General features: G+C 46.3%; 44 protein-coding genes, 1 tRNA gene and 1 other RNA gene (1 of these 46 running past the window's edge). 23 read left to right on the top strand and 23 right to left on the bottom strand.

The genetic code is table 11. From position 1 onward, the window contains the following. Together QGP82_RS07400 and QGP82_RS07395 are read right to left on the bottom strand one after the other, a co-directional pair. On the bottom strand, positions 1 to 1,232 hold the 5' portion of the coding sequence (locus QGP82_RS07400; protein ID WP_499058119.1) for a tetratricopeptide repeat protein. Its footprint begins 769 nt before the window's first position; the window shows 1,232 of its 2,001 coding nt (coding positions 1-1,232); the start codon lies at positions 1,230 to 1,232; its stop codon lies beyond the left edge, outside the window. Between the two features lie 112 nt (positions 1,233 to 1,344). Further along, positions 1,345 to 2,943, bottom strand: coding sequence for a hypothetical protein (locus tag QGP82_RS07395; RefSeq protein WP_499058117.1), 1,599 nt, complete (start codon positions 2,941 to 2,943; stop codon positions 1,345 to 1,347). Between the two features lie 1,686 nt (positions 2,944 to 4,629). Between QGP82_RS07395 and QGP82_RS07390 the strand changes: the two genes are divergently transcribed. Further along, positions 4,630 to 5,292 (top strand): hypothetical protein, encoded by a 663-nt coding sequence (locus QGP82_RS07390; protein ID WP_163663972.1) that lies wholly within the window; start codon positions 4,630 to 4,632, stop codon positions 5,290 to 5,292. Between the two features lie 224 nt (positions 5,293 to 5,516). On the opposite strand, the gene recF is transcribed toward QGP82_RS07390, so the two are convergent. Further along, positions 5,517 to 6,644 (bottom strand): DNA replication/repair protein RecF, encoded by a 1,128-nt coding sequence (recF, locus tag QGP82_RS07385; protein ID WP_163663974.1) that lies wholly within the window; start codon positions 6,642 to 6,644, stop codon positions 5,517 to 5,519. 91 nt (positions 6,645 to 6,735) lie between these two features. Here recF and QGP82_RS07380 point away from each other — a divergent pair, with 91 nt between their 5' ends. The 3 genes from QGP82_RS07380 to QGP82_RS07370 all read left to right on the top strand — a co-directional run bounded on the left by QGP82_RS07380 (position 6,736) and on the right by QGP82_RS07370 (position 9,636). After that, positions 6,736 to 7,938: a glycosyltransferase family 2 protein gene (locus QGP82_RS07380; protein ID WP_499058114.1), complete on the top strand. Its 1,203-nt coding sequence runs from the start codon at positions 6,736 to 6,738 to the stop codon at positions 7,936 to 7,938. A 170-nt stretch (positions 7,939 to 8,108) separates the two neighbouring features. Next, a tRNA-Gln gene (locus QGP82_RS07375) sits at positions 8,109 to 8,180 on the top strand. A 412-nt stretch (positions 8,181 to 8,592) separates the two neighbouring features. Further along, a complete protein-coding gene (locus tag QGP82_RS07370; RefSeq protein WP_499058112.1) occupies positions 8,593 to 9,636 on the top strand; it encodes a PDDEXK nuclease domain-containing protein in 1,044 nt (347 codons plus the stop codon). Between the two features lie 138 nt (positions 9,637 to 9,774). Here QGP82_RS07370 and QGP82_RS07365 read toward each other — a convergent pair whose 3' ends face one another. Beyond that, complete coding sequence (locus QGP82_RS07365) at positions 9,775 to 11,049, bottom strand: WG repeat-containing protein (protein WP_499058110.1); 1,275 nt, start codon at positions 11,047 to 11,049, stop codon at positions 9,775 to 9,777. Between the two features lie 321 nt (positions 11,050 to 11,370). On the opposite strand from QGP82_RS07365, the gene QGP82_RS07360 reads away from it, so the two are divergent. Together QGP82_RS07360 and QGP82_RS07355 are read left to right on the top strand one after the other, a co-directional pair. Further along, entirely contained in the window at positions 11,371 to 11,871 is a 501-nt protein-coding gene (locus tag QGP82_RS07360) for a PDDEXK nuclease domain-containing protein (RefSeq protein WP_499058109.1), read from the top strand. A 1,647-nt stretch (positions 11,872 to 13,518) separates the two neighbouring features. Beyond that, positions 13,519 to 14,277, top strand: coding sequence for a WecB/TagA/CpsF family glycosyltransferase (locus QGP82_RS07355; protein WP_348918294.1), 759 nt, complete (start codon positions 13,519 to 13,521; stop codon positions 14,275 to 14,277). Positions 14,278 to 14,512: 235 nt separating this feature from the next. Here QGP82_RS07355 and QGP82_RS07350 read toward each other — a convergent pair whose 3' ends face one another. After that, the gene (locus QGP82_RS07350) at positions 14,513 to 15,037 is read right to left on the bottom strand and encodes an XdhC family protein (protein ID WP_163667079.1); all 525 of its coding nucleotides are present in this window, start codon (positions 15,035 to 15,037) and stop codon (positions 14,513 to 14,515) included. Positions 15,038 to 15,231: 194 nt separating this feature from the next. Between QGP82_RS07350 and QGP82_RS07345 the strand changes: the two genes are divergently transcribed. The 3 genes from QGP82_RS07345 to QGP82_RS07335 all read left to right on the top strand — a co-directional run bounded on the left by QGP82_RS07345 (position 15,232) and on the right by QGP82_RS07335 (position 17,302). Next, complete coding sequence (locus tag QGP82_RS07345; RefSeq protein ID WP_163667076.1) at positions 15,232 to 16,398, top strand: 5-(carboxyamino)imidazole ribonucleotide synthase; 1,167 nt, start codon at positions 15,232 to 15,234, stop codon at positions 16,396 to 16,398. A gap of 139 nt (positions 16,399 to 16,537) precedes the next feature. Further along, positions 16,538 to 16,721: non-coding RNA, 6S RNA (ssrS, locus tag QGP82_RS07340), on the top strand. A 107-nt stretch (positions 16,722 to 16,828) separates the two neighbouring features. Further along, complete coding sequence (locus tag QGP82_RS07335; protein WP_499058106.1) at positions 16,829 to 17,302, top strand: BAR domain-containing protein; 474 nt, start codon at positions 16,829 to 16,831, stop codon at positions 17,300 to 17,302. 71 nt (positions 17,303 to 17,373) lie between these two features. On the opposite strand, the gene QGP82_RS07330 is transcribed toward QGP82_RS07335, so the two are convergent. Further along, entirely contained in the window at positions 17,374 to 17,934 is a 561-nt protein-coding gene (locus tag QGP82_RS07330) for a DUF2808 domain-containing protein (protein ID WP_163667073.1), read from the bottom strand. Between the two features lie 138 nt (positions 17,935 to 18,072). Here QGP82_RS07330 and QGP82_RS07325 point away from each other — a divergent pair, with 138 nt between their 5' ends. Next, positions 18,073 to 20,667: a U32 family peptidase gene (locus QGP82_RS07325; protein WP_499058104.1), complete on the top strand. Its 2,595-nt coding sequence runs from the start codon at positions 18,073 to 18,075 to the stop codon at positions 20,665 to 20,667. A gap of 883 nt (positions 20,668 to 21,550) precedes the next feature. Here the strand turns inward: QGP82_RS07325 and QGP82_RS07320 are convergent. From QGP82_RS07320 to QGP82_RS07300, 5 genes are all read right to left on the bottom strand, one after another. Beyond that, on the bottom strand, positions 21,551 to 21,901 hold the full coding sequence (locus tag QGP82_RS07320) for a phenylpyruvate tautomerase MIF-related protein (protein WP_163667067.1): 351 nt from the start codon (positions 21,899 to 21,901) through the stop codon (positions 21,551 to 21,553). Positions 21,902 to 22,040: 139 nt separating this feature from the next. Then, positions 22,041 to 22,523: a flavin reductase family protein gene (locus tag QGP82_RS07315; RefSeq protein WP_163667065.1), complete on the bottom strand. Its 483-nt coding sequence runs from the start codon at positions 22,521 to 22,523 to the stop codon at positions 22,041 to 22,043. 87 nt (positions 22,524 to 22,610) lie between these two features. Beyond that, a complete protein-coding gene (locus QGP82_RS07310; protein WP_163667062.1) occupies positions 22,611 to 24,887 on the bottom strand; it encodes a transglycosylase domain-containing protein in 2,277 nt (758 codons plus the stop codon). 182 nt (positions 24,888 to 25,069) lie between these two features. Then, on the bottom strand, positions 25,070 to 25,567 hold the full coding sequence (gene lspA / locus QGP82_RS07305) for a signal peptidase II (protein ID WP_163698498.1): 498 nt from the start codon (positions 25,565 to 25,567) through the stop codon (positions 25,070 to 25,072). 21 nt (positions 25,568 to 25,588) lie between these two features. Next, the gene (locus QGP82_RS07300) at positions 25,589 to 26,185 is read right to left on the bottom strand and encodes a biotin transporter BioY (RefSeq protein ID WP_006517867.1); all 597 of its coding nucleotides are present in this window, start codon (positions 26,183 to 26,185) and stop codon (positions 25,589 to 25,591) included. 142 nt (positions 26,186 to 26,327) lie between these two features. Here QGP82_RS07300 and hemB point away from each other — a divergent pair, with 142 nt between their 5' ends. The 5 genes from hemB to QGP82_RS07275 all read left to right on the top strand — a co-directional run bounded on the left by hemB (position 26,328) and on the right by QGP82_RS07275 (position 31,805). Further along, positions 26,328 to 27,314, top strand: coding sequence for a porphobilinogen synthase (hemB, locus tag QGP82_RS07295; protein ID WP_499058100.1), 987 nt, complete (start codon positions 26,328 to 26,330; stop codon positions 27,312 to 27,314). A 182-nt stretch (positions 27,315 to 27,496) separates the two neighbouring features. Next, positions 27,497 to 27,838 carry a metal-sensing transcriptional repressor gene (locus QGP82_RS07290; protein WP_006517865.1) on the top strand — a complete coding sequence of 114 codons (342 nt, stop codon included), beginning with the start codon at positions 27,497 to 27,499 and terminating at the stop codon, positions 27,836 to 27,838. A gap of 392 nt (positions 27,839 to 28,230) precedes the next feature. Further along, the gene (locus tag QGP82_RS07285) at positions 28,231 to 28,947 is read left to right on the top strand and encodes a biliverdin-producing heme oxygenase (protein WP_163667056.1); all 717 of its coding nucleotides are present in this window, start codon (positions 28,231 to 28,233) and stop codon (positions 28,945 to 28,947) included. 482 nt (positions 28,948 to 29,429) lie between these two features. Then, on the top strand, positions 29,430 to 30,005 hold the full coding sequence (locus QGP82_RS07280; protein ID WP_163667054.1) for a hypothetical protein: 576 nt from the start codon (positions 29,430 to 29,432) through the stop codon (positions 30,003 to 30,005). Between the two features lie 60 nt (positions 30,006 to 30,065). Further along, entirely contained in the window at positions 30,066 to 31,805 is a 1,740-nt protein-coding gene (locus tag QGP82_RS07275) for a peptidoglycan D,D-transpeptidase FtsI family protein (RefSeq protein WP_163667052.1), read from the top strand. Here QGP82_RS07275 and gmk read toward each other — a convergent pair. Both gmk and QGP82_RS07265 read right to left on the bottom strand, forming a co-directional pair. Further along, complete coding sequence (gmk, locus tag QGP82_RS07270; RefSeq protein WP_163667050.1) at positions 31,741 to 32,397, bottom strand: guanylate kinase; 657 nt, start codon at positions 32,395 to 32,397, stop codon at positions 31,741 to 31,743. The genes QGP82_RS07275 and gmk overlap by 65 nt on opposite strands. A gap of 34 nt (positions 32,398 to 32,431) precedes the next feature. Next, positions 32,432 to 33,166 carry a phycocyanobilin:ferredoxin oxidoreductase gene (locus tag QGP82_RS07265; RefSeq protein WP_163667048.1) on the bottom strand — a complete coding sequence of 245 codons (735 nt, stop codon included), beginning with the start codon at positions 33,164 to 33,166 and terminating at the stop codon, positions 32,432 to 32,434. Between the two features lie 309 nt (positions 33,167 to 33,475). Here QGP82_RS07265 and QGP82_RS07260 point away from each other — a divergent pair, with 309 nt between their 5' ends. Further along, on the top strand, positions 33,476 to 35,395 hold the full coding sequence (locus QGP82_RS07260) for a tetratricopeptide repeat protein (protein WP_499058097.1): 1,920 nt from the start codon (positions 33,476 to 33,478) through the stop codon (positions 35,393 to 35,395). A gap of 85 nt (positions 35,396 to 35,480) precedes the next feature. On the opposite strand, the gene QGP82_RS07255 is transcribed toward QGP82_RS07260, so the two are convergent. After that, on the bottom strand, positions 35,481 to 35,861 hold the full coding sequence (locus QGP82_RS07255; protein ID WP_163667045.1) for a hypothetical protein: 381 nt from the start codon (positions 35,859 to 35,861) through the stop codon (positions 35,481 to 35,483). 180 nt (positions 35,862 to 36,041) lie between these two features. On the opposite strand from QGP82_RS07255, the gene QGP82_RS07250 reads away from it, so the two are divergent. From QGP82_RS07250 to QGP82_RS07230, 5 genes are all read left to right on the top strand, one after another. Further along, complete coding sequence (locus QGP82_RS07250) at positions 36,042 to 36,896, top strand: lipopolysaccharide assembly protein LapA domain-containing protein (RefSeq protein ID WP_163667042.1); 855 nt, start codon at positions 36,042 to 36,044, stop codon at positions 36,894 to 36,896. Between the two features lie 241 nt (positions 36,897 to 37,137). Beyond that, entirely contained in the window at positions 37,138 to 38,091 is a 954-nt protein-coding gene (locus QGP82_RS07245; protein ID WP_163667040.1) for a phosphoribulokinase, read from the top strand. A gap of 260 nt (positions 38,092 to 38,351) precedes the next feature. After that, positions 38,352 to 39,665 carry an adenylate/guanylate cyclase domain-containing protein gene (locus QGP82_RS07240; RefSeq protein WP_163667038.1) on the top strand — a complete coding sequence of 438 codons (1,314 nt, stop codon included), beginning with the start codon at positions 38,352 to 38,354 and terminating at the stop codon, positions 39,663 to 39,665. A gap of 97 nt (positions 39,666 to 39,762) precedes the next feature. Then, the gene (gene ilvD, locus QGP82_RS07235; protein ID WP_163667036.1) at positions 39,763 to 41,448 is read left to right on the top strand and encodes a dihydroxy-acid dehydratase; all 1,686 of its coding nucleotides are present in this window, start codon (positions 39,763 to 39,765) and stop codon (positions 41,446 to 41,448) included. Between the two features lie 478 nt (positions 41,449 to 41,926). After that, on the top strand, positions 41,927 to 42,202 hold the full coding sequence (locus tag QGP82_RS07230; RefSeq protein WP_163667034.1) for a DUF7219 family protein: 276 nt from the start codon (positions 41,927 to 41,929) through the stop codon (positions 42,200 to 42,202). A gap of 26 nt (positions 42,203 to 42,228) precedes the next feature. On the opposite strand, the gene QGP82_RS07225 is transcribed toward QGP82_RS07230, so the two are convergent. The 6 genes from QGP82_RS07225 to QGP82_RS07200 form a co-directional block, all read right to left on the bottom strand. Next, positions 42,229 to 42,696: a chemotaxis protein CheW gene (locus QGP82_RS07225; RefSeq protein ID WP_499058093.1), complete on the bottom strand. Its 468-nt coding sequence runs from the start codon at positions 42,694 to 42,696 to the stop codon at positions 42,229 to 42,231. Then, entirely contained in the window at positions 42,689 to 45,802 is a 3,114-nt protein-coding gene (locus QGP82_RS07220; RefSeq protein ID WP_499058091.1) for a hybrid sensor histidine kinase/response regulator, read from the bottom strand. The genes QGP82_RS07225 and QGP82_RS07220 overlap by 8 nt, the downstream gene beginning before the upstream one ends. 63 nt (positions 45,803 to 45,865) lie before the next feature. After that, positions 45,866 to 49,261 carry a GAF domain-containing protein gene (locus QGP82_RS07215; protein WP_499058089.1) on the bottom strand — a complete coding sequence of 1,132 codons (3,396 nt, stop codon included), beginning with the start codon at positions 49,259 to 49,261 and terminating at the stop codon, positions 45,866 to 45,868. Between the two features lie 80 nt (positions 49,262 to 49,341). Next, positions 49,342 to 49,872: a chemotaxis protein CheW gene (locus tag QGP82_RS07210; protein ID WP_499058087.1), complete on the bottom strand. Its 531-nt coding sequence runs from the start codon at positions 49,870 to 49,872 to the stop codon at positions 49,342 to 49,344. Positions 49,873 to 49,898: 26 nt separating this feature from the next. Then, positions 49,899 to 50,261, bottom strand: a complete 363-nt coding sequence (locus QGP82_RS07205; RefSeq protein ID WP_499058084.1) for a response regulator transcription factor — start codon at positions 50,259 to 50,261, stop codon at positions 49,899 to 49,901. A gap of 86 nt (positions 50,262 to 50,347) precedes the next feature. Beyond that, complete coding sequence (locus tag QGP82_RS07200) at positions 50,348 to 51,514, bottom strand: response regulator (protein ID WP_499058082.1); 1,167 nt, start codon at positions 51,512 to 51,514, stop codon at positions 50,348 to 50,350. A gap of 462 nt (positions 51,515 to 51,976) precedes the next feature. Here QGP82_RS07200 and QGP82_RS07195 point away from each other — a divergent pair, with 462 nt between their 5' ends. After that, on the top strand, positions 51,977 to 52,351 hold the full coding sequence (locus QGP82_RS07195) for a hypothetical protein (protein ID WP_499058080.1): 375 nt from the start codon (positions 51,977 to 51,979) through the stop codon (positions 52,349 to 52,351). 210 nt (positions 52,352 to 52,561) lie between these two features. Here the strand turns inward: QGP82_RS07195 and QGP82_RS07190 are convergent, their stop codons facing one another. Genes QGP82_RS07190 through QGP82_RS07180 form a run of 3 tightly spaced genes read right to left on the bottom strand, consistent with a single transcriptional unit; the run spans position 52,562 to position 57,230 of the window. After that, positions 52,562 to 53,746 (bottom strand): VWA domain-containing protein, encoded by a 1,185-nt coding sequence (locus QGP82_RS07190; protein ID WP_499058078.1) that lies wholly within the window; start codon positions 53,744 to 53,746, stop codon positions 52,562 to 52,564. A 10-nt stretch (positions 53,747 to 53,756) separates the two neighbouring features. Further along, complete coding sequence (locus QGP82_RS07185) at positions 53,757 to 56,084, bottom strand: DUF5682 family protein (RefSeq protein WP_499058076.1); 2,328 nt, start codon at positions 56,082 to 56,084, stop codon at positions 53,757 to 53,759. A 6-nt stretch (positions 56,085 to 56,090) separates the two neighbouring features. Beyond that, complete coding sequence (locus QGP82_RS07180) at positions 56,091 to 57,230, bottom strand: ATP-binding protein (RefSeq protein ID WP_499058073.1); 1,140 nt, start codon at positions 57,228 to 57,230, stop codon at positions 56,091 to 56,093. A 112-nt stretch (positions 57,231 to 57,342) separates the two neighbouring features. Here QGP82_RS07180 and QGP82_RS07175 point away from each other — a divergent pair, with 112 nt between their 5' ends. Further along, positions 57,343 to 57,543 (top strand): hypothetical protein, encoded by a 201-nt coding sequence (locus QGP82_RS07175; RefSeq protein ID WP_499058072.1) that lies wholly within the window; start codon positions 57,343 to 57,345, stop codon positions 57,541 to 57,543. Positions 57,544 to 57,671 lie beyond the last annotated feature (128 nt).

Genomic DNA, 57,671 nt, shown 5'->3' with positions numbered 1-57,671 from the left:
AATAATGAAGCTTCAGGGGGATCTAACCGGATTAAACCTCGGGCGATATTTCTCTGTGTGCCCATATCAACGGATGATGACTGAAGTCCTCGCAAAATATTTTGTAGGTCTGCAATCGATGCAAAACCCAGTTGTTTCTCTAGAACTCCCCTTTGAAATTTCAACCCAATATCATCTGGTTGCTGGGAAGTAAGTTGACGATAGACTTGTAAGGCCAAAGACTGCTGACCAGGTAAACCACTGAGGGCATAAGCAACCTCTCTAGCCACTCCGATAGTTACGTACTGTGAGGGTTGAGCTAATATTTCTTGATAGTGGGCAGCGGCTTCATTAGCATAAGCCGGGTTCTGACTGTAACGCCAAAGTTCATTGTATGCTCGGGCTAATGTTAGTCGAGAATCTTGACGACCTATCACAGGAGCGATAGCAGTTTCGGCCTGTTCAAATTGGCCATTAGCTGCATAACTTGCTGCTAGTGCACCTCGCTGTTGCAATGTTATGTTATTTTCACCACGGCTTTGTCGTAGTGCACTTTCTAAAATTTCGATTGACCGGCCTGGATTACCAATTTCTCTTTCTGCAAGAGAATAGGCAATGGTCGCACTCCCTTGAATGGATCGTCCACTATTTTGATAGTGTCTGAACAGCTCTAATCCTTGGTTGTAGTTGCCGCTGTAGGTATAGGCTTCAGCGGCACTTAAAACTGTTTCAGGAGAAGGACTGCCGCGTAGTACGCGGGCATAATCTTCTGTAGCTTCACTAAACCGACCTTGATAGGTATAAAGCAAAGCCCGTTGAGTTAACGCACTTTGATCTTGAGGACTATTCTGTAGTAGCGTTGAGAGAGCCTCTATTCCCTGAGATTGCCACTCTGGGCGATATCCTCCTAGTTTCCCAATCGCTCTGAGTGCATCTACATTATTTGGGCTAATATCCACGATTTTTTGGTAGGTGCGAAAGGCATCAGCATCTCTTCCAGCCCGTTCATAGGACATTGCTAAACCTAAGTTAGCCTCAAGAGACTGTGGCGTGCGTTTTAATGTTCTTCGAAACTCTCTAATTGCCTGATCTACTAAACCCTGCTCTAGTAGAGAGAATCCCTGTTGGGATGATTTCGCTTCAAGAGTAGGCGTCGTTGGTTGAGCCCATACTGGAGTCGAATTTCCAAGATGTGTGCTAGATAATAATATTGCACAAATAAAAACAGTTTTAAGATGGTGTCGATATCTCATTCTTCTGGCAGAACTTTGATAAAAGCTCTCTATCTTATGATTTTCAGTACTCTAATGTGATCAAAGAAACTTTTTACTGTCCGCTATTACTCTTTGCTCAAGGTCAACAGATCTACCAGCCAAAATCGTACCCTAGCCGAAACTGAAAGACTGTGTCCGAAAAACCGTTGGTTTGCTGGATACTAGCACCCACTCTAAACTCGTCAACGGGTTCAAAGTCATAGAAAACTTCAAAAACCTCTGGTGATACTGAGCCTTCTATCTCTTGAAGGGAATCGTTGGAGACTGTTTGACCGTAGGCTACGCCTAATCGATCATTGTCTGAAAGCAAGTCAAATAAAGTTACACCAAGACTAAAGGTCTCGCCGCTAAGATCGAGAGTCTGGTTTTCATAAATACCGTATCGTCCAAATAATCCTAAATTTGCCTCTGGAAAATAGACTTCGCCATTGATTCCATAGGAAACTTCACGATCACCTGGCAAAATACCAGTCTGTCCATTACCTCTATCAATTAGAAAACTGTTTTGGAATCCTGTATCTGCTCCTCCATCACGACCAGAAACATAGGTACCTCGGACAATTACATTGCCAGAGCGATAGGCGACTTCACCAGCGTAGCTATCAAAATTAAAGTCACTCAAATCTCGGTCTGAGGAAAACGCTGCGGCGCGGAGATCTAAGTTATCGTTAACACTCCAATTGATGAGTGCCCCTAGATTAGAGTTACCCAGCGATGATCCGATAGCAGGGCTGGTCTGAAAAGCCCCGTTAAAGAACTGAGTCGCCCCATCTTTAGCGAAACTATTACGATCAAAATAGGAAGAGAAATCGAGCTGTCCTGCTATCAACCTTAAATTTGGAGAAGATGGTAAAGAAGCCGCTAGATAAAGTTCATTAAGCCTGGCCCCCTCATCTGAAGAATCTACAAAGGCAGTGCCATTAACTGCTTCGACAGACCCTCCTATCAGTAGATTTTGACTGATTGGATACGTTGCATTAATGCGAGCGCGCCCAGAAAACTCCTCATTGCCGACAATAGATGTACCTTGGAAACTGAAGTCAGGAGCAAATGGATTATCGATTAACCCAGAGTTGCTTCTTGATGGGGAAGCTGGTGTTTCAAAGGCTAACCTTTCCTCAGAAAACGGTTGACCAGACGGAAGTTGAGAGAAGTCATTGGCTCTTGAAGACGCGGTTTGAGAAGTACCTTCGGTACCTGAGATAAGACTTTGCAAATAGGTTTGATCAGAATGAAAAAATGCCTCGTTTGTTTGTTGCTGTGATGAAGTGAAAGGCGTTATCGTGGGCAATATTTGTCGAGGCGGAACAGTATTGGGCTGTTGTAAGACAAATAAATCAGCATTACTGCAATTTTGAGTGCAAGATACTAATTGTTGCCGAACAGGTGGCTCTGGCAAGACTGAGTTAGAAAAGCTTGGTTGTAGCCTGGTTTCAGGAACTGGTAATGCAGAATATTTAGCAAGAATTTGTAGATCGTTAAGATCAGAAAAATCATTGGTTTCTACGGGTGTGAAATTGACCCATTCATTATCCTTATTCTCTTTTGATGCTGGACTAGCTGTTGCAGGGGCTGTAAAGAGAACGTTTGGGGCAACTTGCCCCAACGCTAAACCTACAGATGTTATATGAAATCCGATTTTAAGCCAGGTAGGACCGTTGCTATTTTGTGTAGGCGTTGATTGAACCATATTCTTTAAAAAATACGCTAATCTAAATCTGAAAAAACAAATACGATCGATGGTCCGCGTCTAAACAGGTAGCTGCTTTAAGCGCCGATTCTTTAGCCGTTTGATTTGAAGTCGGAAAACTAAGGACCTCTGATGTCAAAAGGATCTATCAATAGCGAAGCATTCAGGACAGTTAATCTATAAAATGCAGAAAATAAATAACTGAATACTGAGATTAAAGTCTGGTCTAGCAATTCACTGAGTACTGCAACAAGTAGAAAGAAGATGCTTCTACTTAATTAGCTGTTTACCCACCGAATTGTGTGGTGACTTTGGTTCAATACGATACACCTAAATAGAATGTCAATATACTGTTTGTCTAATCTTTAAAGTTAACTAACCAATGTCATTGTTCGCCTAATTTAGTTCATCTCCTTACTCGAAGCAGGCTTAAACGCTTCAATCGTAGATTCCTCAGGTATTTCAAGATAGCATTAGACAAGTAAATTGCATCTTGTCTATGATGAAGATATTGACCTGTTCTAAAGTCCGTATTTTACTTGAGAAATTTTGTTGAAGATTTACTTGATACATCCCAATTAGGAATACTGATAGCGTTCTTATTCTCCGGAAAAGTGCTTGATTTAAAGGTCAAGAGTCGGCTACATAAAAAGAGGCTGGAATTACTACTATGAAATAATTCTGCCCCTCGCTAGAGAATCTAAATGACTAGATGATTACTATATATATATTGCCTAAAAATAATCCGCTCAAACTCAATATGCAGACGTGAATGATAGAGCTACTCAACCAGAGCCAAGATGAGGTCAGGAGTAACCATCAAATTGTCAAGATCTGCCACAGCCACGCTAGCACCGAGTGTTTCAAGGCTGAGCCTATGGGCGAAGAATTAATGAAAAATACGCAATGTCTTTATTGACAGACGTATCGAGTGGCTCAAACACTTAAAGTATGGGACAGTAAGTATGGGACAGTAGCAATCTCCACTGGAGATGAATAACACTCTGGTGGTGTGAGTGATGGTGGGCAGCGAGCAGTGAAGGGGTATTCAACGTGTTTGAGCAACGATATGTATAGCTACTATGCCTAATTCGAGGCTGCATAGTTGTTTAAGCACATATGGTTTCCCAACAGGAAAGCATATTTGACATTATTTTATAATGGGCTGCCACACTTTACAGTTAAATTAACCAATTGCAGCCGTGAACTAACTATACTGACAGGTAAGTAGAGATTAGGGGATACTTTCCTCTACGGCGAATAAGCCTGTTTTAGGGTGAAACTACCAAATAGAAAGCAAGGTGTGATAGTCATTATTAATTACGTAAATAAGACTTTGCAAATCAGCTACAGACTTCAACAGATCCCTAAAATTGCATTGCTGTACTCCATCTTTTATTACGTAATTAGGATCAGGGTCAACAATAGACATCTGCTATAAACTTAGAAGTTGTCTTCGAAAGCTCATTATGCATCTTAGCTTTCTAAAGCCAGATTATAGAGAATACTTGCAACCTTGAAGGATTAATTCCTATTAACCTTAGCCGCGTAGAGACGTTTAGATCACAAAACTCTCTTTTGCTAATAAGTAGTTCTATGTGTTGCGGAACTGGTTTGATCCTTGGTGCAACCCTTGCACGTGAGCCGTTCGATTAAATTGTGGTCTATTAGGAACGATTGGTAGTTATGAAATTTAGTACTCTTTTATCTTCTAGTCTTTTAGCGGGGGCTGTATTCGCAGTTGCAACACTCCCTATTGCAGCTATCCGATCTGACTCTATTGAAGTAAAACTTCAGGACAAGTCATTTTTCTCCAGTGATTTCCAAGAATTAGCGCTGCCCTACTTGAGTGGTGTGACATTTGTAAGTTTAGGTGCTGGTTTTACTGTATTAACTTTAGGCGGTTGGCGTCAAGCTTCTAAAAAATTAGATAAGACGCAAGCGACAATCAATCAGCTCCAACAGGAGATGGATGAGAAAAAAGCGGCACTTGAAAAGTTGAGATTCTCAGAAAAGCAGTTGAATAAGATAGGACTAGATGCGTTTTTGCATGACGATGTTAGCTTTGAAAAGCTGCAGACAGAACCTGCACAGCAATTTGATGTAGCACATGTGAAGCAGCCTCAATCAATGTCTTCCGAATCTAATGCTGCTGGATCTCAAACCACTGATGACCCTGTTGCTGAAACCCCTAGCTCCTTTCAGGGAAATACTAGTAATACAGAAAAATTTGATGCTTCCGAGGAGTCACTACAGCTAAATCATTTGCTGACAGGTTTGCAGCATATTACAAGTCAGATCGAAGTTCTGCAAGCTGCTCAAGCTAGCTCTTCTTATCAAAAAGTGTAGTTAACTTTTCTTGTCTGAGCTGAAAGTTTTAACTTTCAGCTCAGATGAAAGCGTTGCTGAATTGGTGTTTTGTGGAGATGCTCAAGGTGATCGAGCACTGCTAATAAAACTTTTGATGAAATGGGTTATGTATCCATTTTTTAGAGTAGGGCTCTTATCGAGGAATTTCTTCTAATTTTGTAGTACGTTTCCTGTGAAGACTCATGTGACTGTGTTGTTGTTCACTATGAGGTTTCTAGACAGCCATTCTTGACTTGCATGATTTGAGATAATTTGAGCCACTGGGTATCAAATGATCCTAGATGAGTAGTGGTGATGAGGGTTTGAAATCGATCTTCAATGGTTTCAAGCAGTTGATTTTGTCGATTTAAATCTAACTCAGCTAATACATCATCTAGAAGTAATAACGGTGGTTCTCCTACTATCTCTTCTATTAGCTGCAACTCAGAAAGCTTTAAAGCCAGAACCAGCGTGCGTTGTTGGCCTTGCGAACCATATTGCCGCGCTGGTGTATCATTAATCAGAAAGTTGATGTCGTCTCGGTGGGGACCGACTAATGTGGTGCGCTGGTAGTATTCGGCCATGGCGCGAGATTGTAATTTTTCTAGGAATGCCTGCTGAATTTGTCCAGCATCGTCGGTGTCCACATCTACATTAGGACTATAGAAAATTTCGAGTTGTTCGGTACTCCCACTAATGGCTTGATGCCAAGACTGGGCAATGGGAATCAATCGCTGTAGCATACGAGCTCGTCGTCGGATCACCCGAGTGCCTAATGTGGCAAGTTGGGCATCCCAGAGTGCAAGCTGAGTGGGGTCTAAGGGAGGTGTCTGCCCTGGATCTGCGGTTTGTTGTTTGATAAAGGCATTACGCTGCTTTAGTACCTGGCTATATTGCTGCAGAATATGGAGATAAACTGGTTCTAGTTGCGTGAGTAAGCTGTCAGTCCATGTCCGGCGGGTGACGGGGCCTCCCCGCACGAGTTCCAAATCTAAGCAGGAAAACTGTACGGCGTTGAGGTTGCCGAGAAAGTCTTGCTGGCGGCGTAATGTTTCGCCATTGATCACTGCTGTGCGACGACTACCTCTGCGTAAGGTTAGCTGTAAAGAAGATATGCCTAATTCCCGTTTTAGGCTAGCTTGGATTTGGGCGCTGTTGGTGTCGTTTTGTATGAGATCGCGATCGCGACTTGTGCGATGGGATTTCAACGTCGCTAAGAGTTCTACTGCTTCTAGCAAATTAGACTTACCCTGGGCATTTTCTCCCAGTAGGATCGTTTTGGGTGCCAAAAATTTGACAGCTTGGTCACTGTAATTACGAAACTGTTTTAAGTGTAAGGATTGGAGAAACATATAAGGACCGAAGCGTTATCCCAGTCTAGAATCAGACATAGCTTTACAGTACGTTACATTTAGAGGGTGAGCGTTTGGGAGTAATGAGTTGATGATCAGCGGACAATGGATAGGGAGTGGTCTGTGGAGTTTAGCATTGGCAGTCGCGACGGTTGCGATCGCAATTTTTCATCGCCGCTTACAGGCATCCTTGGCTACCGCTCCCCGATTGCCGTTACTGCAGACAAGCCCCAATTCATTGCCAGCCGTTTCTTTAATTATTCCGGCATATAACGAAAGCGTAAATATTACAGAGTGTTTGGACGCCGCTTTAGCCAGTCATCTGCCTCATCCTGCGGATTTACAGGTGATTGTGGCCGACGATGAATCAACAGATAATACAGCAGATTTAGCTGCGGCAGTCGCCCTGACAGATGATCGTGTGCAAGTATTTACCGTGCCACCCCGACCGACTGATATTTCCTGGCGTGGCAAAACTTGGGCCTGTGCCAATGCTGTGGAAAAAGCTGTTGGCGACTATGTGCTATTTATCGATGCGGATGTACGCCTTGAGCCTGATGCGATCGCCACAGCCCTAACCGATTGCCAAAAGCATGATGCCGACCTATTAAGTTGTGGTCCGGGCATTATCTGTGGGTGTTTAGCTGAATGGTTGGTGCAGCCAGTGATGATGAGCTGTATCGCCGTTGGTTTTAATTTTGAAGCGGTGAATGATCCTAAAGATACGTCAACTGCTTTTGCTGCTGGGCCATTTATGTTGTTTCGTCGTAGTGCCTATGATCGGATTGGGGGGCATCGAGCAGTGGCAACTGAAACTGTGGAAGATGTGGAGCTAGCGAAGCTGGTTAAGGGCAGTGGGTTGAAGCTACGGTATCTGCTGAGTACTGACCTGATTAAAGTGCGCATGTATCGTTCCTTTGCGGCGCTATGGGAAGGCTGGACTAAAAATTTCTATGAAGGAGGTGGGCGTAACCTAGGCGCTACTCTCTATTCTGCCTTTGCCCTGAGCCTGATTTTTGTGATGCCCTGGCTGGGTTTAGTAACTGGATTATGGAATTCCTTGTTTGGTGGTGGCGTTGGCTGGTGGGTGGTGACTGGGTTAGGCGTCTTCAGTGTTGCTCTGCAGGTGTATATGCGCTGGGCCGCTCAGCGAGTATTTAACCAGCCGTTTCGCTACTGGTGGTTGGGGTGGCTCAGTGGTGGTATTGTGGTTGCGATCGCGCTTACCTCAATCATAAAAACTGAAACTGGCTGGGGATGGACTTGGCGCGGACGATCTTTGTCAACATCCTAAGGTTCTGCACTCAGCTTAATCAGAAGGCTGCGGTTCTCAACATGATGAACACAGCCTTCGAAAAAAAATCCATATAGTTATTGACACTACAATGCTAAAAGCTGTTAATATACATTGGCTGGCAATCAATGTTGACTTTGCACTGATAGGTCTAGCTCATATATCCTTATTGGGGTGTGGCCAAGCGGTAAGGCAGCGGGTTTTGGTCCCGTCATTCGTAGGTTCGAATCCTACCACCCCAGTTACTTTCAGAGACTTGTTAAAAAGGCTGGCCTAAAGGCTGGCCTGATTTTATGGGTCTTTGGTGACGATATTTGTCCGTTTATTTGACGCGGAAAACCTCGTTATTAAATTATCTAAACCCTACTTTTTTGACCATAGTGGTTGTCCAGGTAGGGCAATAGAAGTGAACTACTTGATGATTAAAGCTTGGGTACCAGGCCAACCATTGCCCAAGCGCACTTTTAGGCCAAGCCGTTGTCCTTTTAGTGGATTTTGTTACCATAGCAACTGATTTTTGGTGGGTGTGGCTTCTAATGGGCTGCAAGCCACAATTGTCCAGTGCGGTTGTAGTGACCAAGCTGTAAGAAGATGGGGCCGATGAGATATGGAATTAGAAATACAGAATCAAATATTAGTTAAGCGAAGGGCTATATGAGTTCCATTACGCCTTCTTCTGATTCTGCGTACCAGGATTTTCTACGAGCTATTAAAAGCCAGGTGGTTCAAAGCCGCGTTGGGGCAGCGCGAGCTGTCAATCGTTCGTTGATCGAGTTTTATTGGTCGTTTGGGCAACTGATTGTGGAACGGCAAGAGGCTTTGGGGTGGGGTAAGGCTGTAGTAGAGCGTTTATCGGCTGACCTTAAGCAGGAGTTCCCTGAAATTAAGGGTTTTTCGCCTCAGAACCTGTGGTTGATTCGGCAGTTCTACACCGAGTATCAGCAAACGCCAAATCTCCAACAGCTTGTTGGAGAAATTCCCTGGGGCCACAATATCCTAATAATGCAGCGGATTAAGGATGAAGCAGCCCGACACTACTACCTGGAGGCAATGGCCCGTCTGGGGTGGACAAGGAATGTGCTGCTAAACCAGATCAAGGCCGGTGCCTATGAGGTCAGTCTGCAAGATAAAAGCCACAATTTTAAGGCTGTGCTTCCAGAGTACCTGGCAGAGCAAGCTGAGGAAACGCTCAAAAGTCAATATAGTTTGGAGTTTTTAGGGATTGCTCAAGCCGTTCATGAAAGAGAGTTGGAACGCAATCTGATTGCTCGGCTGAAGGATTTTCTGATTGAACTGGGCTATGGCTTTTGCTTCATTGGCAATCAGTATCGACTGGCGTTAGGAGATAACGAGTATTTTCTGGATTTACTTTTCTATCACCGCTTTTTGAAGTGCTTGGTGGCGATTGAGTTAAAAACGGGTCGATTTCGACCAGAGTATGCAGGAAAGATGGATTTTTACTTGGAGGTGCTCAACGACCAGGAGCGTGCGCCGGATGATAACCCAACGATTGGAATTATTCTGTGTGCTGAGAAGGATCGGTTGGAGGTGGAATTTAGCCTGAAATCAAAAGCGAATCCAATTGGTGTAGCAACCTATCAGCTATATCCCGAAGTGCCGGAGGAATATCAAGGTATGCTGCCCACCGATGATGATTGGCGAAAGTTACTAGAGTCGGCATTATCAGAAGAAGCATAAACCAGTTAATACAACCTCTAGACAAGTTATAAAAATCTTTTAAGAGATTTTCTTGTAAACCAGAATACCTTGATATTCATGGTCTTTGCAGACTTTACAACAGAAAATTAATGCTAACTTTTGCCTAAATCTTAGTCATTATTGTTGCTGCCAAACAACTAATCCATTCCTGTTAATATACCCCCATTTATCCTCCATATTAAATTTAGCTAATCCATGCTTAAAGGGGTAAGCTCTATCAAATTGAGGCTGAATAACAATTTGGCCGGAGGTATTAATATAGCCATACCTGCCTGTAGTCTCCTTAAAGATCGCTAACCCATCGTAGAAATTTCGACTTTCTGGGATCTCTAAGTCATTACTAACAGCAGGAAAATTTATCTCTTGAATAGCTTCTATAATCAGAGTTCCAGACTTATCAATATAGCCATATTTCCCTTCAGAATTTCGTTTGGCTAATGCAAGACCTTCAGAAAATTTACCTATATAAACATAAGTAGGTGAAATAATTATATTGCCATCTAAGTCTAAGAGTCCAAAACGATTATTATTAGAGACGCGGATTATACAATTAGATTCAACACTAGAGAAATCGTATTTGAATGGAATCTTTAAATTTCCAGAAGTATCGATCAAACCATATTTTTTAATATTATTTGACTGACTAGCAAAAGGATTCATACTAGAACTAACTCTCAGCTTATATACACTTGCTAAACCGTTGGTATATCCAAGAGCTTCAATATTCGGAAAAATATTTTCTCCCATTTCAATAGATACTTCACCTTGCAAGTTTATATATCCGCTGATGCCATAATCTCCATTAAAACCAACAAAGGAAGCTAATCCTTGACGAAATCCATTAACTTGCGAATAGTAGTTTTCATTTACGTAAGAACCATTTTCATTGATAAGTTTCCATTTATCCCCGGATAAGACAAAGGCACGATTTTCTGAAAAGCCCTTTATCTTATCAAAAATTGGTTGGTAAACTAGTGATCCAGCACTATCAATAACACCTTGTTTCCCATCAACTGTGATAATTGCCAAATTATTGGCGAATGGGAATGCGGCTTCAAATTTTGGTTCAATTACTATATTGCCTTTAACGTCAATATATCCCCACCTTCCGTCATCCAATGACTTAAATGCTGCTAAACCTTCCGAAAACTGGCTAACCTCCTTAAATTTTTCTTGAATAACAATATCCCCATCGAGATTTATAAATCCCCATTTCTGATTAATCTCGACTGGAAAGAGCTGAGAGTCTTGAAAATAAGATTGAGTCTCTTCTTTCAATTGTATGTTTGAGGAATTACAAATCTGTGTCAATTGGGTAGGAAGAGGGACAGTACAACCAAGCGTTAAAAGTGAAAGTGTAATAGCTATAAATTTTCTTGATGGCTGACTCATGGACTCAAAGTAAAACCTTAGTGTAAGAGATCTAAAATTATTCCAATATCTTCAAATTAAAATTGGTTGGCAATAATTCTAACTCCTTATGATAAAAATTAGGTAAGTAAGTGGCCATAAGTAAACGTATCTCTGAATTACTGAATTACTGAGATGATTACCTGGCTGGTTATGGCATTTTTAATAATTTCGGTCACCTACTTAATCAAAAACGGTTTCCTATAGGAGATTTTCGTAACTACTATATTCATTCTTTTTCACATCAGAACTGAAATTTTTCTGTAGAAGAGCCTATAGATTTCAACTTAGACGTGGGATAATTTGGAACTTTTAGGGATTGCTCAAGCAGTTCATGAAAGAGAGTTGGAGCGCACTCTGATTGCTCGGCCGAAGGATTTTCTAATCGAGCTGGGCTATGGCTTTTGCTTCATTGGTAATCAGTATCGACTGGTGTTAGGAGATAACGAGTATTTCCTGAATTTACTTTTCTATCACCGCTTTTTGAAGTGCTTGGTGGCGATTGAGCTAAAGACAGGGCGGTTTCGACCAGAGTACGCAGGGAAGATGGATTTTTACCTGGAGGTGCTCAACGACCAGGAGCGGGCACCCGGTGATAATCCAGCGATCGGCATTATTCTATGTGCTGAGAAGGATCGGCTGGAGGTGGAATTTAGCCTGAAATCAAAAGCGAATCCAATTGGTGTGGCAACCTATCAGCTGTTTCCCGAAGTGCCGGAGGAATATAAGGGTATGCTACCCACCGATGACGATTGGCAAAAGTTACTAGAGTCAGCATTATCAGAAGAAGAACAAACCAATTAAGAAAGCCTCTAGACAGGCTTAAAAACTCTTTTAAGAGGATTTTATTATAAGCCAGAGTACAATGGCATTAATAGCCTGGGAAGACGATACAACAGCAATTAAACACTAACTTTTGCCTAATAATTAACATAAGTCTTAAAAAGAGGCTAGACTTATCGATATAAAAGATTAATAGCTATGGCATCAGTATCGATGACCATCAGTTAGTTGGCTCCAACATCATTGATGGTGACTTTTCAAACTGGAATGACCAGTACCAGTTTGCCTTAGCCAATGAGCTAGGTGGGGGTCGACCCTGGCTCGGTAGTTATGACCTGGTGGCGGTTTACAACCAAGCCTTTGATGCTAGCGAAGTTGCACAGAACTATCTTGCGGGTGCTGATATTTCTGTGCCTGTCGGCTTTTAAGAATGCTTGAGGGCATTTCCATAGCGATCAAGGATGATGATATCTGGGCCGATAGCGCATATCTTTCGATAGCGATGATCACGGCTTAAATGGCCATGGTCATGGCAACTGTGCGATCCGATAGCAAGCTCATCAAGGCGGTACCTGTACAAACCTCATGTGCTCGATCCTATCGCTATGGAGGGTTCTTAATGGCCTGGGCGTAGGAATTCTGGGGTTTTAGGGTTTAGAGTGAACCGACATCGATGTCCTGAATGGTGGGATTGGCATCATGCCACTATCACTATTCAGGGCTCGAATTGTTGCAACTTAGATCAGCGCAGGTTTTTTCCACCAAGCTCTCTGGCACATTTGTCCTGTTCATGACCGGCAAGGCTTTAAGTATGCTGAAGCAAGTGCTGCTGAGCTAACGGCACAACTGTTAATTGATGATTTTGTCAATAGTGATTGGTGGCGTTGTAAAAAGTTGTTGTAAGAACAATCTACCTGAGCATGAATTTTATGTAAGTATTTCGATGGATTTTGCCTAAAAGAGGACTGCTAAGGCTGTAGTAGATGAAAAAGTTGGGTAGTGAAAGCCTCAGTTTTAAAGACTATGTATAGTTCTGTTGAGATTCTTACCGATCTTTTGTTGAGGTGGATGTTCTTTTTGTAGAATTTTCGACGATTTGTTCAAATGAGTGCACAAGCTACATAGTAAAGCAACCGCTACATACGTAAATTTATTTGCCCTCCAGCAGGAAACTATTGTTAGGACTTCTTAGTCACTAAAGTAGGTTGGGCATTATCACTACAGTGTTTTTTCGGAAAGCTGTTTGCTAATTGCTCTAGCAGTATGAGAGGCTAAAACTTTAGTCTGCCACTACTGCTTGGGGACTATTGTTGCTGTGCTTGTGTGGGTATGTATGTATTCTCATCGGTTCTTTATTATCCCATTAAGTTTATTCGATGAGTTCATGCAAGGCACGGAGTGACTATTACAGCAGTGGTATAACGCTATTGGAATGGTTGTTCAGGTGTCATCTCCCTTCACCAACAGGCCTTCAGGTTGACAGGCAAATAGTTCCTTGTATAGGACATTTGAATGATTGTTCTTGTCTTCGACCTCAGTTGTGAATGTTTTTGTATTAGTCGTAAGGTAGCCTTCTGGAAAATCATGCAGTACCAAGCTTCTGTCGTCACTTCAGACCATAATTTCAAAGACTCTTATACAAATGTATCTGCCCTAACTACCGATAAAGTGCCTAAGGTCAATATATTAGACGTTGAGATTGACAACCTTTCCCGACAGGAGCTATTAGAGCGTTTAGATGCTCACGGCGGAGTTGTGGTTACACCCAATGTGGATCACTTGATGAAACTGCAACACGATACAGACTTTCGTGACGTGTACAAGGCTGTGGACTATCGCGTTTGTGATAGCAAGATCCTGATGTATGCGGCTCAATTTTTAGGTACGCCCATATGTGACAAAATCTCAGGCTCTGACTTGTTGCCCTGGTTTTGTGATTATCACCGCGAAAATCCTGACGTGAAAATTTATTTGTTGGGTGCGGCTCCTGGTGTTGCCAAGCTGGCTCAGCAGCGTATTAATGAGCGTATTGGGCGTGATATTATTGTTGAGGCTCACTCACCTTCCTATGGCTTTGAGAAGAACCCTGAGGAGTGCGAAGCAATTATAGAGCGCATTAATGCTTCGTCTGCGAATGTCTTAGTTGTTGGTGTTGGTGCGCCTAAGCAAGAAAAGTGGATTGTGAAGCACAGAGAGAAACTATCCACCATTAAGACATTTTTGGCAGTCGGTGCAGCTATCGATTTTGAGGCAGGTCATAAGCCTCGTTCTCCTGAGTTTGTGACTGAGTTGGGTCTTGAGTGGTTGTACCGAACAATGTCTGAGCCTAAGCGTCTGTGGAGACGTTATTTGATTGAAGATATGCCTTTCTTTGGTATGGTGTTTCAACAGTGGTTAGCTAAGCGAAAGAAGCGAAAGTCAGTTTAAGTGTATTGTCAGAAAGCATTTGGAGGCTACGCCTAACTGCTACGTACTAATGCCATTTCATCACGATAAAGCCCTGAAATGTCTGTAGACATTTCAGGGCTTTTCTCTATTTTGTTAGATATAGCGCACTGCTGGATGAATATCTCCAGAGGGAAGGTTGTGCCAATCTAGATGTTCTGTTGTTATTTTCTGTTTTTTGAGAATGTTGTTGAGGAGATGGGGCAGTGGAAATGAGTTATAGCTCTTCTATGTATGCATCCTGGCCTTGGAGGTTTCGTAATGATGGAGAGTTGCGGTCAATAATATACGGGAATTGACCTGTTACTAAGGGGACAATAAGTCGGCTGGTGTGAGGTGCTTCGAGGGCATATAGCATGGCTTGGGCGGTTGCGATCGCACCCTCTCCTTGCCAGCGTGTTAACCAAACATGAACTTGATCTGTTGTGGATTTATCTTCTGTAGGTATCGAGGAGACGGCAAACATATTATTGCCGGGATCGATCACCATCCGCTGGGAAATACCTGTTTTGAGAACAGAAAATGCCTGGGTAGTTACGGTCGCCTTGACAGTGTTTTCTGTTAAGCTGCCAGCACTTTGAGCATCACCCCAGATCAGTAGCTTATCGCCTACTTGAGAATCTACGTGACCTTGGGTTGCTGTCACAATAGCCAAAACAACAGGGCCTTGGGATAGTTGATTTAAGAGGCAAGAAAACAATTCTAGTGAAGACGTTTTGGGATCAACCGTCATCTGAGTCATAGATAAAAAAGCTCTCTCGTTAGCAGAGCGCTACTATTGTGTGGGCGATTGGGACGGATTAGTCTATCTAAGCTAAGGCGAAACGTAAAGATATATTATGGCAATCATCCTTAAAAAAGACATCCTTTGTTCTGTTACAAGGGACAGTTAAAAAAGGTGACCTTACCGTTCCCTTTATAGTTTTCAAGTTGATTATGGGACAGACAGCAAAAAAAATTGGCATTATTGGCGGCGGTCAACTGGCCTGGATGATGGCCGCTGGCGCTAAAACTTTAGATTTGAGTTTGATCATTCAAACGCCAGAGCAATCTGATCCCGCCGTTGCCATTGCTGATCATGTGGTTTTTGGGGCAGTGGCTGACGCCGATACAACGGCTATCCTGGCCAAGCATTGTGATGTCATTAGTTTTGAAAACGAGTTTATTGATCTACCAGCGCTGCAACTCCTTGAGAAGCAGGGCACTCAGTTTTATCCTCAGCTGAGCTGTTTGGAACCACTGTTAGATAAATATGATCAGCGGTTGTACTGTCAGAGTTTGGGGTTGCCCTCTCCTAAGTTTGTCGCGCTAAACTCAAAGGCCGATCTGCCCCAATTGGAAACTAGCGTTGCTACTGTTGGATTCCCTTTGGCCCTCAAAACCCGTCGCCATGGATATGACGGTCAAGGCACCTTTATTTTGCAAGACCTGGATTCTGTCAAAGCTACCTGGGCAAAACTCGGCTATCAGCCAATTCTATTAGAGGCCTTTGTAGCATTTGAGCGAGAACTGGCAGTTATGGTCGCCCGTTCTCAGACGGGTGAAATCGCCCTCTATCCTGTGGTTGAATCCCAGCAAATTGATCAGGTCTGTCGCCGTGTGATTGCACCAGCAGATGTTGGCGATCCCGTGTGTCAGCAAGTGGCTCACATTGCCACTACGTTATTAACTCAGCTTGGCGTAATTGGTATGTTTGGGATTGAGCTATTCCTAACCGCTGATGATCGCGTTTTGATTAATGAGATTGCCCCCCGTACCCATAATTCGGGGCACTACACTCTGGATGCTTGTGTGACGTCCCAATTTGAGCAACAGCTACGGGCAGTGAGTGGACTATCACTGGGATCGTCTGATCTTAAATGCTCTCAGGCTCTGATGATCAATCTTCTTGGATTTGAAAGTTCCACATCAAACTATAGAGAACAGCGGGCGGCTTTAGCCGCATTGCCGAATGCCCAAGTCTATTGGTATGGCAAAGGGGAATCTCGTCCGGGACGAAAATTAGGTCATGTCACGGTGACATGCGATCGCGTCCATACCCGCGATCAGCTCAACCAACTCATTCATCAGATAGAAGCCCTCTGGTATCCCGAATCCCCTTAAAACGTGGGGACGTTCCATGGAACGTCCCCACGTTTTTGGGTTCTATTTGAAATAGTGATTGAGGTGAGGAAAACCGCTCAATCATCTCTATCGATCAACCCTTGTCGATTTACCAGGACAGTTGGTTATGATGACTCTAGTTTCACTACGACGTTGGTGACTGCCAACAATGTTTCTTGATCTATGCTTTTCACTTAAGGGCATCGAACAGGATCGCGGTGGCAGTATACCGGGCTTGTACCCGGAAACTATAAATCGCGACCACGGGCCCACCTGGATTTTCCAGGTCAAAAACTGAGGTAAGACGGCGTTGCGGTGAAACTTTTAAGATTTGAAAAGCTCTTGGTCGTTAGATCAAGAGCTTTTTGCTGTGGGGTTCACTATCCGGTAGTATTATTGATACTGTTGGTGGGTACAAATATACTATCCCATGGTTCAATACACGATTCCTCAAAGTCCCGAAAATGTATTGATCACCGTTTCTGGACGTGATTCGGCAAAAGCCCGTGAAAAGGCAATGGATCAGCTTCTAGAGATGATGGGTGATGGTAAGCTAACGGCTGATTTAGATGACGGCTTTACCCCAAAGGATTTTATTGAAGTGAAAGAACAAAAGACAGAACCCACCGCTGAGGAAAATGCAATTGTTGATGCGGTGCAGATCCTGAGTAGCTTGGCTAACTTAAAAATTAAGGTGCAGGGATCCCGCAGTGAAGCTTTGAAAGTAAGAGAATTAGTAGATTTACTGTTTACTGATGATGTCATTACTGATGAGCAGCTGGAAGAATTAAAGAATGGTTTTAAGGTGCTTAAAACCTTTGCCCAAAGTAATTTGCGCTATCGTGATGCGCGAGCTAGTGCAGAAGAAGCTCGAAAGATATTGGATGAAGCCCTTGGTAAATAGGGGATGAAAATTAACGGTGTAGAGGCGTTACATGCACCGTCTCTACATTGTTTTTCCCCTCTGAATACGGCCTAAGGGTAAAGGCGATCGCTATCGTTATCAATAAAGTAAAGACGCCCATGGCCAGCAATGTGAGATTGAGGCTGGTCGCCTTCTGGAACAGTGATCACTCGGAATACATAGATGCCATCGAAGCGTGGATTACGCTGTGGACGTAAGCCGATGGTTACTTGTCTGCCTGGTGTAACGGGCGGATTAAATTCTACCGTTACAGCTTTGGTGTCTTCGTTGACGGAAATATTACCCAAACCTAGTTCACTTCTCTCGTCTCCGGCTGTTTCTGAAAAGGCTACGGTCTGATCTAGTCGATAGGGTTGGAGATGGCGGGTTAGATTTTGGGGCTCAATCACCACACGTTGCAAGGCGGCATCTGCATTGGCAGGCAGATCGAGGGTAAAGAAATACGTGGCATTACGACGCATGACTGAGTCGTTGGTCGTAAACGCATTGAGGAATTGAGGGGGTTGTAAAAAAGCTGTGGTGCCGTTGGCTAACTCAACAGCCTGGGCGGTGTGGGTTAATGCTATTGCTGCGATTGTGCCGATTGATAGCGCTAACCACCTAGTTTTCATGACTCAGTCCTTCAATGTTGATACCCTTATTTTGGAAAATTTTATTGGAATTGTGGGGATGGCCTGATATAACCAAGGCTGGCGATTTATGGCGGAAGCCATAATAGTGGATAGGTTCGGTGTTCCATAGGTTTGAGTATGACGATGTGTTACGGCCCTGAATTACTAGCGCCAGCAGGCACATGGGACTGTGCTAAAGCTGCAGTGGAGAATGGTGCCGATGCGATTTATTTTGGCCTGGATCGGTTTAATGCGCGGATGCGATCGCAAAATTTCACCGAAGCCGACCTGCCCGAACTCATGGCATTTCTCCACAGCCGTGGTGTGAAGGGCTACGTCACTTTTAACACGCTGATTTTTCCTGGCGAACTAGCAGCAGCAGAACGCTACCTGCGCACCATGATTTCTGCGGGGGTGGATGCGGCCATCGTTCAAGACGTGGGCATGTGCCGACTAATTCGCCATTTATCCCCTGACTTTCCGATTCATGGCTCTACCCAAATGACGGTGACCTCAGCAGCGGGGGTGGAGTTTGCCAACAATCTTGGAGCCCAGTTAGTTGTTCTTGCAAGAGAATGTTCTCTTAAAGATATTGAGAAAATACAACAACAAACAAAAGATATTGCATTGCCGCTAGAGGTGTTTGTTCATGGAGCTCTATGTGTTGCTTATTCAGGGCAATGTTTGACCAGTGAATCTCTCGGTGGACGGTCAGCCAACAGAGGTGAATGTGCCCAGGCCTGCCGTATGACCTACGATATGAAGGTTGATGGAGAACTTGTCGATCTAGGAGATAAGCAATATCTTCTCAGCCCTCAAGATCTCTCTGGACTGCCTGTGTTGCCAGATTTAATTAAGTCTGGGGTGAGCTGTTTGAAGATAGAAGGACGATTGAAGGCCCCAGAATATGTTGCCAACGTTACCCGTGTTTATCGTCAAGCATTAGACCGGGCGTTGCAGACGGTCTCTCCAGCGATCGCAACAGAAAAGGTATCTCTGAAGCTAGGTAATCGACCCATTTCCTATCAGCCAACGGCAGATGAACGCTATAACCTGGAGATGGCCTTTTCCCGGGGTCTGTATACAGGCTGGTTTCGCGGTATCAATAACCAGAAATTAGTCCATGCCCGGTTTGCTAAGAAGCGGGGAGTATACCTGGGGGATGTGGTGCGGGTGACCAGGCAGCAGGTGGAGCTACGGCCCAAGGTACCGGTTAAGGCTGGGGATGGCATTGTGTTTGACTCTGGGCATCCCGATACGGACCAAGGTGGGCGGATTTATGGGGTGGAAGATCGGGGGCGTACTGTCTGTCTGAGCTTTTCTAAGCACGGCATTGATTTGCGTCAGGTTAAACCGGGCTATAAAGTTTGGAAAACCTCTGACCCAGAGCTAGATAAGGTCCTACGCCAGAGCTACAGCGGTGAGCAGCCCCAGGTTCAGCAGCCCATTGATATCGAAGTGCATGGTGTGGAGGGAGAGCCGGTGGTTGCGATCGCCACCGATCCCCAAGGCCACATTGCCAGGGCTACATCTGCAAAGCGGCTGGAATTGGCTCGTAATCAGCCTCTGACGTCTGAAAAGTTGGTACAACAACTTTCTCGGTTAGGGAACACTCCATTTCAGTTAGGTGCTTTGACTAACTATCTGGCGGCAGGGCTGATGGTGCCAGTGAGTGAGCTGAATCGCCTACGTCGGGATTTGGTGGAGCAATTGTTGGAGCAGCGGATGCAGCCGCAGGCTTGGAAGCTGGAGGTAACGCATACCTATGGGGATTTGTTGCCGGGGGGGTTGGGGTGCGGCAGGGCAGAGCAATTGGTGGAGGCGTCGGGTGTCGGGGTTTCGGAACAATCTGCGGGTTTGTTGGGTTTTGGGGACTCAATCCAACCTACGTTACTGCCTCTTGTTCGTAATTTTGCTCAACTTCGGGCGGTTTTGGCGGCGGATATTACGACGGTTTATTGCGAGCTGGAAAACCCGGTGCGCTATCGGGACGCAGTGGCGCTTTCCCGTGAGCTGAATCCTAAGGCCCAAATCTATGTTGCTCCACCTCGGATTACCAAGCCAGGCGAACAATACATTCTCAAACAGGTGCACCAGTCGGACGCCGATGGTTACCTGGTGCGCAATTACGACCATCTAAAATTCTTTGCCCACCAGCCCTGCATCGGAGATTTTTCCCTGAATGTGGCTAATCCGATTACGGCAGATTATTTCAAGACTCGATTTGGTCTAGAACGACTGACTGCTAGCTATGACCTGAATATCTCGCAGCTACTGGACCTGCTGACTGCCACACCCGCTGATTGGTTTGACATTACGGTGCATCAGCATATGCCGATGTTCCATATGGAGCACTGTGTCTTCTGTGCGTTTCTATCTGATGGGACTGACTTTTCCAACTGTGGTCGCCCGTGCGAGAAACATGAGGTGGTACTGTGCGATCGCACGGGCACTGAGCATGTTCTCCAGGCTGATGCAGGCTGCCGAAACACTCTTTACAATGGCGTTGCCCAAACCGGTGCAGAATTTATCCCTCGCCTGATTGAGCAGGGAGCACGTCACTTTCGCATTGATTTTCTTAACGAGACACCGAACCAGGTCCAGCAGATTCTTAGCTGCTATCAACAGCTGCTAAGGGGGGACATAACTGGGCGTCAGCTTTGGCAAACCCTACAGCTATCTAACCAACTTGGTGTTACTCGGGGAACTCTGGAAAATCGCAGATCAGCATAATTTGGGTAACCGTCTCATCAGTGCCGTTGGCTGAGCGAAGTCGAAGCCAACACCCCCAGCCAGCATCTCCTTCGACTCCGCTCAGGGGACGCTTACTAATTTTGTGACTTAAACACGTTCTTATGAACGCCTTAAATTGATGTCAAGTCAGCATTGATTGTGATTTAGATCATGTTTTTGAATGCATCAAAATTGATGTATTTGATACTTTTTAGCTCTACTTTCAAAGATATCTGAATCTAATAAATAACCCCGACATTGCTGCCGGGGTGGATTACACATAGTGGGTTTCATATAAGGTGTGCCCTAAGCACATATTCAATGTAATTAATTTCTGTACCCAACACCGTAAATACCCCGTAAATTTGCTTAAAGACTGGCTAAAGTCATCTGGCTATTTGTTTTCTCTATCCTTGAAACCAATGTAGAAAGGGGGATCTACTTTTTGTTGCTTGAATATATCAAGTTTATTTTTTATTAGTCGGTGTTCAGAAATAAGTGTGTAAATTGTGACTTAGATCACCATTCTGAACGATTTTAATTAATGTTATTTATCATGTTTTACGCATTTAAATGGTGATGGATAGATAATGAATGTCATTATTTAAACCCAATAAATAACCCCGACATTGCTGCCGGGGTGGGTTACACATAAGGTGTTAAATATAGAGTGTGTTGCAATAACAAATCTAACGTAACCAATTCTTAGGCACACTACCGTAAAACCACGATAAAACTTTTTAAAGAAAACCTAAAGCCAATTTTAGTGATGGCTTTAGGCCTGTAGATCAAATTGAGAATGATCCTTTGTTTGCGTTTTTGCAATGGCTGATTCTAAAGGATGAACCGGTCTAGGGCCATTGTTAAAATGGCTGTTTTTTAATTAACCAAAGGTTCTACCATTCCAGCCCCACATTGCACCTGCAGAGTCGGCGAATTCAATGTAGGTGCGATCAGGAGGCACCCCTAGTGCGGCCTGTACCTGGGCACAAAACTCCTGGCTCATGGTTTTAGTTTTACTGCCCATGGTGCCAACACTTTTGATTTCGATGTAGCAGGTGGGAGCGGTGCTACCTCCGAAGGTCATGGGAGTGCTGGGTTGAAATGCAGTCATGACATAGGATTCAGGCTTGCCCAAATGTTTTGCCAGGCTAGCTGACAGCTGTTTGAGCATGTCTTCCACAGCGCCTTTAGAGGGGGCTTCGACGGAGGTTTGAACTTTGATTAAGGGCATGGGTATTGCAGAATAAACAATCGATGTTATTGGGGTGAAAGAGTCCTTGGTTTTGCGTTTTTAGTTCTTTGCCTCTATTGGGTATAGACCTTGCTAATTCCTTGAACTCAAAATTAAAAACTCAAAACTCAAAATTCCACTACCCTCCGTAGTTCCAGCCGGTCGTGGATAGCAACAACGCATCGCCTTCACGATGAATACCTGCGCCGATGACTTCGCCAACAAAGACGGTGTGGTCGCCATGTTCAACGGTGCTGATCACGTTGCACTCGACGTAGCCCAGGGTGTCTTTGATGATGGGGCAGCCGGTTTCAGGACCAGGGTAAAATTCGATGTCTTCAAATTTGTTGCCGACACGACGTAGGGGTTTGAAGAAGTTTTGAGCTAACTCTTTTTGGCCATCTTCTAAGATGCTGAGGGCAAAGACGCCGCTAGCTTTGATCATGGCGTGGGAGGTGGAATCGGCTTTAACGCAGTTGACAACCAACGGTGGGGCAAAGGATGCCTGCATCACCCAGCTAGCGGTAAAGCCATTGACTTCTTCGCCGTCTTTGACACCACAGATATAGAGCGCATGGGGAATTTTGCGCAGCATCGTCTTTTTGGCCTGTTCGTCGAGCATTGCATTCACCCTTTAATGTTGTGTACAACGCTTCAGTTTAAACGAATTAAATTGTTCAAAAACGGTAAATGTTTATGAGGGGATGGTTTATCTCACAACTTGGCCCATGTAGTTGCCCCAGAGCCGGGCGGCTTGTGAACTGCTGCTGTTGGTGGGGGTGTTATCGTCATTGCCCAGCCAAATGCCAGTGACTAAATCATTGTTAGGGACAAAGCCCACAAACCAAAGGTCAACGCCATCGTTAGTGGTGCCAGTTTTGCCAGCCTCGCCTAACCCTAAATAGGCGCTACGACCGGTGCCGCCATTAATGGTGCCTCGCATAAAAGAGGTCATGGTGCGAGCCGTATTGGGTCTAAGAACATCGCGATCGCGATCGGCACTGTTATCAAGGGAAAAGTCGAAAATGACCCGGCAGGTACTGGGATCATTATTATCTTCACAGTCACTGCTATCCAACACGCGCTGAATCCCGTGGGGACGATTCCAGATACCATTGTTTGCGATCGCACCCACCGATCCAGTCATTTCTAATGGTGTCACCCCACTTTGACCGAGCACCAACCCTGGTACAGGGTCTAATTCCGATTCAATACCCATGGTTTGGGCCAAGTTCACAATATTGTCTAGACCAGCCTCACGCGCGACCCGTAGGGCGACTACATTTTCTGATAGAGCAAAGCCATCGTACATATCGAGCGCACCACCACCCGAACGACACCCCTGATAAAACTGACCACCCCAGCTCATATCGTTGCAGCTAAAACTGGTGCTAGCGGGAATGCCTTGTTCTAGAGCACTGGCATAGGCAAAAATTTTGAATGTGGAACCAGGTTGTCTAACAGCTTGAGAAGCTCGATTAAACTGACTTTGGCTATAATCTACGCCGCCGACGAGGGCCTGGATTTCACCCGTGGATGCTTTCAGGGTGACCAGGGCTCCCTGGGAAAAACCATGCTGGCCACCCAGGTTGGCAATGCCTGAGCGCATGGACGTTTCTGCCTGGCTTTGTATCGCTAAATCCAGGCTAGTTTCTACATAGAAATTACCTTCTTGGGCAAAGCTGATGCCCAGAACCTGGTCTAGCTCATCAAAGATATAACTATAAAAATATGGGGCCCGAATGCTCTGGAGCTGTTCCCGTGCTTTGGGGCTAATCTCAATGCGTGAGCGACGGGCACGGCGGCCGTCTTCCTGGCTGATCATGCCGAGGGCCACCATGCGTTCAATCACACGGTTGCGGTAGTCTAGCGCGTCATTGTAGCTCTGGACGGGGTTAAAGGCATTGGGCGCGGGCAAAATGCCCACCAGGGTGGCGGCTTCCTGGATATTTAAGTCTTTGGCAGACTTATCAAAGTAAAACTGGGAGGCATCCTCAAAACCATAGAGGTTATTGCCTAAATACACTCGGTTGAGATACAGCAACATGATGTAATTTTTGCTGTAAAACGTTTCCAGCTTGAGGGCGACGATCATCTCGCGAATTTTGCGCATGGCGCTATCGTCACTGCCCACATATTCCCGATAGATGTTTCGGGCCATTTGCTGAGTCAGAGTACTAGCGCCTTCTCGAATGGTGCCGCTTCTCAGGTTGGTTTTAGCCGCTCGAGCAATGCCCCAGGGGTCCACACCCAGGTGCCAGTAATAGCGAGAATCCTCTGACGCGACTACGGCTTGAGGCAAATATTTGGAATATTCCCGCAGTTTGGTTTTTTCGATGTGCGCCTGGTTCGTGATGGGATTCAGCAGCACACGATCGCCATTTTCATTGCCAAGGATGGAGACAGGTCCCTGAACTGATTCGGGTATGGGGCGAATCGGAATTTTGGGCCATTCAAGCGCAACTACCCAAAAGACCGTCAGAGCAACACTGCCAGTGATGCCATAGAGACCGTAGCGAATGGTTTTGAGATACCAGGGTGCTGGGTTTTGAAAGCGTACCGTAACGGCATCGCTCAGCTCGTTGGGACCTAAGCTCAGCACATCGCCATCTCGGAGCTTAAAGGTTTTCAGTCGTTTTTGACCGCAGTAGGTGCCGTTGGTGGATTTTTGATCCTTGAGAACAAACGGGTTGCCAGGCTGGTTGCGATCGCGAGTCAAGGTCAAATGAGTCTGACTCACCAGTGGACTGCGCACTACAATGTCACAGTTTTTAGAACTACGCCCCAGCACATAATGATCGCCCACCAGGTCATACACCTGTCGCTGGTTGTCATAGTCCACCACCAGCTTAGGTACCCGAGCACCTGGTTTTAACGCCAGTTTGTTGAAATCTACCCGAGCCACATTCTGAATCACCTGGGTCATCGTGCCCAAGATGGTTCGAGGAGGCGTCGTCGATGAATTATGACGGGGTGGCTGAGTCATCCTTAGACGTAGAGTGTTTGAAAATGCGGATGTTCAAAATATGGGTTCACTATAACCCCTCAATCATTGACCCCTGATCTAGCTATTACAGCTACAGCTAACACACCCAGAATTGCGGATAGGAATACGGCCTATTTTAGGCCGCTTATAAAAAGGTGGCGTGATTTTCCCGTAGTTTTTGTCTAGGGACGTTTTGGTTCGTGTTTTGGTGTCAACAAAATAGCAATTAACAAACAAATAATCCCTACATTGATCCAGATGTCTGCCAGATTGAAGACCGGAAATCGGGTAATGGGAAAGGCCTGAATAAAGTCCACTACTTCCCCTGCTTTGACGCGATCAATGCCATTACCCAAGGCTCCGGCTAAGATAAATCCCCATCCGGCCCGCTCCCAGCGATCTTCAATCCGAAACAAGAGACCATAGCCAGCAATTCCAATGCTCACGATAACTGACAACCACGGCAGTATCCAACGGCAGTTTTCTCCACTGCAAATACTCCAGGCCGCACCGCGATTTAGAACGTAAGTAAAATTTAGAGCCCCCGGAATAATCGTGACCGATTCGCCCAAATTAAAGTTCTGGACAACCCAATGTTTGGTGATTTGGTCTAATAAGAGTCCGATAAAAGCAGCCACCCAAAACAGGCGATTGATCTGTTTTCTCCGTAATCTGCCCATGTTGCTATGACGGTGCTGAAGCTAGTAGAACATGATCTGACGCATACCATAGGCCAGTACTGAAACTGCACAGACTAAAATTAGCTGTCCTGGGAAAGGTGCAATCGAGTACGTGAAAATGGCCTCTATTAATGATGGCGCATTGTCGCCTGTCCACTGTAATACATAGGCTAGGGGCAAATACACCAATCCCACTGCATGAATTGTTAGTAACCCCCCTAAACAGCTTAAGGCTAGGGTTTCTAGCTTCAGGGTTTCCCAGAACGCGAGGTATCCACAAACCCATGCTGCCGGGATAAAGCCCAACAAGTAGCCAAAGCTAGGCTCCCTGAGATAGCTCAACCCACCACCCTGGGTAAATACTTGCAGATCAAAGGCCTGGAATAGAAAAAGGCCCAAGCTCAGATAGGCGACCTGGGACAACGCAGCCGCATTTTGCCCCCCCAAACAGCCGATAAGCAATACAGCTCCCACTTGAAAACTCACGCCTAAAGAAAACACCTCCACACCGTTGGCCCAACTCCAAGGCCCATTGGTAATAAAGACCTCTAGCCATGTGCCTCCAATGGTTAGAATCAAGCCGATTAACGCCCACAGCAACTCTGCCGTTGCAAACACCTACATATTCCTCACGGCGACGGTGGCTTATTTTATCGTTTGACGAGAACGTTACTTTTTCTAATCTGACTGAAAGTAGACAGCCGAGCAGGTTTTAGACTGTTTACTTAATCCTTTTATACGGCTTTCTTTAAGAACTGACATGTTTCCCACTCATCGCCCCCGCCGGTTGCGCAGCCATCCACAATTGCGCCGTATGGTTCGCGAAAATGTTGTTACCACCAGTGATTTCATCTATCCGCTATTTGCGGTTCCTGGTGAGGGCGTTGCTAATGAAGTGAAGTCCATGCCCGGTGTTTATCAGCTATCGGTGGACAAAATTGTAGAGGAATCCAAGGAAGTCTACGACCTTGGGATTCCCTCAATTATTTTGTTCGGTATCCCTGAAGGAAAAGATGATGATGCCACCGGCGCATGGCATGACTGCGGCATTGTACAGAAAGCAACAGAAGCCGTCAAAAAGGCTGTTCCCGACCTGATCGTGGCGGTAGATACCTGTCTCTGTGAATATACTCCCCACGGACACTGTGGCTATCTAGAGGTGGGAGACTTGACGGGTCGAGTGCTAAATGACCCCACGCTAGAACTGCTTAAGAAAACAGCCGTTTCCCAGGCTAATGCAGGGGCAGATATCATCGCTCCATCTGGCATGATGGACGGCTTTGTAGGAGCTATCCGCTCAGGGCTTGATGATGCCAGCTTTGAGAATATTCCGATTATGTCCTATGCCGCCAAGTATGCATCGTCTTACTATGGCCCATTCCGGGATGTGGCTGAATCTGCCCCCCAATTTGGCGATCGCCGCACGTATCAAATGGATCCAGCTAACGGTAAAGAAGCGATCAAGGAAATTGAGCTAGATATTGCCGAAGGCGCTGACATGCTGATGGTGAAGCCAGCCCTTGCCTACATGGATATCATTTGGCGCGTCAAAGAAGCGAGCAATTTACCGGTAGCTGCTTACAATGTCTCTGGAGAATACTCCATGGTCAAAGCAGCAGCTTTAAATGGCTGGGTAGATGAAGAAAAGCTGGTAATGGAGACCATGATGAGCTTTAAGCGCTCTGGGGCTGACTTAATTCTGTCTTACCACGCTAAGGATGTTGCTCGTTGGTTAAAGGGGCAATAGAATGCGTTTTTCCAGCGTCATTGGTCTTAAGCCTGGTAGTTAGGCTGGCTGCGGCATTGAATACATAGAACCTAACCAGGATGACAAAACCTGATGCAGGCGTAACAATAATTAACGAACATCTCCGGTGGAGGTGTTCGTTATTTTTTGACTCTTTTTAGCCCACCTACTTGTTTTAGCCCTTGAGCACCTCTTCAGACGCTGTTTCCCATTCCCATGATGCCAATGGCCATGGCCATGCCGCCCACGGCCACACCCATAGTGAGGAATCTCTAAAACGCATTGTTAACCGCCTATCTCGTATAGAGGGGCATGTGCGTGGCATCAAGACAATGGTTTATGAAGGTAGACCTTGTCCAGATGTATTAGTACAAGTTGCTGCGGTGCGAGGAGCCCTTGATCGGGTGGCACGCCTCATTCTGGACGAACATCTGAGTGAATGCATCAGCCGTGCAGTCACTGAAGGCAATATTGAAGCTGAGCTGACTGAATTGAAAGCAGCCCTTGATCGCTTTTTTGATTAGGGGGTATGGACCTATATTTGGCTAATCATTCTGTAACCAGACTGCAATTAAATTTTCAGAAACCTTTGGCCTAAATTTCAAAAGATTTCGAAATGCTACAAAAAAGACACGTTGACACATTGTCATGAATCCTATGCAGAAATAGGTTTTTAGCTTTTTGGGGCCAAAAATCACTGTGGCTTGCCTGACTTCTGCGTAAAAAAATGTAATGTATTGGCTCATCAAAACGGTCTACGGTAGCAATTGTGGCGATGTCCCTATTTCCCAAACAGGCTTGATAGATACGTTTTGGAGACGTTGTTAACTCTATAAAGCCGTTCAAACTCGTTTAGCTCGTCGTCCTACGCGTACGGCGGACGATATTAAATTCATTTAACGTCGAGATATTTAGTATGAGCAGCAATTTAGCCGAGAAGCTCAAGAAAGGTACGCAGAAAGCGCACACAATGGCCGAGAATGTGGGCTTTGTTCGTTGCTTTTTGCGTGGCGTTGTTGAGAAGAAGTCCTACCGTAAGCTAGTGGCTAACTTCTACTATGTGTACGCTGCAATGGAAGAAGAGTTGGAGCGCCACAAGGATCATCCGGTAGTTTCAGCGGTCTACTACCCTGAGCTATACCGTAAAGAAACCCTTGAGACTGATTTAGCTTACTACTACGGTCCTAACTGGCAAGAGCAAGTTTCTATTTCTCCAGTGGGTCAATCTTATGTTGATCGGATTCGTGAAATTTCTAACGAGTCACCTGAATTGCTTGTAGGTCATTCATATACTCGCTATCTAGGTGATCTATCGGGTGGCCAGATCCTTAAGAGCATTGCCCAACGTGCCATGAACTTGGCGGATGATGAAGGTGTAGCGTTTTACGAATTTCCCACGATTCCCGATGAGGGCGCGTTTAAGAATAAGTACCGCAGCACTATTGATGCCGCCCCTGTTGATGAGGCGATGGCTGATCGCATTGTAGAGGAAGCTAACGATGCTTTTGGGATCAACATGCGTTTATTCCAAGAGCTTGAGGGTAACTTGGTTAAAGCTATTGGTCAGATGCTGTTTAATAGTTTGACTCGCGGTCGTCGTCGGGGCAGCACTGAACTAGTTGCAGCTGAATAGAGTTGATTGCTTATTAAGCTAATCAAGTTCTCAATTGCTTAGAAAATGGGCAGTATTCCTCCAGGAATACTGCCCATTTTCGTTTTAAGCTCTACAGTTGCTTGACTAAAACTTCCTATCAATTTAAAAAGTCGCTATCAGATATTTTTGAGGGCTTGTTCTTTGGAAAGTGCTCCTGTAGCATGAGGCTCAATTTATAAACTGCAAATCAGCTATTCTTAGTTTTACTTTGGGATGGTTTTGGCAGAAATAGTCAGGCAGGCTGGCTGTAATTTTACATTGAGTGCCAAAAAATACTTGATAAGTTGACCTTTTCTGCTATTTTTTGGTGGAGCGTGGGCAGGTTTGTTCTGTCTGTGTTCGGATCTGTGGTTTGCTTATGGAAGCCTGTAGATCTTTATTTGAATGTGGGTAACCACAGTGCGTTTTGAGTGATCATCGCTCTGGCGCATGGGGCGACGCTTAAAGTGAGGAGTAAACGAGTGGGTTTTGCCGTTAGGGCTGATCGAGATAAGAGTAATAGCGTTAAGAGCTCTAAGAAGCGAAATCTGGTATTACTGCATCCCGTCAATAAGACAGCTTCATCCTCGGTGGCGAGATATCCTTTTAAGGCTGCCGCGAATTCGGGTGCTCCGTCTGTGGCAGCAGTGCCCAATGAGGTGCACGCGCCTGCTGAGGTCAAGCAACTGCCTAGAGCGCCTCGGCTGCCGCTCGGCCTCAAAATTTTAGTGGGAGTGCAGCAGGGGTCTACTGTTCTGACCGGTGGCTTAGTTGCAACGGCCTTAGTGGTCTATAGCTGGACAGTTTATTTAGATAAAACCGTATCTCGTTCATTTCAGCGTTTGGAAACGCTCAAGGCCTCGATCCAACAGGTCACTACTGCCAATGCAACGTTGAAAAATAATATGGCTGAGCAGGCTGAGTCTCCCTCTGCTGGGTTTAAGCCGTTTGAGCCTAAGCGTGCTATCTTCTTGTCACCTGCTCCGGCGCGTCCATCAGTTGAGCCCTCTGTTGAGCCTGAAGCTCCTTCTCCCATGCCCCATCCCCTGGGTTATTAGGTCAGTGAGGTCTTTTGATGTGAGCGCCTTCTGTATGCTTATTGTGCTCGCCTAATATCTATGGTTACGCAGCCATCTAGTCCGGAGCGCCGTCCGTTTAGTCGTCGTCGCCCTCGTCATACGTCTTCACCACGATTTCGCCTTGTCACGGTCTGGGCCTTTATGGTGTTGGTGATGTTTGGCCTAAGTGCGCGTCTTGCTCGGTTGCAGTTAGTGGTTGGTGACCAACTTAAGCTCCAGGCTGAGCAACAGCGACAAAATGTACCCCAGGTTCCTCGGGCATCACGACGTCCGATAGTGGACCGTCAGGGGAATGTGTTGGCGGTGGATCGGATTGTTTATACCATCTATGCTCACCCCATGCTGTTTAGTCGCTCTCGCCAGGAGATGGCTGAAACCTTGGGAAGCGCCCTGGGTCAACCCCAAGATACGTTGCTGCAGCGTTTTCAAGAGCAGGAAACGGGTATTCAGGTTGCTGTAGATGTTTCAGAAGAGCTGACCAAGCGTATTCGTGATCTACGGTTAGATGGTTTGGAATTGTTGCCTAGTCAGCAGCGCTTTTATCCACAGCAAACATTGATGTCTCAGCTGGTGGGGTATATCAATTTGGAAGGGCAACCCCAGGCTGGCTTGGAGTACATGCTGCAGGATCGGCTGCTGTATAAGCTGGATAATGTGCCATTGCCCCATACGCCGAAACAGTTGCCTAATCGTGATGGGCTCAGGCTACAGCTGACTGTGGATAGTCGTTTGCAGCGCATTGCTCAGCGAAATTTAGAGGCAACTGTCCGTCAATATGGGGCCAAGCGGGGGGCCTTAATTGTGATGGATAGCCGTAATGGGGCTGTGTTGTCGTTGGCTGTGACGCCCACCTATGACCCTAATCGCTACTATGAGGCGAATGTTGCGCAGTTTAGGAATTGGGTGATCAGCGATCTGTATGAACCGGGCTCAACTTTTAAGCCTATCAATGTTGCGATCGCACTCGAAGAAGGCTTAATTGCTCCTGGTGACTACGTCTATGACGAAGGTCGTCTGCAATATGACCGATGGACGATTCAAAATGTTGATTATCAAGCCGTGGGAGGACGGGGATCCATCACCATCACTGATGTTTTGCGCCATTCCAGCAATGTGGGCATGGTTCACATTATGGAGCGGTTAAAACGCTCGACGTACTACGACTGGCTGGCACAATTAGGGTTAGGGAATGCAACGGGCATTGAGCTTCCTGCCGAGGCCACCGCCCAGCTCAAAAGTCGCTCTCAGTTTGTTAACAGTGAAGTGGAAGCTGCAACCACGTCCTTTGGCCAAGGATTTTCTCTCAATCCGATGCAGTTGGTACAGCTCCATGCTGCTTTGGCCAATGGCGGTGAGTTGGTAACACCCCATTTGGTCAGGGGGCTGATTGACCAGGAAGGAAACCCCACGTGGCAGCCTCAGCGACCACCTGCCAAACAAGTGTTTTCTAAAGACACGACCCAGGCAGTCCTCCAAATGATGGAGGCCGTTGTGGAATCTGGGTCTGGTAAAACGGCTCGCATCGCCAACTATAGGCTAGCGGGTAAGACAGGGACTGCCCAAAAAGCCAATGAATATGGTGAATATGGCGATGGTCGCATCGTTAGCTTTGTGGGCATTGTGCCAGGGGAGAATCCCCGCTATGTGGTGCTGGCTGTGATCGATGAACCTCTGGGTGAAGATGCCTATGGTTCAACGGTAACTGCGCCCCTGGTTAAGTCGGTAGTTGAGTCTCTTGTGGTGATGGCGGGTGTTCCTCCTTCAAGGCACGCGGAGTAAATAGGATCTTTTCTAACTCACGGGTGGCTCGTTCAAGGTTGTCGTTGACGATTTGTATATCAAACTCTTCAGCAGCTTCAATTTCAACGTTGGCCCGCGCCAGACGTTTTGCGATCGCATCTTCCGAATCTTGACCCCGCTGACGAATGCGATCTTCTAGTTCCTGGAGGCTGGGGGGCAAGACAAAAATCTGCTGTGCTTCTGGTAGCGTGGCGCGCACCTGACGGGCCCCTTCCAACTCAATTTCTAAAATCACCACATTGCCATGGGAAATCATCGCTTCTAAGGGTTGACGCGGGGTGCCATAAAAATTACCCGCAAATTCAGCCCATTCCAGTAGTTGATTTTGTTCAACCATGGCTTTAAATTCCGGGCGTGAAACAAAGTAATAATGTTTACCATGCTCCTCACCTGGACGAGGTTGGCGAGTGGTTGCTGAAATCGATAGCTGAATGTCCGGATGATGCTTGAGCAACTGGCGTAGTAACGTTCCCTTGCCCACGCCACTGGGGCCTGTAAAGACAATCAGTTGCCCTACGGTTGGAGACGTAACAACGATTTCTGAACTCAAGGGAACTGATATTGAAGGCATAACTTACAGAAAAAACTACGGAAATTTTACAGACCTATTCCTCCGATAGATCGAATAGCACCGTCTTCATGTAGCGTTCAGCCCAGACAGGATCAAATGCTTTTTCTAAAATGCGACGGGTTTTGTCATTTTGCTGCTGGTGGGTGCAGTAGTTGCGCTGACCTGCCAAGATCTCAGCCCGTTTATGGGGGGTGGGAGTCATGGCAACTGCTTGTTTACAGTGCAAGGTCAGGTAGTAGCGCACCTGCTCCAGAAAACGATGATTTTCCTGAGGACCTATGGGTTTTACAAAACAGCAATAGTCCGAAAAAATGTGGCCCCAGCTAGGGAGTTCCCGTGGATGGCTATAGCCGTTTGTTCCCTTACCCTTAAGGGCATGGGTATAGGCAATGGGCAAGCCGTTGGGATTAGTGGGGGATAAATCCACAACGGCTGCACTAATTTGCCCGCGACCGCAGACAATGTCACAGCCAAACATCGGTAGCCCATACTCAAGGCGAGGAAACATTACGCAGTGCAGAATGTCGAGATTGGGACCCACCTTCGCTAGTTCTAGGTGAAGTTTACGAAACTCTGGGGTTTGATAGCAGGCATTTTCAATGACAAGTCGTTCGCCTTCTAGACGGCTTTCTACATAGCCCAGATCGTTGGGGAGATTGTAAGGCGAGAGGACAAGATGGTGTTGCCAGGTCTCTTCAATGATGTCAGCCAACTCACAGATGACAGAGTTTTGATGCTGACGGATGGAGTACTTTACCGTAATCGACATGGATGAGCGTTCAGTTCACCTTATAAACAGATTGGACTGCACCATTGAAAAACGGTATCGTCGCGGGTGGTGTGATAAATCAAGTTTACAGTAGCGTAAAGGTCTCAGGCAGAATCAACTACCTATGATCCAATTCGTCACCTTATTCCTGATGTTGACTTTTTTTTAGGGAAAAGATTGGTACTTAGTTGTTGTGCTTATTAGGGCATAACACGGGCCACGTAAGCATTCCGATCGTCGGATACTGCCAAGGCCTAAGCCTCCACTTCTGTTGCCCCACTTCAACATCACACACATTTTTCCTACGCTATGGTGGCCACACAACTCAAATCTCGCAAAGTTTTGGGGTTAAATCAACGTCAGTACGAAGGGCTTAAAACAGCACTCCAGCTTAATCTCAGACGCCAGCTTTTGATTGCGGTCTGCGATAGCAACACATTGAAGACACAGCTGGTCTCCAGACTGCAAGCGGATTTAACAGCAGCGGATAATACCCTGGATGATTTTGGGACAGTAACCTTAGCGAAGCTTGCCTTTGATCCGAGTCAGCCCGATTTGATGCTACAGCTGGTGCATTGGCTAAAGCAAGCGCCCAAACCCACACCCCATCTACAGATTGTTGGTTTAGAGGCGATGACCCACCAGCCGATGCGATCGCAAAATCACTTTTTGCGATCCCTTGAAAATATTCAATCTTTGCTCCCCCACCTTGAAAGCAGCTTGGTGCTGTGGCTGTCATGGCCCTGGTATCGCACATTGCAACAGTCTGCCCCTGAGTTTTGGCAGTGGCGTAGTGGTGTGTTCACCTTTGTGGGTGAGCCTGTGTCCTCTGCTCCAGAGATTGCTAATACCGGCCACCAGGTGACGGATGCGCTTTATGGAGGGGTGTCCACTGCTCAAAATGCTGATATCTGGCAGATTCTCAGTGAGGATTTGGCTCAGAGAGACCAGCAGCCCGCAGCGGCTAATGTTGCGGCTACTGATGTTGAGCCAGAACAGAGCCCATCCGTAATCGTAGACGTGACTACCCTGGAGAATCCTCTGGAAACACTCGCTCAGCTAGAAGAGCAGGGGGCCACACCTGAGGAGATTACCCAGGCTTACCATACCCTTGGCAATCATTATCGCGATCGCATTGAAGCTGGGGAAATGACCCCCAATCTATTGGCAACCGCCATTGAAACCTTTGAACTCTACCTAAACTGGTTGCCAACGGAGGATACTCAACGGGCTGCTGGTCTCAATGATTTAGGCACATTGCACTGGCTCAACGCTCAGCTCCAAGGTGAGCGTTCGGCCCTGGTTGAGGGCATGAACCGCAGTGTGAATCTGTATAGAGAAGGCCTGAGTGCCAATGGTGATGCAGAAACCACCAGCCGCCTGTACGGCAATTTGGGGGCAGTATATAGTGCCTTAGCCAATTACGACGACTCCATTACCCACCTGAAGGACGCTGTCACCGCCTATCGTCAGGCTCTACCATTTTGCTCGGCAGATAGCAATCCTGAAGAATATGGCACCTTGCAGAACAGCCTGGGCTCCGTGTACTGGAAGCTGGCCTACTATGAACAACCCAAGCCCCAGCTGCATCGGGCAATTGCCGCCTATAACGAGGCTTTGCGCTGTCATCACCCCGAAACGTCCCCATTAGAATATGCAGCGGTACAAAACAATTTAGGCATTGCCTACTGGAGTTTGTCGCGTCATGAACGTCCTATATTTTTACTCAAACATGCCATTGCCGCTTACCGGGATGCGCTGAATTATCGTACCCCCAGCACTGATCCGACGGCCTGTGCCAGTACCTATAACAATTTGGGCACAGCGTTTTGGGAATTAGCAAACCATCCTGAGGCACCAGCCGATCCTGAAGGGCGCTATAAGCAAAATGCTGTAATTGCCTATGAAGCTGCCCTCAAAGCCTCAGAATTAGCGCCCAATAATCTTGACCTCGCTTCGATTCGCCATTGCTTAGGCAGTATTTATGACAGAATGGCCCGAGCTACCGATAACAGAGCTCTGATTGTCGGTAACCTGGACCGTGCCTTAGTGCACTACGTCACTGCCCTCAAACAAATTACCAAAACGGCATCTAGCTATGAGCCCATCTTCAAAGCCTTGGTACGCAATGTTTCTGCCCACTATGAACTGCTAGGGTTAGATGGCCAGCAAAATGCCCTGAATAAGGTGCCCGCTGAAATTTTGCCTCAGGTAATGCTGAAGTTATAGGACACATTCCACAAATAACGATTTTGTCTAGAAACTATCTATCCCCTGTAGGGTCGTTGCATGCAACGACCCTACAGGAGGGTAATTAATTTGGGGTAGTTGCCAATTCTGGTGCGTTTTTGGACAATATTGCACGTAGTTCTTTACTGAGATCGTTATCGCTGCGGTGGGCTTCCCATTCGCCACTATGCTTAGAATCGAGTCGCCAGTGGCCATTGATATGATCACCATCCTCTGACACTGTTCCGGTGTATTGGATAGCGTAACTGGGAGTGTTGAAATATTTTTTTGTGAACGTCACATAGCGGCCAGTGATTTGTCCGTGTACCTGGGCTTCACCTAAGGGCCCATCATCCACAATGCGACCACTAATACTATTGTTCGCTTGGACAAAGGTGGCTTCAAACCGGGTGGGGGAGTTTGCCTGCCAGTAAGACCCTAGCCAGGGACCAGTTAACTCAGCCATCGCAGATGTCCTCGTGCAACACATTACCTATGATTTTGATGCAACTATCTTGATTTTGCAGGGACTGGAACAACCCACCACCGGGTGTGAAAATTGAAGAAATTCTCAATTTTGGTGGATGTGGACGCATGCTCGGTTTCACTAGGCTTGGGTCAACTCCTACTACTGGTTACCTCTGCTATGGCGCTATTTCTTATTTTTGCTCTGGTAGTGGCGTTTTTTGCGATCGCATTCGCCCTGCAAAATGACCAGCTGATCGACATCAACTTTTTTATCTGGCAACTAGAGCAGCAGCACCTGGCCACTGCTCTGTTGCTGGCATCAGGCTTGGGCGTTCTTTTCGGACTGTTAGTCACCATTCCGGCATTTCTCAAGCGAGAATGGCGCATTTCCCGTGGGAAAAGACAGGCCCATAGCTTAGAAGATCAGCTTTTAGCTAAGCAGCAAGAAGTCAACAATCAAGCGCGTAAAAACGCAAATCTACGCCAGAGCTATCACCACCTTTTGGAATCCCTGGATCTGTTGGATCACACCACTGGTTTAGTTAGTGATGCGGTGGTTTCGCGTGTCATTCGAGCCCTACTCCAGCGAATGAAAATGCAGCCGCTTCATCATCAGTTTCAATCCGTAGGGCTACTGCTGATTCAGCCCCAGCGTAAGCAACCTGAGCCTAGCGACCTCAAACAAGATCAGGCCCTATGGAATGCGATCGCTCAGGTGCTACAGCAAAACCTGACGGTAGATTCCTGGCTGTTTAGCAATAACCAAGGGCAATTTACCTGTAGCCTCACTGGTTTAGATGTTAAAGCCGTTACGAAATATGCAGAAAATCTTAGATTAGCCCTGACCGATGCACCGATAACCCTGCAGGATGGTGCGCAGACTAATATCGACGTCAATATCGGTGGCGTGGTCACTGACCCTGACCATCCGACCGAAAGTGAGCAATTGCTACTTAGCAAAGCGGAAGAATTTCTAGCTTTGGCGACTAAGCGTGGACGTAATCGCCTGAAAGTGTCCTTTGTCACGGACTAGACTGCATTACGGGCTAAACCCTATTTAGGTTATGAAATCTAAATTTTTTTTACATACTTTAAGTCTCGTAGTGACCTTTGTATGCTTTCATTCTCAATGATTATGAGTATTTTTACTCAATGGTTTCTGGTGTTTGCAAGCCGTATTCTCTGACACAAAATCTTGAGCCCAGTACCGTTGGTGCATAAGATAAAACTAACGACTGAGTTTAAGAAAGTCTAAAGAAGCAGGAGATACGTCCATGGCAGAGCGCCCAATTATCCTCGGTATTGTCGGAGACAGTGCCGCTGGTAAAACTACCTTAACCCGTGGGATCGCCCAGGTACTCGGTGAGCATGATGTGACGACCATCTGTACCGATGACTACCATCGTTACGACCGTAAACAGCGTAAGGAAATGGGGATCTCTGCACTTCACCCCGATTGCAATTACGTTGACATCATTGAACAGCATCTAGAGCTACTACGCCAAGGCCGACCTATACTTAAGCCCATCTATAACCACACTACTGGTGAGTTTGATGCTCCTGAGTACATTGAGCCCAAGAAGTTTGTTATCGTTGAGGGTTTGCTGGGCTACTCCAGTAAGATTGCTCGCGATGCCTATGACGTAAAGGTTTACCTTGCGCCCCCCGAAGACCTACGCACCAAGTGGAAAATCAAGCGTGATACCCGCAAGCGTGGCTATGATGAGGCTGCCGTATTAGCTGCACTAGCTGCACGCGAGCCTGACTCTGAGGCTTTCATCCGTCCCCAGCGTAAGTGGGCTGATGTAATTGTTACTTTCTATCCACCAGATGCGCCTGAAGAGCAGGCTAACGATCTACTGCTCAACGTAAACTTGGTGTTGCGTCCCACGATCCCGCACCCCGATTTTACCGATATATTGGACAGTGATTTAGGTAAAGCCATTCGTCTGGGTCTAGAGCGTGATATGGGTAAGCCCGTAGACGTGCTATCTATTGATGGTCATGCTACCCCTGACCAGGTGCAGCAGCTTGAGCGCATTCTTTGTAGCGATGTTCCTTATCTGGGGCAGTTCTGTAGTCTGGAGGGCAACCAGGAAGTCGGTAAGATTGTTGGCACCACTGGTGAAACTCTACAGAGCTATCCCCTAGCTCTGACTCAGTTGTTGATCACGTATCACATGCTGATGGCTATGGGTACAGCTGGCAAAATGAAAGTTGCCGCATAGATTCAGACCACGACTCTAAGTTCTTAGATACTCGCCCCCAGAACATTGTTCTGGGGGCGAGTATTTTGCTACAAATTTGGCAAATTCTGCGATATGCGACAAAGTTACAGACGTCTGGCGAATGGGTGTGAAGAAATGACATGGTCTGAGGAATCAGCAGACATATGGTTTGAATCTATGTGCCACAATTACCGTGCCTGTAGATTGTCAGCTTGATTGTTCTTTAACTCAACAGCACCCAGCTTCTGGGCTGTTCTACCATGTTTGGTTTTTCCCGAATAAAGCCCATCCACGAATTTGCATCCTATGCCCATTGGCGTCATCAATTTATGCAGCGGCGGTTGCGGTTGGGTATTCTGTTTGGCCTGTTTTATTTTGTCACATTTTTGCCCTTAGACACCCTGACGTACGTTACTGAGGGGCACGATCCCTTTGTACTGCTTTGGATCATCACGAATCTAATACGGATGGGGTTGTTGTTCTTCTGCCTATGGCTAATTCGCAAAAATATCTATCGACCTCGTCGCATTATTGGTGTTTTTTTGCTGGCATCATGGTCCATTAGTCTGTTGCATCGGTTCCATGAAACCTACACTGGTTTAGCTAGCAACACCCCCATTGCCGAGCCTGATCTTTTTAGTTGGGCACTCTCCTTTATTACTCAAGCTACTCTAGTGCCAGTGGGTTGGCCCCTCCATCTAATCTCTCAGCTGGGGGTAATTGTTTACTACTTTGGTGTCAATACCCTTTTAGGGTTACAGGTGGTAACCCCTGGTTTGCCTGCTGCTAGCCTGTTGCTCAACACGTTTTGGATCTGCTGTATCTGCAACTGCTCGGTTTACTTTTATGAAAAACTATCACGGGAAAATTTTGCCACTAATCGTGAGCTGTTGGAGGCCCAAGAAAAGTCTGAGCGACTGTTGCTGAATATTTTGCCTCGAACAGTGGCTGAGAAATTGAAACAGGGGCCAGATATTATCGCTGAAAGTTTTTCTGAGGTAACAGTATTATTCGCAGATATTGTTAACTTCACCCAGCTTACCGAGACCCAGCCAGCAGCCAACATTGTTGATCTACTCAACCAAGTATTCTCTCGCTTTGATCAGTTAGCCGAGAACCATGGTTTAGAAAAGATCAAAACCATTGGTGATGCCTACATGGTGGCAGCAGGGTTGCCACAACCCCAGGCTGACCACGCAGCAGCTGTTGCTGCCATGGCCATAGAAATGCAAACAGCATTGGCGGACTTTAATGCTGAAACCGGTCAAGATATTGCCTTACGTATCGGGATTCATACCGGTCCAGTGGTGGCTGGTGTGATTGGCCTAAAGAAGTTTGCCTATGATCTTTGGGGCGATACGGTGAATACAGCGAGTCGCATGGAATCCCACGGTGTGCCCAATGGCATTCAAATTAGCGAGGCTACCTATCAACGTCTACAGAAGTTGGATGAACGCTATGAGTTTCATCAGCGTGGTCCAATCGTCATCAAAGGTAAAGGACCCATGATTACTTATTTATTAGAGCCCTGTGTGACGGATGTTGATATAGATCCATTGATGGCTCAATCGTAAAGGGCAATGAAAATATTTTTTAGCCGCCGTAGCATAATTTGTCTCCTGCCCTAATCTGTAACAATTAGGGTCTGTATGGATCGCTAAGGAATTAACCATGGCCGACAACCGTAAAAGCCGCGTCGTTACCCAAGGGGTACAGCGTTCACCCAACCGTGCCATGCTGAGGGCCGTGGGCTTTGGAGATGATGATTTTGATAAGCCCATTGTTGGAATAGCTAATGGCTATAGCACAATTACCCCTTGCAATATGGGGATTAATACTCTGGCTCTGCGGGGTGAAGCAGCTCTGCGGGATGCTGGGGCAATGCCGCAAATGTTTGGCACTATCACCATCAGTGATGGTATTTCCATGGGTACCAAGGGGATGAAGTATTCTCTGGTTTCCCGTGATGTGATTGCTGATTCTATTGAGACCGCTTGCACCGGTCAGAGTATGGATGGTGTATTGGCTATTGGTGGCTGCGATAAGAATATGCCAGGAGCAATAATTGCGATCGCACGCATGAATATCCCCGCCGTTTTTGTCTATGGCGGTACCATCAAACCCGGCCACCTCGACGGCGAAGACCTCACCGTAGTCAGTGCCTTTGAAGCAGTTGGTCAGTACAGCGCCGGTACGATCGACGAAGAGCGTCTGATGGCCGTTGAGAAAAACGCTTGCCCTGGTGCTGGTTCCTGTGGCGGTATGTACACCGCTAACACCATGTCATCCGCCATCGAAGCCATGGGCCTGAGCCTGCCCTATTCTTCCACCATGGCAGCCGAAGATGCGGAGAAAGCCGACAGTACTGAAAAATCGGCCTATGTACTGGTAGATGCCATCCGCAATCAGATTTTACCCAGCCAGCTTCTGACCCGCAAAGCGTTTGAAAATGCCATCTCTGTAATTATGGCGGTAGGTGGTTCTACTAATTCTGTCTTGCACCTGTTGGCCATTGCCAACACCATGGGTGTTGAGCTCACCCTTGATGACTTTGAGGTCATCCGTAATCGCGTTCCTGTTTTCTGTGACCTTAAACCCTCCGGGCGTTATGTGGCCACTGACCTACACAAGGCAGGCGGTATTCCCCTAGTCATGAAAATGTTACTCAAACAAGGGTTGCTCCACGGTGATGCCCTTACCGTCAGCGGCCAAACCATTGAAGAAGTGCTAGCGGATGTGCCCGAACAGCCCAGCCCTGACCAGGATGTGATTCGTCCCTTTAACCAACCCCTCTATGCCCATGGTCACCTGGGGATTCTAAAGGGCAACCTTGCCACGGAAGGTGCGGTGGCAAAACTTACCGGTATCAAAAAGTTTACTATCACTGGCCCTGCGCGGGTATTTGAGTCTGAAGAAGATTGTCTAGATGCGATTTTGGCAGGCAAAATCAAAGCAGGCGATGTGATTGTTGTGCGCTATGAAGGTCCTAAGGGAGGGCCAGGTATGCGAGAAATGTTAGCACCCACCTCAGCCATCATTGGTGCTGGCCTGGGAGACTCGGTTGGTTTGATTACCGATGGTCGTTTCTCAGGTGGTACCTATGGTATGGTTGTTGGCCACGTTGCGCCTGAGGCGGCAGTTGGTGGCACCATCGGTCTGGTAGAAGAAGGCGATTCCATTACCATTGATGCCGAGAAACTACTGTTGCAGTTAAATGTTTCTGATGAAGAACTTGCTAAGCGACGGGAGCAGTGGACAGCGCCCGAACCTCTCTACAAGCGAGGCGTGCTAGCAAAATATGCCACATTAGTTTCATCTAGCAGCCAGGGGGCAGTGACTGACCAAGACCTCTTTTAGGTCTCCTGTTCTATAGAACAAGGCTGATAAAGCAGAAGCCGTCGACCGAAAAACTAGTGTAGATTTTACTCTTAGCCTCAGTTCACTAAGGAACTGAGGCTATTTTTATACTCAACCGTCTATACGTATATATAATACTGTGACCAGTAAAACGTTTTCCCTTAGAAAGGCTGTCACATTATGTTACGAAACGCAAGGAGTTGAGTTTCCTTATTTTTTCTGACTGTGATAGTAATCAGCTTCCAATAAGCAGGAATGTCAATTTTTCGTTATCGACAGATTGTTGGTTAAATTGTTAACTTTGGGCTCTATAGACAACGACGACGTAACGAGGAAACTCCTTACTTTACTCACTGCGTAATATCACGTACGGCAATTATATCTGAATAGCATGCCGACAGTTCCGAAATTTTAGTTCATACCTAAGGAGTTTAGGTGTTTGCTAGCCCCCTAAAGTGTAGTTATTAAGAATCCTAAGATGAATAATTCTGAATCATATAAACAGCATGAAATAGATGATTTCTTATATCCTCGCAGTCGTTATTATGGCAAGTTTTCTCCACAACGGTTGGCTTTTAATGCGAACCTGCAAGAATTCTCGCAACGTGTTGATATTATTTGTGCCCTGGAAACCGGTGGTAAGCTAACTTCGATGGAGGCTTACTTGCAGATTAGGAAGCTGTGGAAGGATCTAAAAAAGAGTAAAAAAGAACTTGGTATTGATGCCTCTGGATCGTCATTCAATGAATCCTAAAGTAGAAGATGGAGCTAACTGTTTTCTTAAGGGTTGGCTAGTTTTTGTTGAAACACGGCTTTTAGATCTAAAAATAACAGAGTATGATTCCTTTCCTGTTCAGAAAGCATAGCTATGTGACTGATCCACTGCTTTTTAGGCGTCAAGCGTCTGTCTGTAGATACGGCTTTAAATTCGCTAATAGGCAATTCGACCAAATCTGGAGGTGACTCTAAGGCAATCCCCCAAAGCTTATTTTGAATACCCCGTAATACTAGTAAAAACTGAGCTTTGCGTGGTGATGTGGCATAGGCATCTAGGCAAAATACGCTATGTAAATCCAACAATTGGATTGTATGGGGGCCCAGTTGCACAATTCCGAGCGGAATGATTCCACCTTCATTGGATGATGGACAGTTCAATATCTTTAAGATCGCCTTCATTGGTAAGGCAAACCAATAATCGGCAACTTCAAAGGTGACAAGTTTTATGATTTTCGACGTATTTTTACCCATAATTCTTCTCTAGCTGTTGCTCCAAAACATTGGTTAGTGTTGTCAATAACTGTGGTGTTATATATGGTTTTGTGAGATAGCCAGTGGCACCTAATTCTTGGGCCAGTTGCCGATGTTTCATCCCGGTACGTGACGTTAGCATGATGGTAGGCACTGAAGCAATTTTAGGCGTATGTTGTCGGGCCTTTAAAAATTCAAAACCATTCATGCCAGGCATTTCCAGGTCACATAAAATAGCAGCCACATCAGTGTGCTGGAGCTTTTGTAGAGCTTCGTTACCCTCTTTGGCCTGCAAGACCCAATAGCCAGCGTTTTGTAGAGCTTTCGTAAGGGTATTACGAACCGTAATCGAGTCATCAATAATCAGGATGGATTGCTTAGTCACATGCGATTTTCGAGGTGCTCTTTGTTCTCCTTTACTGTTGCCTGTCTTGGTTGCATGTTGAGAAAAGTTCTGGAGAACTTTGAGTACGAGCGTTGTGCCATCTATCACCAGGCTAAGGCGGCCATCAGGAAGAATGCTGCAGCCATATATATAACTGGGCGTTGTTGCAAGGGTACCTAGAGAGCGAATGACCAACTCTTGTTCTCCAATCAGCTGGTCTATTTCTAGACCTACTAGACGATTTTTGTATCGGATCAAAATAACTGGAGAGATATCTGAGGTTTTATTGATGTCTAGCTGCTGAGAGATTGGTAGTAAACCGTTATAGGCAAGGGCTTCCGATAGTGGAACAACTAAAATAAACTGGTCTTTATCCTTAACCTGGAGACTGAGCACTTTTCTGTTATTCCGAGTTTTTAACTGCTCAGCGCGCGGGATCAAGATTTGTTCAATAGTATCCGTCATCAGCGCGTATAATCGTTCCCCGGCGCGACAGAGCAACAGTTTCGCAATGGTTAAATTGGTAGGGATTTTGATGGTAAAGCAGGTTCCTTGCCCGTGCTGATGGGTCACGGTAACTGTACCCCGTAGAGTTTGGATTTGGGTGCGAACAACATCTAGGCCAACGCCGCGTCCAGAGAGATCGTTAACGTAATTAGCAGTGGACAAATTGGTCTCAAAAATTAAATCACTAATTTGGGTCGAAGTTAAGTGTTGAGCTTCACTCGTTGTAATGAGTTGATTGTCAATTGCCTTTTGACGGATAGCATTAAGATTGAGCCCCTGTCCATCATCTTGAATTTTGATAACTAGATATCGGCCTGTTTGTCTAGCAGAGAGTTTAATCTGTCCCTTTTCGGGTTTGCCCTGCTGCTGCCGCATTTCTGGTGACTCAATACCGTGATCAAAGGCATTACGCACTAAATGGAGTAAAGGGTTATACAACTTATCGACAATAGCTTTATCAACAAGAACATCCCCTCCCTGGATTTTTAAGCTGACAAGTTTACTGTGCTGCGTTGTTAAACGTGTTAGTACCTGATGGAAACGATGTAGCAAATTTCCAAGGGGCTGCATTCTTGCATCCAACATGGTTTCGCGCAGGTCATTGACCAGGCGCTGTTGCTTTTCCAAGCTCTGATTATTTTGTTGCACAAATAATTCCATGGCTTCAACACTTTCTATTTGTTGCACCATCGTGTCGAGTGTTGCTTGCACTAGTAGCTGCTGTTCACTGTAGTGATCTAGCTCTAGGGCGTCAAACTGTTGCTCAGTTGGCTTTAGTTGCGGTGTATCAATCATTGTGGAGGTGTAGGCAGGTTGACGCTGAAGTTTGCGTAACTGCTGCCGTTGGAAACTCACATGAGTTAGGAGAGTTTTCATAGCCGCTGTCATGTGCTCATTGAAAAGTGCCTGACGACTCTGCTGAGTTAAGAGTTCTCCAATAGTGTGGTTGATCTGTTCAATATGATTGATAGATACTCGCAGGGTGGCCGTGTTTTGGGGGAGTTCATTGGCAGGTACAACCGAGTCAGGTCGTTCTGCCTGCTGTTGCGATAAAAGACTGGGCTCTGGACCAGAGGAATCATTCTCAACCTGTGTTGCTGGAGATGAAATTTGCTGGGCATCTACTGTAACTGCATCTGGCAATGGTGAGGTGCTCCAAATAGTATCTGGAGTCTGAGCAACTACCGCCCTATCACGGCTCATATTTTCTGGCACTGCCAGGGATTCTTCTAACACCGTCGGGGATTCTATTGCATCAGATTGAGCCACCTGGGAATGATGCTTTCCTAGCGGTTTCTTCCAGGCCATAGGTTGGTTTAACCATGTCCATAGCCTATTATTCCAGCTGGCTTTAGATGATTTCTGATGGATTCGGGAGGATTTGGCTTGGCGATACTGGGTTTTTTCTTGAACTCTTCTTTTAGAAGAATTTTGTTTAGAAAACTTTTGAAGTGCTTTACTAGGAGCTCCACCTTGGTTGCGATCGCCCTGTAACACTAAGGTTTGAGCAGAGCGATAGTCTTTGAGCGCAACTTTAGCTATCTGCACCACCTGATTAGGTCGATTCTTTAAGGCGGTTACAGTAACCCGAGCAATTTCTCCAAAGCCCGGTAGATTTAAAGACTCTGCCAAGCCAAAAAATACGTCTGCCTGGGATTGTAGAAGAGCATTTAAACTCTCTGAATCAGGGGTTTTAAGAGCATTTTCCAGATCATCGAGTCGTTGATTCACACCCATTTCAAAAATGGATTGGGTCATATCAAACCCCAGCTCAGTCGATGTCGGCAGATAAGCATCCTGACCAAACTGATCGCCCAGGTTTTCCTGCAGTTGGGTCACAACACTGGCCATACGATCCAGCACTTCTGACTCATCAATTTCAGAATTAGTCAGCTGCACTGAAAGTAGAAGTTGCAAGCAGTCGTAAGCTTCAAAAATTAGACCTTCTACAACTGGTGTCAAATTGGCATCGGGGGCACATAATGCTTTGAACGCATCTTCTAGAGAATGGGTTGTGGTTTTGATGCCATCCAAACCAACACTAGCAGCCGCACCTTTTAAGGTATGAGCTGCCCGCATTAAGCTGTGCATTTTCTGAATACCAAACCCCTGGCGTAGAGTTTGCAGCTCACAGTCTATTTGTTGCAGCAGTTCAGAAGCCTCTTGCAAGAAATAGGCTGGAACCTGCTGGTTAAGTGCTGAAGCTGAAGTCATGATTGGTTCAAACCGCAAGTTAACTGATACCGAGAATCAAAAACAGAAACCCAAAACTCTCTCTTAGCTGACCTTAAACTTACCTGTACTTGTCTGGAGGGTCTGGGCGGTAGCTAGTAATTGATGAATTGACTGAGTTAATTGCTCTGATTTGTGCGATGTTTGGTTAGCAATTTCGGTCGCTTCAGTTACACTGACAGCCACTTCTTTGAACTCAGTAGCCTGCTGGTGGGTGGTTTGAGTGATGCCTTGGATTAGACCACTGATCTGACCGGTAACTTCTACAATCGCTGTTAGGTTTTGGCGAGCGTCTCTGACTAGATTGGTTCCAGTAGCTACCTGCTGAATACCGTTTTCCATTGCCGTCGAAACTTCTGCTGTATTGACTTGAATCTCCTGAACCAGTTGCTCAATTTCAGTAGCTGCCTGTGCAGATTGGCGAGCAAGAGAGCGAACTTCGTCAGCAACAACGGCAAATCCTCGCCCATACTTACCGGCCCTGGTAGCTTCAATAGAGGCATTAAGCGCTAGTAACTGGGTTTGAGTGGTGAAATGGCTAATCAGGCTAACGATTTTAGAGACTTTTTGCGATGACTCACTCAGTTGCTTAATGCGTTGGTTGGTATCGGCCACCGTAGAGCGAATAGCCATAATACCGTCCACCGTGTGGTTCATGGCTGTATCACCGACCTGTACAGTCTGATTTGCCTGTTGGACAGCAACCTCTACTCGCTGGGCGTCATTGACAACGGTCTCGGTAAAGTTCATCATCTCTTGTACCCGCATTAGCGCTCGCTCAAGTGAGGTTGCTTGCTGCTGAGCTTCTGTATTCAAGGAGCTGACGGATGCTTCACTAAGTTGAGAGGTTTGCCCAACTTGGGCGGCAGCTTGTTGTACTTCTAAAACAATTTTTTGGAGACTTTGCAGCGTATTGTTATAGGCACTGGCAACGGTGCCTACTTCAGTATCTGTGACAGGGGCACGTACAGTCAGATCGCCTTCTAAAGCTGGACGCACTTCCATTAACAGTTGCATCACTTGCTGTTGTAACTTTTCTTTGGAGGCCTTCTCACGGGCAGCTGTCGCCGTTAGAGCAGCATTCTTTTCTTCAAGCTGATCTAGATAATCAGCTTGTTTAAGGGCCAGGTTGAGCTGAGCTCCAATGCGATGAACAAACTCAATTTCAAACTCCTGCCATTGGCGAGGACCTCTACACTCATGGATACAGAATAACCCCCAAAGGATATCACCTTTTAATAGCGGCACTACTAAACTGGCACGTACCTGAAGCTGAGCTAGTAGATCAACCAGACAATCAGGTAAGTCCAGGGTCTGCACATCATCAACGACCCAATAGCGACCCTGGCGATAATTTTCGGCTTGGTCATCTGCAAAACAGTGGTCTTGGACTTTAGTGGCGAGGGCGGAAAATACTCCTGTGGCCACATCTTCAACCACAAATTCACCTACTTTATAATTGGTCGCAACATCAAACTGGAACAGACCAACCCGATCGACCTTGAGTATATGGCGAATATCACGCACTGTTGTTTTCAGAGTTTGGGATAGGTCAGTTGTTTTTTGCAGTCGTTCGGTGATCTGAGTAATCAGGCGCTCCTGGTTGGCAATTTGTTTAAGTTGTTGATTTTTCTCGTTTACCTGTTCTAAATAGTCTGCCTGTTGCAAGGCTAAATTAAGCTGGGCACCGATACGATGAACAAACTCAATTTCAGGCTTCTGCCATTGTCGAGAACTGCTACATTGATGCACACAAAACAGTCCCCAAAGAATGTTTCCCTTGAGTAGAGGAACCACGAGGCTAGCTCGGACCTGGAGCTGGGACAGTAACTCCACTAAACAGTCTGGTAAGTCTAGAGTGCTGATGTCATCAACGACCCAATAGCGGCCCTGACGATAGTTTTCAGCTTGGTCTTCTGCAAAGCAATGATCTTGAACTTGAGTAGCTTTTGCAGAAAGTATGCCTGGGGCTACATCCTCCACCACAAACTCACCCACACTATAATTGGTAGCCATGTCAAACTGAAACAGTCCTACCCGATCGGCTTTGAGCATATGACGGATGTCACGCACGGTAATCTGTAGAGTTTTGCTGAGATCTGTAGTTTTACGTAGTCGCTCGGTAATTTTAGTGATGAGTTGTTCTTGCAGGGCAATCTGTTCTAGCTGCTGATTTTTTTCGTTCACCTGTTCTAAATAGTCAACCTGTTGTAGCGCGACATTTAATTGAGCAGCGACTCTTTGCACAAAGGTGATTTCTGTGTTTGTCCACTGGCGGGGGCCAACACAGTGGTGAATACAGACTAATCCCCACAACTGATCTGCCTTGAGCAATGGCACGACTAAGTTTGCCCGTACCTGGAACTGGGCCAGGATCTCGGTATGGCAAGGAGGTAATACCTGTTCATAAATATCTGCCGCAGCCCAGAACCGTCCCTGTCGATAGGCTTCAGCCATCTTGCCACCAAAACAATGATCGTTGACCTGCACATCTTGAGCCGAGACAACATCTGCGCTAACGTTTTCGGCAATAATGGTGCCACTGCCATGGTTTGTTTCTGGATGAAACTGAAAGATAGCAACTCGATCGGTTGTGAGGTAGTGTCGCAGGGTGCGGGTGGTTGAATCAAATACTTGTTGGATTTCAGCTGAGTTGCGAATAGTATCAGTGAGACTTGTCAGTAAACGCTCGCGCGTGACCTCTTGCTGTCTTTGTTGTTGTAATGTATGGACCTGAAGCTTGAGGGTTAACTCAGTGCCTACCTGATAGAACAAGGCGATTTCTTGATGCGTCCATTGACGAGGTGTTGCACAGGCTTGAATAACGAGCAACCCCCATAGCTGATCTTCTAGAAAAATGGGCAGGCTTAAATTAGCCTGTACTTGTATATGCTGATATAGCTGCATTTGATACGGTGTGGTTGCAGCGTCAGCGATATCTGGGACACTAACAATAGCTTGTTGTTTATAGCTGTCGGTGTTGGGTAAGCCAAAGGCTAGGGCAGCTAATGCCTGGCCCAAAACTGGACGATAACCAGTGGTCAGAGATTCGGCAATAACTGTACCATGGGCAGCAGATTGAAATTGATAGATCAAAGCCCGGTCTATAGCAAACTGTTTGCGCAGTTCAGTGACGGTGATTTGATAAAGGTTTTCCAGATTGATGGCTTGGGCCATGGTATTTGCGATCTCAAACGGTCGCCTACCCTGACAAGGAGCAAATGGTACAGAATCCATAGCTAGGGACAGAGGTGTTGTCGTTTCAGGCAAGCGTTCTAGAACATCCTCATCCGGAGTGATCTCTTCAAGAGTTAGGTCCTGATCAGGGAACATCAACTCAGGAGAAATCAGGTCAACCTTCTCAAGGGAGAGATCTAACTCAAGACTAGACTCTAAATCTTTAGAGTGTTTATCTGGATGGGTATTTGCAGCATTTGACATAGGAAAACTCAGTAAACTTACAATGCTTTAAAGCAGCTATAGATAGGCTCAGACCGTTGGTTTCGCGAAGAGATACTTACCTAAGGAGGGGCCTGATACATATTCTCAATAATGGCTACAGTATCGAGAATAACGCCTTGGTGATTAGCAAGGTATCCCGTCACATAGGGAGCTAAAGTTGGGGCACATAGATCTGTGTGCGGACAAATTGACTGAGGCTCTATCAGCTCTATGTCATCCACCTGTTCTACGACTAATCCGATAGCTTTTGGGGCTTTTTGCACCACAATAACCATAGGTTGTTCAAGCAAAGGAGCTTGATGCCACAAAGGGCGGTTGCCGACTAATGCGTTGAGATCAACCAGCCAGAGAATCTCACCGCGCCAGTTGCATACCCCCAACATAGAATTCGATACTTCGGGAATGGGCAAAATGTCTAAGGTCGTTAACTGCCGGACTTCTGCAATGCCCTGTAGCGACAATAATGTTCTATGTTCTTCTAAAAGCTTAAATCGCAGAAAACGTTGACGAGTATCTTCAGGAATTGGGTCTAATCCCAATGGATCAATTTGAGCTGATTGTTCCTGCAAAGGAGACTGTAGTGTGTTCATGCTGGAGGTATATCTAGGATTTCTACCTAACTCATCACTTGTTGCAGTGTGACCGCCAGCTGTTGCTGATCAATCGGTTTACTTAAATAAGCATCAGCTCCTAACATTGAGCCCCAAAGCTTATCAGCTTTTGTACTTTTTGTTGAACAGATGACAACGGGGATATTTTGCGTTTGCTCGTTGGTCTTGAGATCGCGACAGAATTCGAAACCACTTTGCCCTGGAAGAACAACATCCAAGAAAACCATATCAGGTAACTTAGTTTGGACCTCCAATAGCGCCTCTTCACTACTTTTCACACCTACAACCGTTATCCCTGACTGCTGGAGATAATGGGTGAGATGTTCCCTATCCGTCAAACTATCTTCTACAATTAAAGCTGTTACCATAGAACCTCTCAAAATAGTGGGTAGATTTGTGTGTTAAAGAAATTTGTAGACTAAATTTTCTGTATCAAGTCTTAGATATTCTGCTATCAGACTGAAGGAGAAAGCTGAGATTGTTGTTGAAAAGTGGGTGCCGTATTTTTATTGTTTTGCATATATTTCTTGAGTACTTTTAATACTCGCGCCTGTCTAATCGGTTTTCCCATAAAACCAGAGGCACCTACAACCTTGGCACGTACCCGATCCGAAATACCATCATTGTTGGTAACAATGACGATCGGAATATCTCGAAACGCAGAAATTCGCCGAATCTGAGCACACAGTTCATACCCATTGGCAATGGGCATGACTAAATCTAAAAAGATTAACTCAGGTTTGACTTCTAAAAGCTGTGGTAACGCTTGTAAGGGATCTGCAATATTCACATAGCGATACCCAGCAGTTTGAACAATTTGTCCCATGGCCTGGCTATCTGCAGGGCTATCATCAATGTAGAGTACCGTAGGACTATTCCCAGATGGCTTGACCGATGAATTCAATGAAACCTCATGGGAAGAAGTATTTGTAGTCTGGCGTGAAACACCGACAGTTTGATAAGCGGAGGAAGAGCCATGGGCAGAGGCCGCCTGATCATCCAGCTTATCAATGGCAACCATGCGAATAAAATTATTGCGTATGTGGGGCAAGATAGATAGCGTCAAAGGGGTCAAAGGTTGTTTAACCCTTAATTCTAAATCTCGGAGTGTTTGTTGACCATCAAGCAAACCTGTTAAAGCTCGAAATGTGGCTGATGATGTATGTTCTTGTAATTTTTGAGGTTGTTTGATCGTAGGAGCTTGATTAGGCAAAATATCAATTAAGTTTGCCTGTTTCCACATCTTCCAGTCCTGTTGTGCTTGTTCCCATACTGGAAGATGTTGCAGACTAATGCATGGGAATTTGGCTGCATCTCGAGGACTTGTTTGGTACACTAGTAGCTTTCTAGATGTTTGAAAATGTAGAGTTCCCTGCTGCACAATATCGAATAAAATTTCTGAAATACAGCCTGCGGCAAGCTCAGAAAAACGCTCTCTACTGAACTGTTTACGCATCACTAATCTGGCTAGTTCATTGTAGGTTAGGTCCACACCAGAGTCTTGCTTAATTAATTCTGGACAATGCTTTAAAAGATGCCTATGCCAACGACGTTGGGCATGGGTGCGCGTATTAGCCCAAACTATTTGTCCAGCTAAAAAGTATAGAAGCCATGGAGCCATCGTCGCAGCCTTAATCGACAAAATTCCAGTGAACTGACATTTTCTGTAATGCTTAATTGTTTTATCTAGATCGACGATGACTGGCATGCATGACATATGCTTATAATACTCAATGCTGAAACAGATTTAGTAATTATTCTGCGCAGGAGACTTCCCCTAAAGGCATCAGAGATTACACGGATCTGTTGGAAATCCCTATGTTCCGTCCATTCACGGATTGAGAGATGAGAGAATTTATCCTAAGCTAATTACGCGCTGTGCTTAGGTGAATGGGACAACTATGCATCAGTCTCAAGACCTCTTTCCATAGCCTGGGGGCAATGTTATTAAAAAAATGCAGCTATCTAGCTTGGTTGACAATGTTGACAAGTTATTAATTCGTCATGATCTAAGCAAAATAGTTGCGCCATAATAAGGGCGTTAAAGAGGTCACACACTAAGGACAGCAAAGGACATATTCCCATGCATGGCATCGCCCCTTTCGCTTGTTTTGATTGTCACACCACATTTAAACGCCCAGGTAAATTCCCAGGGTTTATTCGATTATGCCCTCACTGTGGCCATACCGCTTACCAAATGGGCATTAAGTTTCATTCACCCAGCAGATCAAACCAGGCTCTGTGGGACGTCGTTACTTACCTTGCAGAACATGGCTTCTACTATCAAGATATCCATAATCTCCATGGCTATATCTGGGAGCAGATTAGATATCCGAATAATCTGATTGAAGCCCAAGAGTTTGTAAAGCATTTTTGCGATCAAGCTATTCAGACGCTTCCTGAAGAAACATCTAGCACTACAAAACAGCCTGAAAGGTTATTGTCCTTGAAACAATAGACTCTCTTCAATGCTTAGGGTATCAACTTAAGTTGAGAAATCTTGGTTAGGTGGAGCATCAGACTTCGACATGAATGGTTTGGTTGAACTCACCATCGAATCCTCACCGTCAAAGTCTTAGCCGAACGTAATCAGGAGTCAGTAGCAAGGAACTTACTGACTCCTAACTTTTGGCCCCTGTCTTCTTTGGGAGAACGTTCTGTAAATAAATCAAGCTGTCACAATATCCTCCTTGGCTGCCCACTGGCTAATGTTGCTATGACTAATGGCCGCAGACATTAAATCAGGGAACTGATCAGGAGTACAGGCAAATGTTGGGACTCCTAAACGCGCAAATTTTGCCGCATTGCCACGATCAAAACATGGAGCACCCTCGTCGCTTAAAGCTAAGAGGGTAATCATTTGAACACCTGATGCTACCAAGGAGGCCACACGCTTAATCATGGCGTCATTGTTGCCACCTTCATACAGATCACTGATCAATACCAAAATAGTCTCCTGTGGCTGTTGTACATGACTCTGACAGTAGGAAATGGCCTGGTTGATATCTGTGCCACCACCTAGCTGAGTGCCAAAGAGAACATCAACCGGGTCCTGCAATAACTCGGTTAAATCGACTACTGCTGTGTCAAATACCACTAGCTGGGTTCTCACTGCAGGAATAGATGCTAATACAGCGGCAAAAATACTGGCATAGACTACAGAAGGAGCCATCGATCCGCTTTGATCAACGCACAGAATAACATTTTTGAGGGCAGATCGCTTACGGCCAAAGCCAATGAGCCGCTCAGGAACGATGGTGGAATACTCTGGCTGATAATGTTGCAAGTTAGCTCGAATGGTGCGATGCCAATCGATTTCGCTATGGCGAGGACGGTTGTTGCGCTGGCTGCGGTTAAGGCTACCCATTACCGCTTGCTGCATGGGATTCTGCAACTTCTGCATCAGCTCATCGACAACTTTACGCACCACTAAACGGGCTGTTTCTTTAGTTTTCTCTGGAATCACTCCATTCAGCGCCATTAGGTTAGCCACCAAATGCACATCCGCTTCAACCGCTGACAACATTTCTGGCTCCAGCAGCATTTGATGCAGGTTCAATCGCTCTAACGCATCCTGCTGCATCACCCGCACCACTGAGCTAGGGAAATATTGCCGAATATCCCCGAGCCAGCGGGCTACTTTAGGGGCAGAACCGCCTAGTCCACCTCGGCGTTCTTGTTTGTCATCATAGAGAGCGGCGAGGGCCTGATCCATAGCCATATCACCACTGCCTAAGTTCGGCCCTCCTTCACCGTCAGCACTGCAGATACCATCAGCATCTCCACCGCCGAGGATCAATCGCCAACGTCTGAGCCGTTCTGTTTTACCTGTGTCTTGAGAGTTACTGACCATGGGGTTGCGATTATAGTTGCAGACCTAGAAGCTGGGCGATGAGGGGCAGAGTTGATTCAGCACGCTTTGTGTCAAAATCTGTGACGGCAGTGACTTGAGTTTGTTGGCAGCCCGCAGCCCGCACCCGTTCTCCCATTTGTCGTCGTTCAGGTGGTGAGAAACCTGTAAAGGTGCGACGCAACAGTGGTAATAGGGCAGTGAACTGCTCATTGGTTAAGCTAGTCACCCAGTCATCTAGGACTTGCCAAATGATGTCGTCGTGGAGCAACAACAAGCCACTACCTTGTAAAAAGCCTTCAACCCAAGCGGCAGCCTGTGGCGGCTCATTCGCTAGGGAAAGGGCTAGGCCCATGCGCTGAGCAGCCTTTTCTGGTTCTAGGCTGCCTTCGTCGAGGAGCAAGCGGCAGCAGCGTCCGGCGATGAGACCGTGGAGCGATTGTTGATCGCATAGCACTAACAACACTGCCGACCATGCCCTGCCATGGTTCTCATTTTGCAGTAGTTTAATCGCGCTATTTGTCTGATTAATCGCCTTCAGCATGGCAGCTGCCGCATCATCATCTAAAGACGCACAGGCTCCCGGTAAACCAATGCAGATCCGTGCCACTAATCCATCTACCACTTGGGCTACGATCGTCCCATCTGTCTGGCGCACATCACGATAACGCAACACATTTGCCAACGGTGGTAGTGCTGCCATCAAGTGGGCTATATCGCTGGACACTGCTGCCATTGCCTGCAGTTGACTCAGTAAATAGGTGACAGCATCGGGCAGTGCGGCCAGCAGTACCTTATCTAGCAAATTAGTTAACGCTGGCAAATCAGGGGCGATATCTACCTGATACTTGGCATAGGTCTGGGCCGCTGCTCCGATGGTGTTGCCCCAACGTCCCGATTCAATTACCGCAAGACTGAGCTCGGGTTGCCAACGTAGTTGCCAGGCTTCTTTAAAGGTGCCCTTACCGCTGGTAGTTTGGGGTTGGCCCCATGGAATATCTAGCAGGCTCAAACGGTGTAGCAGATGGGAACGTTCTAGATCTATGTCTTTACGTAAATCTAGGGTGAGAAGGCGTTCATTGGCTTCTGGTTTGAGTCGCAAGCGTTTTTGTAAGCGCTGTAGGTCTTGCTGCAGCGGAATTAAGGGTGTTTCTGCTGGAATCCGCCCTAGCCGCTCACTGACAATCAGCTTTTGGTGAATCAGCTGCATGGGCGTTGCATCACCAAAACAAAGTACGGTCTGGGTGGCTTCATTCAGTTCGTCTAGACCCGGCATTGCAGACTCTCTCATCGCAGCCAGGGCCTCCGCCAATCGTACTGCCTCAATCACACTGGCAGCAGAAGCATCAATATCTTCCTGGCGTAATAATCTTGCTACCTGGGCCATCCAACCAATGGCTATTTTCTGAGGGCGGGACGACTGCCAAAGATGGTCGTACCAACCGGGAGAGTGAATACCAGCCCCATAGCCAGTAGCGCTGGATAATCTTCCATAGGTCCAGGGAATCCAGGTGGCCTTTACCTTGAGCTTGGGTAGCCCTTTAAGTAAGGCATTATCGTGCTTTTGAGCTGGTAAGGGCTCACATAAAGCCGGACTATGCCAGGCACCACAAATCACTGCGATTGTCTCAAATCCTTCTTTTTTTGCCTGACGAATCGTGCGGCGCATATAGGCTTCTCGCTGTGCTTCTCGATGATCTCGCGGATTTTCAAGATCTGATGGGTGGGTTTGCTCAATTTCTTGCCGCAGTGTCGACATTGCTTCCAAAATTGCCTCAAAAATCTCGGTATTATCCTGACGCTGCTCCACCATATGTTCCCACCAGCGTTCGCTGTCACTGTAGCCTGCTGCTTCAGCTAACCAAGCTAACGGGTCTGCTGGAATTGATCGAACAGGAACTTGGGAATTGGGAGAACCATCAGACTGACCCTTTGCTTCTAATGCTCTGTCTGACCCTTCATTCTTTGCCTCTTCACTTCTTTCTCCTTCACTTTTTGCCTTAGGCGGCTGTTGCGCTAGCCGCTCCGCTATCTGATGTGTCTGGGGCAAATCCATAAAGCGTACGGGAATATTCTGCTTTAGCCCGTACTGGATAGCTTGCCACTCAGGTGAAAACACTGCAAAGGGATAGTAGGCGGCTTGTTCTGACTGTTCAGGGGCATAGATTAGTAGGGCAACAGGCGGTTGCATGTCCTCATGGGCAAGGAGAGCAAGAGCGTCGTTTCCTTCGGGGGGACCTTCTACGAGAACGATGTCGGGTTGCAGGGTGTGGAGTGACTTTAAAAGACTTTTGGCAGAGCCTGGACCGTGATGACGAATGCCAAAAATATGGATGCTCATAATGATTTAAGCCAACTCCCGGCAAGCGCGATAAATATCTATCCATCCGTCTCTCTCCTTCACCACGGTTTCTAAATACTCTTTCCAGACCACGGCATCCTGTACAGGGTCTTTTACGACTGCGCCCTGTATGCCTGCTGCTAAATCTTCAGCGTCGAGGCTGCCGTTGCCAAAGTGAGCGGCTAAGGCCATACCACTATTCACAACAGAAATTGCCTCCGCTGTACTCAAGGTGCCACTGGGAGACTTCAGTTTAGTCTTTCCATCTTCGGTTACTCCATTACGCAGCTCTCGGAAGATGGTAACAATCCGTCGAATCTCATTGAGAGCAGGTGTTTCAGCCGGTAACTCTAACGCTTTTCCTAGACTCTCCACACGGGTTTGTACAATTTGAATTTCTTCTTCTACCTGGCTAGGTACGGGCAGAATTACTGTATTAAAGCGTCGTTTGAGGGCACTAGAGAGTTCATTTACCCCTTTATCCCGATTATTAGCGGTGGCAATAACGTTAAATCCTTTTTGGGCTTGTACCTCTTCCCCCAGTTCAGCGATGGGCAATGTCTTTTCTGATAAGACTGTAATTAATGTATCTTGCACATCTGCTGGAATCCTGGTGAGTTCTTCTACGCGGGTGATTTTGCCAGTTGCCATGGCGTTCATCAGCGGGCTTTGTACAATGGCATCCATGGAAGGTCCTTTGGCTAGCAACTGGGCGTAGTTCCAGCCGTAGCGAATGGCTTCTTCGCTGGTACCTGCTGTGCCCTGGATCAGTAGGGTGGAGTCTCCGGCAATGGCAGCGGCTAGGTGTTCGGACACCCAGGATTTGCCAGTTCCAGGAATGCCATAAAGGAGCAGAGCGCGATCGGTGGCAAGTGTGGCGATCGCAACCTCCATCAGCCGTCGACTGCCCACATACTTAGCGGAAATCTCCGCTCCGCTATCCAGCGTTCCACCCATTAGATAGGTGGCCACTGCCCAGGGCGACATCTGCCAATTAGGCGGTCGTTGTCGGTCATCAGCGTCAGCCAGGGCTGCTAGTTCATTGGCAAACTGTTCCTCTGCGTGTTGCCGCAGAATAGTTTCTGCTGTCTCTGACTTGGAGGTTTTATGCTTAGCGGACTGAGCTGTTGATTTTGTTGCTGGCATGGGAGGGTTAGATAAAAAGTGGAGAATAGAAGGTAAAGAGTAGAGTTGCCATAGGATGACTTTTCCCCTCTTGGGAGGGTGGTTAGGGGGGTGGGTTAACCGCTGGGCTTAAATGCCTGATGCATTTCGTATCGAAAATGCATATGTTCGTGAAATTCATCCAATGCGCTTTTTATCCAATAAAACCGACTGTCGTTTTCAGGCATCTGAGTTAAGGACTCAGCAATGGCTGGGGTTAAATCGGGATGTAGAACAATGGCTATTTCTTTTAATAAGTAATGCAATCCATAGTTGTTGCGATCGCTATTATTAGCTACCTAAGTTTTGCCCAAATTAATGGCGACTTGCTCTGAGGAGAGAAGGGTTTCCAGCCCCCGTATCCAAGGTCTGACCAGAGAATCCGCTGCATTGATTAGAATTTCAATTAAGTACCCCTGTGAG

The organism is Leptothoe sp. LEGE 181152 (assembly GCF_032906605.1).
Lineage (GTDB): Bacteria > Cyanobacteriota > Cyanobacteriia > Phormidesmidales > Phormidesmidaceae > Leptothoe > Leptothoe turfae.
The sequence above is the reverse complement of the archived record's forward strand: the minus strand, read 5'-3'. Positions and strand labels throughout refer to the sequence as shown.

What these genes read in the sequence shown, in the direction of transcription:
- QGP82_RS07315 (WP_163667065.1), bottom strand. Translation starts at nt 22,523, where the DNA reads ATGCTCGACGAACAGGCCAAAAAGACGATGCTGCGCAAAATTCCCCAT.
- QGP82_RS07255 (WP_163667045.1), bottom strand. Translation starts at nt 35,861, where the DNA reads ATGGCTGAGTTAACTGGTCCCTGGCTAGGGTCTTACTGGCAGGCAAAC.
- QGP82_RS07265 (WP_163667048.1), bottom strand. Translation starts at nt 33,166, where the DNA reads ATGTCGATTACGGTAAAGTACTCCATCCGTCAGCATCAAAACTCTGTC.
- QGP82_RS07250 (WP_163667042.1), top strand. Translation starts at nt 36,042, where the DNA reads ATGGCGCTATTTCTTATTTTTGCTCTGGTAGTGGCGTTTTTTGCGATC.
- ilvD (WP_163667036.1), top strand. Translation starts at nt 39,763, where the DNA reads ATGGCCGACAACCGTAAAAGCCGCGTCGTTACCCAAGGGGTACAGCGT.
- QGP82_RS07230 (WP_163667034.1), top strand. Translation starts at nt 41,927, where the DNA reads ATGAATAATTCTGAATCATATAAACAGCATGAAATAGATGATTTCTTA.
- QGP82_RS07180 (WP_499058073.1), bottom strand. Translation starts at nt 57,230, where the DNA reads ATGCCAGCAACAAAATCAACAGCTCAGTCCGCTAAGCATAAAACCTCC.
- QGP82_RS07260 (WP_499058097.1), top strand. Translation starts at nt 33,476, where the DNA reads ATGGTGGCCACACAACTCAAATCTCGCAAAGTTTTGGGGTTAAATCAA.
- hemB (WP_499058100.1), top strand. Translation starts at nt 26,328, where the DNA reads ATGTTTCCCACTCATCGCCCCCGCCGGTTGCGCAGCCATCCACAATTG.
- QGP82_RS07335 (WP_499058106.1), top strand. Translation starts at nt 16,829, where the DNA reads ATGGTTCAATACACGATTCCTCAAAGTCCCGAAAATGTATTGATCACC.
- QGP82_RS07210 (WP_499058087.1), bottom strand. Translation starts at nt 49,872, where the DNA reads ATGAACACACTACAGTCTCCTTTGCAGGAACAATCAGCTCAAATTGAT.
- QGP82_RS07185 (WP_499058076.1), bottom strand. Translation starts at nt 56,084, where the DNA reads ATGAGCATCCATATTTTTGGCATTCGTCATCACGGTCCAGGCTCTGCC.
- QGP82_RS07325 (WP_499058104.1), top strand. Translation starts at nt 18,073, where the DNA reads ATGACGATGTGTTACGGCCCTGAATTACTAGCGCCAGCAGGCACATGG.
- QGP82_RS07175 (WP_499058072.1), top strand. Translation starts at nt 57,343, where the DNA reads ATGCCTGATGCATTTCGTATCGAAAATGCATATGTTCGTGAAATTCAT.
- QGP82_RS07380 (WP_499058114.1), top strand. Translation starts at nt 6,736, where the DNA reads ATGATCAGCGGACAATGGATAGGGAGTGGTCTGTGGAGTTTAGCATTG.
- recF (WP_163663974.1), bottom strand. Translation starts at nt 6,644, where the DNA reads ATGTTTCTCCAATCCTTACACTTAAAACAGTTTCGTAATTACAGTGAC.
- QGP82_RS07240 (WP_163667038.1), top strand. Translation starts at nt 38,352, where the DNA reads ATGTTTGGTTTTTCCCGAATAAAGCCCATCCACGAATTTGCATCCTAT.
- QGP82_RS07330 (WP_163667073.1), bottom strand. Translation starts at nt 17,934, where the DNA reads ATGAAAACTAGGTGGTTAGCGCTATCAATCGGCACAATCGCAGCAATA.
- QGP82_RS07310 (WP_163667062.1), bottom strand. Translation starts at nt 24,887, where the DNA reads ATGACTCAGCCACCCCGTCATAATTCATCGACGACGCCTCCTCGAACC.
- QGP82_RS07200 (WP_499058082.1), bottom strand. Translation starts at nt 51,514, where the DNA reads ATGGCTCCATGGCTTCTATACTTTTTAGCTGGACAAATAGTTTGGGCT.
- QGP82_RS07365 (WP_499058110.1), bottom strand. Translation starts at nt 11,049, where the DNA reads ATGAGTCAGCCATCAAGAAAATTTATAGCTATTACACTTTCACTTTTA.
- QGP82_RS07395 (WP_499058117.1), bottom strand. Translation starts at nt 2,943, where the DNA reads ATGGTTCAATCAACGCCTACACAAAATAGCAACGGTCCTACCTGGCTT.
- QGP82_RS07245 (WP_163667040.1), top strand. Translation starts at nt 37,138, where the DNA reads ATGGCAGAGCGCCCAATTATCCTCGGTATTGTCGGAGACAGTGCCGCT.
- QGP82_RS07205 (WP_499058084.1), bottom strand. Translation starts at nt 50,261, where the DNA reads ATGGTAACAGCTTTAATTGTAGAAGATAGTTTGACGGATAGGGAACAT.
- gmk (WP_163667050.1), bottom strand. Translation starts at nt 32,397, where the DNA reads ATGCCTTCAATATCAGTTCCCTTGAGTTCAGAAATCGTTGTTACGTCT.
- QGP82_RS07320 (WP_163667067.1), bottom strand. Translation starts at nt 21,901, where the DNA reads ATGCCCTTAATCAAAGTTCAAACCTCCGTCGAAGCCCCCTCTAAAGGC.
- QGP82_RS07190 (WP_499058078.1), bottom strand. Translation starts at nt 53,746, where the DNA reads ATGGTCAGTAACTCTCAAGACACAGGTAAAACAGAACGGCTCAGACGT.
- QGP82_RS07350 (WP_163667079.1), bottom strand. Translation starts at nt 15,037, where the DNA reads ATGACTCAGATGACGGTTGATCCCAAAACGTCTTCACTAGAATTGTTT.
- lspA (WP_163698498.1), bottom strand. Translation starts at nt 25,567, where the DNA reads ATGGGCAGATTACGGAGAAAACAGATCAATCGCCTGTTTTGGGTGGCT.
- QGP82_RS07275 (WP_163667052.1), top strand. Translation starts at nt 30,066, where the DNA reads ATGGTTACGCAGCCATCTAGTCCGGAGCGCCGTCCGTTTAGTCGTCGT.
- QGP82_RS07370 (WP_499058112.1), top strand. Translation starts at nt 8,593, where the DNA reads ATGAGTTCCATTACGCCTTCTTCTGATTCTGCGTACCAGGATTTTCTA.
- QGP82_RS07220 (WP_499058091.1), bottom strand. Translation starts at nt 45,802, where the DNA reads ATGACTTCAGCTTCAGCACTTAACCAGCAGGTTCCAGCCTATTTCTTG.
- QGP82_RS07215 (WP_499058089.1), bottom strand. Translation starts at nt 49,261, where the DNA reads ATGTCAAATGCTGCAAATACCCATCCAGATAAACACTCTAAAGATTTA.
- QGP82_RS07390 (WP_163663972.1), top strand. Translation starts at nt 4,630, where the DNA reads ATGAAATTTAGTACTCTTTTATCTTCTAGTCTTTTAGCGGGGGCTGTA.
- QGP82_RS07195 (WP_499058080.1), top strand. Translation starts at nt 51,977, where the DNA reads ATGCATGGCATCGCCCCTTTCGCTTGTTTTGATTGTCACACCACATTT.
- QGP82_RS07225 (WP_499058093.1), bottom strand. Translation starts at nt 42,696, where the DNA reads ATGGGTAAAAATACGTCGAAAATCATAAAACTTGTCACCTTTGAAGTT.
- QGP82_RS07285 (WP_163667056.1), top strand. Translation starts at nt 28,231, where the DNA reads ATGAGCAGCAATTTAGCCGAGAAGCTCAAGAAAGGTACGCAGAAAGCG.
- QGP82_RS07345 (WP_163667076.1), top strand. Translation starts at nt 15,232, where the DNA reads ATGGGACAGACAGCAAAAAAAATTGGCATTATTGGCGGCGGTCAACTG.